Below are 55441 nucleotides of genomic sequence, written 5' to 3'. Positions count from 1 at the left end.
GAGTACGCGTACTCGAGGAAGGAGCCCTGCATCTCCTCGGAGACGTCGACGTCCTCGATGCGCTCACCGTCGGGCAGGCCGACTGCGTCCGTGCGTGCCATGGCACCTTCCTGCAGGCCCAGAACGATCCGGCCCAGCGTGATCTGGGAGACTTCTGAGGATGGCAACCAGCGTACCGACCACCCCCGACGACACCGCGAACCTCGCCGACGTGCTCCCGAGTTGCCTGGTGGCGCTCGGCGCCGCGGACGACGCGTGGGTGCGATCACACGGCCTGGAGGCACGGATCGCCCTCCGTCCCGCACGTTCCGTCGTCGTCGTCCTGGTCGACGGCCTCGGTGCGGGCTCCCTCGCAGCGCGCGCCGGGCACGCGCGGTTCCTGGCGGCCTCCCGGAAGCGCCTGCGCAGCGGGTTCCCCACGACGACGGCCGCAGCGCTCTCCACCCTGACGACCGGCCGCTCGCCCGGGACGCACGGCGTGGTCGGGTACAGCGGCTGGAACCCGGACACGGGCACGGTGATGAACCTCCTCGGCGGGTGGGACTCCGAGGTCCCGGCCGGGTGGCTCCTCGCCCCGACGCTGTTCACCGAGGCCGCCGCGCACGGCATCGACCCCGTGGTGGTGGGTCCGGCCCGCTACCGCACGTCGGGCATGACCGCGAACGTCCTCGGCGGCGCTCGGTACGTCGCTGCCGACGCGATCGCCGAGCGCGTCGACGCGGCCCTGGCGGAGACCGCCACGGGTCGCTCGCTCGTGTACCTCTACGTCCCGGAGCTCGACTCGATCGGGCACAAGTCCGGGTGGCAGTCCGAGAAGTGGACCGGGGCGCTCGAACTCCTCGACGGCGAACTGGCCCGGCTCGACGCCCGCGTGGCGCCGGACGTCGGGGTGCTGGTCACGGCCGACCACGGGATGCTCGACGTCCCGCCCGAGGCGAACATCGCGATCGACCCGGACCTGCTGGCCGACGTCGTCGGGGTCGCGGGGGACCCGCGCTGCCGCCAGCTGAGCGTCGCGCCGGGGACCGACGTCCCCGCGCTGGTCGAGGCGTGGCGCACGCGGTACGGCAAGCGGGCGTACGTCGCCAGCCGCGACGAAGCGGTCGCGGCCGGGTGGTTCGGCACGGTGTCCGACGCGGTGCTGCCCCGGATCGGGGACGTCGTCGTCGTGGCGCGGGGCTCGTGGGCGTTCAACGACGACCGGGAGCTCGACCCGCGCAAGGACCCGAAGCGGATGGTCGGGCAGCACGGTGCCCTCACCGACGACGAGGTGGGCGTGCCACTGCGGCTCGCCGGCGCCTTCGCCAACTGAACCACCCCGGTCACGCGAGGTGCGTGACCGGGGTGGTTCGAGCCTCCAGGGCCGCTCTCAGGCCATGTCGTCGTCGGGACGCGTCCCGAAGACGATCTCGTCCCAGCTCGGCATGGAGCGCCGGTTGCGCTTCTTGCGCTCCTGACGCGCCTCCGGTTCCGGAGCCGATGCCGGACGGCCGTCCGGCTGCGGTGCGGTGTCGTTCGTGTCGTCGAAGCCCTGCAGCGGGATGTCCACCACGCTGACGGAGCCGCGCGGCTCGTCGCGCTGGTCGGCGAAGGACACCGACTCGCGTTCGCCACGGCGACGCCGGAGCGCCTCGAGCAGATCGGCGGTCTCGTTGCCCGGGGCGCGTTCCTCGATCTGCGCCGTGCCGATGCGGGGGAGCGGCGGACGGAGCGGTGCGCGGTCGGTGACCTCGGGGTTGGTGACGTCCTCGTCCGGCTCGTCGACGCGGAAGGCGCCGGAGTCGAAGCGGGTGCCGTCGGTGTCCTCGGGGTCGAGCTCGACGGCGCGGAGCCGCGGTGCGAGCCCCTCGTCCTCGGTGTGCGACAGGCGGTGCGCGTCGCCGTTGTCCGGCGTCAGCGTCGACGTCTTCGGGTCGAAGTGCCACTGGGCGTCGTGCTCGACCTCGGCGGCGGTGTAGCGGACCTGCACCATCCAGCCGTTCTCGACGTGCTTCCAGCTCGACCACGCGACACCGGTGGCGTCGCCGGTGTCGAGCCGGGCGGTGATCGCCTCGCCGAAGGTGTCCGGCGTGCTGTCGTCGACGGGGGTGACGGCGACGCGGTGCGCGGCGTCGAGGATGAAGGCACGCTCAGCGAGGACGGGGCCCTCGAAGCGACGGACGTACTCGACGTCGACGTCCAGCGCGGCCGCGACGTCGGTGGCGTCGGCACCGCCCCGGATGCGCGCCTGCACGTCCTTGGGGGACACCCGCTTCTGCGGCGTGCCGTCGGGGTTCGCCTGCCGGACCTGCCCCGGCAGCGCCGAGGTGACGGGCAACCGGAACTCGCTGCCGCCGTCGGTCGCGAGCAGGAGCGCCCCGGATTCCACTCCGATGACTCTCACGTCTTGCATGGTTCCGCCTTCCGATGCGTGCGTACGGTCGTGCGTCGTACCCGGGAAGTATGCAGCGGGAGGGAGCGGAATCCGGGGAGGCGCACGGGCGTGCCGCGTGCTCGTCCGCATCGTTTCCCGGACCCCGGGAATGGACGGGCGCGGTCACGGGTTGCAGCGCCAGACGAGCCACCCGACGTTCAGTTTGCATCTGGGCGGCGCGTGTTGGATACTGTCGCCGCCGATCTCCGGCGACGACCCTCTCGATACGAGAAATGGATGGGCATGGCCACCGATTACGACGCCCCCCGGAAGACCGACGACAACTCCGATTCGGAGTCGATCGAGGCCCTCAAGGAGCGCGTGCCCGACAAGATGTCGGGGGTCGTCGATGATGATTCCGACAACCCGGGCAGCTTCGAGCTGGCCGGGCAGGACCTCAGCGACGTCGACCTGGACGTCGTCGTGCTCCCCCCGCAGGTCGACGAGTTCACCTGTGTCGAGTGCTTCCTCGTGAAGCACCGCTCACAGCTCGACCACGAGTCGAAGCTCGGCCCGGTCTGCGCGGAGTGCGCGGCGCTCTAGGGCACGCATGTGACGACGGGAGGCCCGGTGCCAGCTGGCACCGGGCCTCCCGTCATGCGTTTGCCGACCGACGTGCGGTCGGGACGGCTCAGGACCGGAGGGCCGCCGCGACCTTCTCCGGGTCGCGCACGCTGACCAGCCAGTAGGGGGTGGGGTCGGCGTCGTCGTGCACCTCGACGCGCACGACGCCCTTGACGTAGCCGCGGAAGAGCGTCCACGCACGGGCGTCGAGCTTCGGCCCGCGCTGGGTCGTCGCCTCGGCGCCGGTGAAACCGGCGACGTCGCCCACCAGCGTCCGGGGGAGATGGGCACGGCCGGCGCGGAACTCGGTCTCCGTCACCTCGATGACGGGGGCCATCACCCACAGGAGCACCAGGACGGCGAGCTCCATGCAGACGGCGACGACGATCCCCGTCGTGATGTTGATCGGGAGGAACACGAGGAGGCTCGCGGGGATGACGAGCGCCGTCGCCAGGTACAGGCTCGGCGGCGCCCAGAGGCGTTCGCGGTACAGGGTCACGAGACCATTCGACCACGAGTCGGGGCAGGTCACGGAACGGTCACGGTCTGCACTACCCTCGACACGTGACCGAACCAGTCGACGTCCTCTGGACCGGGGAGAACGCTCCCGGCTACGCCCACCCCGGTGATGCCGGTGCCGATCTCGTCTCGACCGAGGCCTTCGTCCTCGCTCCCGGTGAGCGTCGGCTCGTCGGCACGGGGCTGTCGATCGCGCTCCCGGACGGCCACGCCGCCTTCGTCGTGCCGCGCAGCGGTCTCGCCGCGAAGCACGGCATCACCATCGTGAACGCCCCCGGCACGGTCGACGCCGGTTACCGCGGCGAGATCAAGGTCGCGCTGCTGAACACCGACGCCACCGAGCCGTACGCGGTGCAGGCCGGCGACCGGATCGCGCAGATGATCGTGATGCCGGTGACCCAGGCGGTCTTCACCCGCGTCGACGCGCTCCCGGACAGCGTCCGCGGCCAGGGCGGCTTCGGATCATCGGGCTACGGTGTCACGAACGAGCAGGAAGGGACCAAGCGATGAGGATCGGGCGACGCAAGCGTGACGAGGTCGAGGTGGCCGAAGCGGTCGCCGGCGACGTCGAGGTGGCGGAGACGACCCCCGAGGTCGAGCTCGCCGACGAGGCCGACGCCGGCCTCGACGAGGTCGTGGCGGTGGCCCCGACGGACAAGTCCGCACCGGAGGACCGTGAGGACAACGGGCCGCTCGACGAGACCGAGGCGAACCCGGTCCGGCCGTACGTGGACCTCGGCGGCGTGAAGATCCTGCCGCGCGAGGGCCTGCACCTGCGGCTCGAGGTCGAGGAGGGCTCGCAGCGCGTCGTCGCCGTCGGGCTCGACTACGACGAGTCCACGCTGCAGGTCCAGCCGTTCGCAGCACCCCGCTCCACCGGGCTCTGGCACGAGATCCGCGCGCAGATCGCCGAGCAGATCGAGCGGCAGGGCGGCTCCGTGACCGAGGTCGACGGTCCGTTCGGCCCCGAGCTCCGCGCCACCGTCCCCGTCGTCGTCGACGGGGAGGGCGGCACCGGCGGTGCTCGTCCCGCGCGCTTCATCGGCGTCGACGGTCCCCGCTGGTTCCTCCGCGGTGTGATCGCGGGCAAGGCGGCGGAGGACCCGGAGTCCGCCGAGGAGATCGAGGAGCTGTTCCGCAGCGTCGTGGTCGTCCGTGGTGGCACGCCGATGCCGCCGCGCGACCTGATCCCGCTGCACATGCCGAAGTCGACGCAGTCGGCGATCTGAGGCTGGTGTGCCGGTGCCCGAGCAGGACGACGACCGTGACGACCGTGTCGCGGACGACCGCTTCGCGGACGAGCGGGAGCAGCCGCTCTCGCTGAACGCGCAGCTCCGCGACGCCGTCCGGAACGCCGGCATCGGCCAGGTGGCACCAGGGGAAGCCCCGTCGGGCAAGGCCCTCGTGACCGCGATCGGCGGTGCCCGCGGCCTCGCCGAGTCGGTCCTGCCCGGGTTCGCGTTCCTGATCGTGTACGCGGTCACGAAGGAACTCGTACCGAGCGTCGTGATCCCCGTGGTCGTCGGACTCGTGTTCGTCGTGCTCCGACTGCTGCAGCGCCAGTCGCTCGCGATGTCCTTCGCCGGCATCCTCGGCGTGGCGATCTCGGCGGGCCTCGCGCTCATCACGGGCAAGGCGGAGAGCAACTTCATCCCGGGCATCGTGATCAACCTGGTCTGCCTCCTCGGGCTCCTCGTGACCCTGGCGATCCGTCGTCCGCTCATCGGGCTCATCGTCGGGCTGCTGGCCCAGGGTGAGGACGGCGGCCCGATGGACTGGCGGGCCGACCCCGCGAAGCGCCGGGTCCTCACCGTGGCCACGTGGATGTGGGTGGGCCTCTTCGCGCTCCGCCTGGTCATCGAGATCCCGCTCTACCTCACGGCGCAGGTCGAACTCCTCGCCGGCATCAAGCTCATCACCGGCGTCCCGCTGTACGCGGCACTGCTCTGGGTGACGTGGCTCCTGGTCCGCACGGTCTTCAAGCGCGACGAGGGCGACGCCCGCGCGGTGTAGAGTTATCTCGACATCAAGACATCTCCCGCCGGGCGCACCACAGCCGGCGGGTTTAGGTTTGCCTTGCTGGTGGGACGATCCGCGGCCCGCGAAGATGAGGGCAAACCGATCAGTAGGGAGGCGGCACGGTGGCTGCAGTCAATAGCTTCGGCTCGAAGGACACACTGTCGGTTGGGGGTGTCGACTACGCGATCCACCGGATCGACTCGGTCCCCGGCCACGAGAAGCTCCCGTACAGCCTCAAGGTGCTGCTCGAGAACCTCCTCCGCACCGAGGACGGCAAGAACGTCACGGCGGACCAGATCCGCTCGCTCGGCTCCTGGCGGCCCGAGGCCGACCCGGACACCGAGATCCAGTTCTCCCCGGCCCGCGTGGTCATGCAGGACTTCACCGGTGTCCCGTGCATCGTCGACCTCGCCACCATGCGCGAGGCGATGGCCGACATCGGCGGGGACCCGAACAAGATCAACCCGCTGTCGCCGGCCGAGATGGTCATCGACCACTCCGTCATCGCCGACCTCTTCGGCAGCACGGACGCGCTCCAGCGCAACACCGACCTCGAGTACGAGCGGAACGGGGAGCGCTACCAGTTCCTCCGCTGGGGCCAGACCGCGTTCGAGGACTTCAAGGTCGTCCCGCCGGGAACCGGCATCGTCCACCAGGTCAACATCGAGTACCTGGCGAAGGTCACCTACGCGCGTGACTTCGACGGCGAGACCTACGCGTACCCGGACACCCTCGTCGGCACCGACTCGCACACCACCATGGTGAACGGGCTCGGCGTGCTCGGCTGGGGCGTCGGCGGCATCGAGGCCGAGGCAGCGATGCTCGGCCAGCCGGTGTCGATGCTCATCCCGAAGGTCGTCGGCTTCAAGCTCTCCGGTGAGATCCCGGCCGGCGTGACCGCGACCGACGTGGTGCTCACCATCACGCAGGAACTCCGCAAGCACGGCGTCGTCGGCAAGTTCGTCGAGTTCTACGGTGAGGGCGTCAGCGCCGTCCCGCTCGCGAACCGCGCCACCATCGGCAACATGTCGCCGGAGTTCGGCTCCACCGCCGCGATCTTCCCGGTCGACGACGTCACGCTCGACTACCTCCGCCTGACCGGCCGCGACGAAGCGCAGATCGCCCTGGTCGAGGCCTACTCCAAGGCCCAGGGGCTCTGGCACGACGCCTCCGTCGAGCCGAACTACTCCGAGTACATGGAGCTCGACCTCTCCACGGTCGTCCCGTCGATCTCCGGCCCGAAGCGTCCGCAGGACCGCATCGAGCTGTCGAAGGCGAAGGACCAGTTCGAGGTCGACCTGAACAACTACACGGTGCCGTCGGCGCAGACCGACCTGGACGACGCGGTCGAGGAGACCTTCCCGGCCTCCGACCCGATCGCCGCCGGCTCGACGAACGAGGACACGAAGACGCACGACCACGTGTACGTGTCGAGCGCCCCGTCGACCGCCTCGCAGCCGACGAAGGTCCTGATGGACGGGGCCGACCCGTTCACCATCGACCACGGCGCCGTGGCGATCGCCGCGATCACCTCGTGCACGAACACGTCGAACCCGTCGGTCATGATGGCCGCCGGCATCCTCGCCCGGAACGCCGCGAACAAGGGCCTGACCGCGAAGCCGTGGGTCAAGACCACGCTCGCACCGGGCTCGAAGGTCGTCACGGACTACTACGAGAAGGCCGGCCTCACGACCTACCTCGAGCAGCTCGGCTTCTACACGGTGGGCTACGGCTGCACCACCTGCATCGGCAACTCGGGCCCGCTGCCCGAGGAGATCTCGCAGGCCGTGCAGGACAACGACCTCGCCGTCACCGCGGTGCTCTCCGGCAACCGCAACTTCGAGGGGCGCATCAACCCCGACGTGAAGATGAACTACCTGGCGTCCCCGCCGCTGGTCATCGCGTACGCCCTCGCCGGGTCGATGCACTTCGACTTCGACAAGGACGCCCTCGGCAAGGACTCGGACGGCAACGACGTCTTCCTCGCCGACATCTGGCCCGACGCGGCAGAGGTCCAGCAGGTCATCGACGAGTCCATCGACACCGAGATGTTCACCCACGAGTACGGCTCCGTGTTCGAGGGTGACGACCGGTGGAAGAACCTGCCGACCCCGACGGGCGACACCTTCGAGTGGGATGCCGAGTCGACGTACGTCCGGAAGCCCCCGTACTTCGAGGGCATGACGATGACCCCGGACGCGGTCTCGGACATCTCCGGTGCCCGTGTGCTCGCGAAGCTCGGTGACTCAGTCACGACCGACCACATCTCGCCGGCCGGTTCGATCAAGGCCGACAGCCCGGCGGGCAAGTACCTCGCCGAGCACGGCGTCGACCGCAAGGACTTCAACTCCTACGGCTCGCGTCGCGGGAACCACGAGGTCATGATCCGCGGCACGTTCGCGAACATCCGCCTGCGCAACCAGCTCCTCGACGGCGTGGAGGGCGGCTACACCCGTGACTTCACGACGCCCGACGGCGAGCAGTCGTTCATCTACGACGCCTCGCAGCACTACCAGGAGCAGGGCATCCCGCTGGTCGTCTTCGGCGGCAAGGAGTACGGCTCCGGGTCGTCGCGCGACTGGGCGGCCAAGGGCACGAACCTGCTCGGCGTGAAGGCCGTCATCACCGAGAGCTTCGAGCGCATCCACCGCTCGAACCTCATCGGCATGGGCGTCGTCCCGCTGCAGTTCCCGGTCGGCGAGTCGATCGAGTCCCTCGGGCTCGACGGGACCGAGGTCGTCTCGATCTCCGGGCTGACCGAGCTCAACGAGGGCCGGACCCCGAAGACGGTGCACGTCACCGCGACGCCGAGCGAGCACTCGCCCGAGGGCAAGCAGCCCGTCGGGTTCGACGCGGTGGTCCGCATCGACACCCCCGGTGAAGCGGACTACTACCGCAACGGCGGCATCCTGCAGTACGTGCTCCGCTCGCTCGTCTGAGCAAGGTGACCACGGTCTGCTGACGCTGACCGGATCGGACTGGAGGCCCGTGGCGAACCCGCCACGGGCCTCCAGTCCGTCTGCTGGTCACGCGCATAGAGTGGGGCATTCGCAGCATGGAAGGAGCGCCCGTGAGCTTGCTCGCCAGCATCACGTCGCCGCGCGACCTGAAGCGTCTCAGTGACGCGCAGATGACGGAACTGTCCGCGGAGATCCGGCGGTTCCTCGTCGCGGAGGTCGCCAAGACCGGCGGGCACCTCGGGCCCAACCTCGGCGTCGTCGAGCTGACGCTCGCGATGCACCGGGTGTTCGACTCCCCGAACGACCCGTTCGTCTTCGACACCGGGCACCAGTCGTACGTGCACAAGCTCGTCACCGGGCGGCAGGACTTCTCGCACCTGCGGGAGCGCGGCGGCATCGCCGGGTACCCGCAGCGGAGCGAGTCCGAGCACGACATCGTCGAGTCCTCGCACGCGTCCTCATCGCTGTCCTGGGCGGACGGGATCTCCCGGGCCTTCCGGCAGACCGGCCAGTCCGGACGCACCGTCGTCGCGGTCGTCGGCGACGGCGCGCTCACCGGCGGGATGACGTGGGAGGCGCTCAACAACATCTCCGACGACAACGACCGTCGCCTCGTGATCGTCGTCAACGACAACGGGCGCTCGTACGCCCCGACGATCGGCGGGATGGCCCGGTACCTCAACTCGGTGCGGACGCGCCGCGAGTACCGCGCCCTGTTCGAGAAGACGCAGGCGGTCGCCGCACGGTTCGGTGCACCCGGCCGGGCCGTCTACCGGGGGATGCGCGGCGGGATGCACGGGTTCCTGTCCCGGTTCACGAACAACGAGGCGCTGTACTCGAACCTCGACGTCAAGTACATCGGCCCGGTGAACGGCCACGACCAGCAGGCGATGGAAGCCGCGCTCCGACAGGCCAAGGCCTACGGCGCGCCGGTCATCGTGCACGCCATCACGGAGAAGGGCCACGGCTTCGAGCCGGCGCTCCGCGACCAGGCGGACCAGTTCCACGCCGTCGGGCACATCGACCCCGAGACCGGGGAGTCGCTCGAGACCGCCTCGGGCCCGTCGTGGACCTCGGTGTTCGCGAACTCGCTGGCGGAGCTCGGCGACGAGGACCCCAGGATCGTCGCGATCACGGCTGCGATGCTCCGGCCGACCGGGCTGCACCTGTTCCAGCAGCAGCACCCCGAGCGCGTCTACGACGTCGGCATCGCGGAGCAGCACGCCGTGACCACCGCCGCCGGACTCGCCTACGGGGGACTGCACCCCGTCGTCGCGCTGTACGCCACGTTCATCAACCGGGCGTTCGACCAGGTGCTGATGGACGTGGCGCTGCACCGCGCCGGCGTGACGTTCGTGCTCGACCGTGCCGGGGTCACCGGTCCCGACGGCCCCTCGCACCACGGCATGTGGGACCTCGCGCTGCTGCAGGTCGTGCCGGGCATCCGGATCGCCGCGCCCCGTGACGCCCCCACGCTGCGGGAGGAGTTCCGCGAAGCCGTGGCGATCGACGACGCGCCCACCGTGCTCCGCTGGTCGAAGGGGCAGGTCGGGCCGGACATCCCCGCGCTCCGGCGCCTGTCGGACGGCGTCGACGTGCTGCACGAGTCGGACTCGTCCGACGAGGACGTGCTGATCGTGGCCGTCGGGTCCATGGTGCCCGTCGCGCTCGAGGCGGCGGCGCTGCTCGAGTCGCAGGGGATCGGCGTCACCGTCGTCGACCCGCGGTGGGTGGTGCCGATCCCGGCGTCGCTCATCGAGCTGTCGCGGTCGCACCGGCTCGTGATCACGGTCGAGGACGGCGTGCGCGTCGGTGGCGTCGGGACGCGGCTGCGGCAGGACCTGCGCGCAGCGGGCGTCGACACCGGGGTGAACGAGCTCGGGCTGCCGGACGAGTTCATCGACCACGCGACGCGCTCCCAGATCCTCACCGACGTGGGGCTCACGGCGCAGACGATCGCGCGCGACGTCATCGACCAGGTGGTCGGGACGAAGTTGCCGCAGGCGAAGCCCGCGCGGGCGCGGTCGTCCGCGGGGTCGGCGGGCGCAGGGTCGTCCGCGTCGTCGTCCGCGTCGCCGTCGTCGTCCGAGCGCTAGCGCGGTTCGGCGCCGCACAACCGAAACCGCCTCGAACCACGGACGTCCGTGGTGCAAGGCGGTTTCGGTTGTGCGACGCCAGTCCGCGCCAGCGCCGCCGCAGCGAGGGCGGCGGCGGCAGCGGCAGCGCCCGCGGCCGCGCGGGGGCTGCGGGGCGCGTCAGGACGGCGGCGGCAGAGTGGCGGCGGCGCGTGCCTCGCGGAGGACGGCCCGCGCCATCGGGCTCACGAACAGGACCCTGCCGGAGTCGAGGCCGTCGCGGCCCTCGCGGATGATGCGCACGCGGCTCGACCCCGCGTCGATGCGCTCGAACGCCACGACGATGTTCTCGGCACGGAGGGCGAAGGACGTCCGGCGGCCAATCACCGCGCCGTCCGCCCGGATCTCCATCGCGGCAGCACCCGGGACGGCGTCGATCGCGCGTCGGAGTGTGGCCGGGACCTCGGTGAGCGGGAGCGGGAGCACGACGGACGGCCCACCGGTCGTCTTCGGCGCCCACCAGTCCTGCATGGCTCGAATCTACGCCCGGACCGGACCAGGCCGCACCGCACCGCGGAACGGACACAGCACCACGGGGATCCGTGGTGCTGCGTCCGTGACCGGGTGCAGTGATCAGCGGGAGGCGGGGCCGACGATCGCCGGGTCGTGGAACGTGCCGCCGAAGACGCGCTCCGAGGCTCCGGAGCGGTCGAGGTACGGGCTGATGCCACCGGCCTGGAACGGGTAGCCCGCGCCGAGGATCAGCCCGAGGTCGATCTCCTCCACGTGCTCGACGACGCCGTCCTCGAGCATCCGGTGCAGTTCGTCCGCGAGGGCGTCCTCGAAGCGCTGCTGCATCGCGGCCGCGTCGACCGGGGAGGCATCGCGGCGCGACGGTGCGACGAGCTTCACGGCAGCGGGGTCGTACCCGGTCGCGTTGCCCTTCTTGTCGCGCGTCAGGATGTGCCCGAACTCGGCGATCTTCTTCAGTCCGTCGCCGGGGTAGAAGCGCTCCGGCCATGCGGCGTGGTGCGAGTCGAGCACGTGCGCGCCGACCGGGAGCCCGACGAGCTCGAGCAGCTCGAACGGGGACATCGGCAGCCCGAGGGGCTGTGCGCCGGCGGCGACGACGTCGAACGGGGTGCCCTCCTCGACGCCGCGCATCGCCTCGCCGAGCACGCGGGCGAGGACCCGGTTCACGACGAAGCCCGGCTGGTCGGCGGTCACGATCGCCGTCTTCTTCAGGGTCTTCGCGACGGACAGCGCCGTGGCGACGGCCTCGTCGGAGGTCTCGGCGGCGCGGACGACCTCGACGAGGGGCATGACGGCGACCGGGTTGAAGAAGTGGAACCCGACGAGTCGTGACGGGTGCTCGAGCACGCTCGCCATCGCTCCCACGGACAAGGACGAGGTGTTCGTCGCGAGGATCGCGTCCGGCGCGATCACCTTCTCGATGGCCGCGAGGACCGACTGCTTGACGGACATCTCCTCGAACACGGCCTCGATGACCCAGTCGGCGTCGGCGAAGGCGTCGTACGACACCGAGCCACTGACCAGTGCGGTGATGCGGTTCGCGTCGTCCGGGGACACGCGGCCCTTCTCGAGCAGCTTCGCGACCTCACCGTGGATGCGCGCGACACCGGCATCGACACGGGCCTGGTCCACGTCGGTGATGACGACCGGGACGCCGAGCCGGCGGGCGAACAGCAGCGCGAACTGCGACGCCATCAGCCCCGCGCCGAGCACGCCGACCTTCGTGATCTTGTTCCCCTCGACGCCCTCCGGTGCACCGACCGGACGCTTCGCGCGCTTCTGCGCGAGGTCGAAGGCGTACATCGACGCCGCGAACTGGTCGCCGGACAGCAGGTCGGCGAGTGCGTCGTCCTCACCGGCGAACCGCTCGTCGAGGGAGCCCGACTTCGCGGCCGCCACCAGGTCGAGCGCACGGAACGGCGACTTCGGGACGGTGCCGATCTTCGATGCGACCTGCGAGCGGGCGACCTTGACGACCGTGCCCCACGCGGCCTTCTCGAGCATGCCGGGCTCGTTCTTCCGGACGACCTTGGTGCGTCCGGCCACGACGCCGTCGGCCCACGCGACCGCGGACGGCAGGAACGTCACCGAGGGGATGAGTGCGTCACCGATGCCCAGCTCGACCGCTGCCGCGCCGTCCATCAGACGGTTGTTCTTGAGCGGGTTCTCGACGATGACCCGGAGCGCCTTCTCCGGGCCGATGAGGCGGGGGAGCAGGGTCGCACCACCCCAGCCGGGGATGATGCCGAGGAAGACCTCGGGCAGCCCGATGCCCTGCGCGGCGGACGAGAACACCCGGTAGTCGCAGTGCAGCCCGATCTCGAGGCCGCCGCCGAGCGCGATCCCGTTGATGAACGCGAACGACGGGACACCCAGGTCGCTGAACTTCCGGAGCGTCGCGTGCCCGAGGGCCGCGAGGTCGTGGGCGACCTCGCGCGACGGCACGGACGCAGCCTGGGACAGGTCGGCCCCGGCGGCGAAGCAGTACTCCTTGCCGGTGACCGCGACGGCCTGGACGGTGCCGTTCGCCGCTTCGGTCCCCAGGGTGTCGAGCACCCCGGAGAGCTCGATGAGCGTGCGCGGGCCGAGGGTCGAGGGGCGCTTGTAGTCCTTGCCGTTGTCGAGCGTGATGAGCGCGAGGGTGCCGCCGGAGGGCAGCGCGACGTGCTTGACGTAGGAGTGGGTGACGACCTCGTCCTCGGAGAGCGCGAGCAGCTGGTCGTTGTCGACGAGGGTCATGGTCAGGCCGCCTTCCGAGCCGCGGACTTGCTGTACGAGGGGTTCTCCCAGATGACGGTGCCGCCCTGGCCCAGGCCGATGCACATCGTGGTGATGCCGTACTTGACGTCGGGCCGTTCGGCGAACTGCGCCGCGAGCTGGTTCATCAGGCGGACGCCACTCGAGGCCAGCGGGTGCCCGACGGCGATCGCACCGCCCCAGGCGTTGACGTTCGGGGAGTCCTGCGCGATGCCGTAGTTGTCCAGGAAGGCGAGCACCTGCACGGCGAACGCCTCGTTGATCTCGAACAGGCCGATGTCGTCGATCGACAGGCCGGCCTTCGACAGTGCCTTGTCCGTGGCGGGCACCGGGCCCACGCCCATCACCTCGGGCTCGACGCCGGCGAAGGCGAACGAGACCATGCGCATCTTCGTCGGCAGGCCGTGCTCCGCCGCGCCGGCCGACGACGCCAGAAGGCTCATCGTCGCGCCGTCGTTGAGTCCGGCGGCGTTGCCGGCGGTGACCCGTCCGTGGGGGCGGAACGGCGTCTTCAACGCGGCCAGGGCCTCCAGGGTGGTGCCGGGACGCGGCGGCTCGTCGGCCGACACGATGTCCCAGCCTGCTCCGGTGTTGACCTCGACCGGGACGACGTCCGGCTGCAGCTTGCCGGCGCCCCAGGCGGCGGCGTACCGCTGCTGGGACTGCACGGCGAAGGCGTCGGTGCGGTCCTTCGTGATCGCGGGGAAACGGTCGTGCAGGCGCTCGGCGGTGTTGCCCATCACGAGCGCGTCGGGAGCGACCATGCGCTCCGCGACGAAGCGCGGGTTCGGGTCGGCGTTGAAGCCCATCGGGTGGCGGCCCATGTGCTCGACGCCACCGGCGATGGCGATGTCGGCCGCGCCGAACGCGATCGCACCCGCGAGGGTCGTCACGCTCGTCATGGCGCCGGCGCACATCCGGTCGATGGCGTACCCGGGGACGGACTTCGGCAGGCCGGCGAGCATCCCGACGGTGCGGCCGAGGGTGAGGCCCTGGTCGCCCTGCTGGGTGGTGGCCGCCACCGCGACGTCATCGACCGCGGCACCGTCGAGCGAACTGTTCCGGTCGAGCAGGCCACGCATCGCGTGCACGGCGAGGTCGTCGGCGCGGGTCCGCCAGAACACCCCCTTCTCCCCGGCACGTCCGAACGGTGTCCGCACGCCGTCGACGAAGACGACGTCTGATGCCTTTGGCAAAGCTGGCCTCCACAGATCCACATCGATCGAGCCGGGCGATCGGTCCGCCCTGGCCCTGTGTCGGGGCGTACCCCGACGTCCCTCCCGACGCTATGCCCCGCGCCTGGGCGGCAGCACCTCGGTTGGTCGGTTCCTACGAGACCGCCGGGTCCTCCGCGGAGGAGTCCTGTGCAGCAGCGACAACGGCGGGCGCGGTGAAGGCGGATGCGATGAGGGACGCGGTCGCCTCGACCTGCCAGGGCCGGGCGTCGAGCGCGACGAGCGCCGCCGCCACGGACTCGTCCGACACGGTCGCCGGGGGCTCCCACGAGATGGTCCGGAGCGTGTCCGGCGTGAGGAGGTTCTCCAGCGGGATGTCGAGCTCCTCGGCGCGTGTCGTGACCGCGGCTCGTGCGGCCTTGTACCGACGGTCGGCGGCGGGGTTCCGGTCCGCCCACGCGCGGGGTGGCGGCAGCGTCGGCTCGCCCTTGCCCCGGAGGCGCGGCAGGTCCTCGGTGGTCCGGCCCTCGTCGACGGCGGCCCACCAGCGGTCGAGCTCGGACCGGCTGGCCCGGCCCGTGAACGCCTTCACCGCGGCGAGGTCCTTGCGGGACTCCGGAGCGGCGGCGGCAGCGGCGACGATGGCCGAGTCCGGGATGATCCGGCCCGGAGCGATGTCGGTCTCCTGCGCGAAGGCGTCCCGGGCGGTCCACAGCGACCGGGCGATCGCGAGCGCACGGGTGCCGCGGAGCGCGTGCATCCCGGAGAGCCGACGCCAGGGCTCGGCACGAGCGGGCTTCGGGGCGCGGTGCAGCACGGCGTCGAACTCCTGCCAGGCGATCTCGGTCTTGCCCGCCTCGTCGAGCACGGCGGCGAGGGCGTCGCGGAGGTCCGGCAGCAGCTCGACGTCGAGCGCGGCGTAGACGAGCCAGGACTGCGGCAGCGGCCGGGTCGACCAGTCCGCCGCGGAGTGTGCCTTCGCGAGCGTGATCCCGAGGAGCTGCTCGACGACGGCGCCGAGGCCCACGCGGGGGAACCCGGCGATCCGCGCGCCGAGCTCGGTGTCGAAGATCCGAGTGGGGACGAGCCCGACCTCGCGGAGGCAGGGGAGGTCCTGCGACGCGGCGTGGAAGAGCCACTCCTCGTCGACGATCGCGTCCTGCAGCTCCTGAAACGAGCCGATCGCGATGGGGTCGAACAGGAAGGCGCCGGCGTCGCGGCGGAACACCTGGATCAGGTAGGCGCGCTGCGAGTACCGGTAGCCGCTGGCGCGCTCGGCGTCGACGGCGACGGGGCCGTGTCCGGCGGCGATCGCCGCGACGGCCTCGAGGTAGTCGTCGCGCGACTCGATCACCTTGACCGCGTCGTGCCCTTCTTCGAACGGAACAGTCAGGGCATCAGTCACGGGCGAGCCTCCTCGGGCCGAGGAGCGTCACACCGTCCGACGACGGCGGCAGTCCTGCGAGCATGGCGACGATCTCCTCCCACGCCTCGACGTGCGCGACGAGGTCGGCGGCGCCGAGACCGGCGCCGTCCAGGTCGACGACGCGCGGCGTCCACGACGCCCGGAGCTCCAGCTGTGCGCCGTCGCCCTGGGCGGCGAGTTCGCCGTAGCCGCGGGAGATGATCTTGGTTGCGGTGCCCGAAGCGTGGTCGTACTCGGCGCCGTGCGCGTCGAGCGCGTCCACGAGCCAGCTCCACGTGACGTCGGCGACGAACTCGTCGACCCCGATCTCGGGTTCGAGCGGCGCCTGCGCGAACGTCACGATGCGGAACGCCCCGTGCCAGCCCTCGGGCTCGGCGGGGTCGTACAGGGCGATGAACCGGCCGGTCCCCAGGTCCGAGTCGACCCCGTGCTCCACACCCGACACGTCCGCCGCGAGGGCGATCGAGAAGGGTGCCATGCGGCTCGGGGACGGGATCTCGGTGACCGTCGTCTCGGCGCGGGTCCCGCCCGCCGCGACGAACGCGCGGAGCTGCGCGAAGGCGTCGGGCTCTCGGGTTTCGGACACGAATGCAGACTAGGCTCCGGACCATGTCCCGTTCCGCGCGACCCGCCGGTGAGCCGGCGCAGGACACCGCACGCTCCGCTGGGCTCGTCGCCCTCGGCACCGGGATCGCGGCCGCCGCGGTCGGCACCGCGGTGATCGGTGGCTTCGTCGCCGCGATCGCCCGGATGGTCGTCACGCCGGACCGCAAGCGGACCGAGCGCGTCCCGATCGTGGCCGTCGACACCGGCCGCGGCACCGTCACGCTCGAGCGGTCGCCGGACACCGAGCTGCAGGGCCGCTACAGCCTCTGGTTCGGCAGCGGCACGGGCCACATGCGCGTCGGCGACGTGATCGGCACCACCGCGACGACCGTCACGCGGCGCATCATCGCGGTCGACGCCGGCGACCCGACGAACGCCCGCCGTGGCCGCTGGGGCGGCTGGTTCTACCTGACGCCCGGCGAACTCGACGTCCCGGTCGAGGACGTCGACGTCCCGACCCCGAACGGTCCGGCACCCGCGTGGGTCGTCCGTGCCGACGACCCGGCAGCCCCGTGGGCCGTCCTCGTCCACGGCCGCGGCGTCACCCGCGCGGAGACCATCCGTGCCGTCCCGGTGTTCCGTGCCGCCGGTTACTCCGTGCTCCTCGCCTCGTGGCGGAACGACGGCGTCGCACCGAAGAGCGTCGATGGCCGGTACGGGCTCGGCTCGACGGAGTGGGAAGACGTGGACGCCGCGCTCCGCTGGGTCGACGGCCAGGGCGCGACGAGCGTCGTGCTGATGGGCTGGTCGATGGGCGGCGCGGTGGTGCTGCAGACGCTGCTGCGCTCGGCCTCGGCCCGCCTCGTCGACGGCGTGGTGCTGGAGTCGCCCGTGGTCGACTGGCACGCGGTGCTGAAGTCCCAGGGGCAGGCGCTGAAGCTGCCGAAGATCGTCCGGAAGGTCGCCCAGCGCGTCCTCCGCACCCCGGTGCTCCACCGGTTCGCCGGCCTGCACCGGCCCGTCGACCTCCGCGAGCTCGACATGGTCGCCCGCGCCGACGAGCTCGACGTGCCGATCCTGCTCCTGCACAGCGACGACGACGGGTTCGTCCCGTCCGCCGCGTCGCACGACCTGGCGGCCGCCCGCCCGGACCTCGTCCGGCTCGAGGTCGCGCACGGCGCCCGCCACACCAAGCTCTGGAACCACGACGCCGACTGGTTCGACGCCCGGATCCTCGCGTGGCTCACCGAGGTGGTCCGGCCGCAGGACCGGGCCGGGGCCCGGTAGTCCACCACACGACCGACGGGAGGCCCGGTGCCAGCTGGCACCGGGCCTCCCGTCGATCTGCCGGTGCGTCTACCGCACCGCCACCAGCGCGTGCACCTGTCGCTGCACGCGACCGAGCATGCCGACCATCCCGCGGATCCGCAGGGGGCTGACCGCCTCGGACAGGCCGAGCGTCAGCGGGTAGTCGGACGGCACCGCGAGCACCTGGTCGGCGGTCAGACCGGACAGGCCCTGCGCCAGGATCGAGGCGAAGCCGCGGGTGGTCGGCGCCTCGCGCGGGGCCGTTGCGTGCATCCGGACCACGTCCGGGGCGTCGCCGTCCGCGCCGAGCGTCACCGTGATGAAGACGGGGGACTGGCACTCCTCGACGCGTTCCAGTTCGTCCTCGTGTCCACGGAGCCGCTCCGGCAGCGCCGGGAGCTCGTTCGAGAACTCGAGGAGCAGCTGCAGGCGGTCGGCCTGGGACAGTTCCAGGAAGTCGTCGCGGATCTCCGCGAGGGCTCGGGGGAGGGTCGTCGCGTCGTGCTGGGAGGTCGTGTCGCTCATCGGTTCGGCAGCGTACCCGGCTCTGATCCCTGCACGATGGGGACGCGGACGGCGCTGCCCCACTCGGTCCAGGAGCCGTCGTAGTTGCGCACGTTCTCGTAGCCGAGCAGGTGCTGGAGCACGAACCAGGTGTGGCTCGACCGCTCGCCGATGCGGCAGTAGGCGATGACCTCGTCCGCGTCGCCGATGCCGGCGCCGTCCCGGTACACGGCGTCGAGTTCCGCGCGGGACTTGAAGGTGCCGTCGGGGGCGGCCGCCGTCGCCCACGGGATGTTCACCGCGGTCGGGATGTGGCCGCCGCGGAGGGCGCCCTCTTCCGGGTAGTCCGGCGCCGTCGTGCGGTCGCCGCTGTACTCCGGGGCGCTCCGCACGTCGATGAGGGGCTTGCCGAGGTGGTCGAGCACGTCCTCCTTGAAGGCGCGGACGAGAGTGTCGGTGCGCTCGACGACCGGGTACTCGACCGGGGTGACCTCCGTGCGGTCGGTCGTCAGGGCGCGGTCCTCGGCGATCCACTTCGCGCGGCCGCCGTCGAGGAGCCGGACGTCCTCGTGACCGAAGAGCGTGAAGACCCAGAGGGCGTACGCGGCCCACCAGTTGTTCTTGTCGCCGTAGATCACGACGGTGGTGTCGCGGCCGATGCCCTTGCCGCCGACCAGGGCGGCGAAGGCCTCCCCGTCGATGTAGTCGCGCTGCACCGGGTCGTTGAGGTCCGTGTGCCAGTCGATCTTCACGGCGCCGGGGATGTGTCCGGTCTCGTAGAGGAGGACGTCCTCGTCGGACTCGACGACCACGAGGTCCCTCGCCCCGCTGCCAGCTCCGGCTCGTGCGGCGTCCAGCTGTTCCTGCAGCCACTCGGTCGAGACGAGTCGCTCGGGGTGGGCGTAGGCGCGGAACTTGTCGGACGGGTCGACCGGTGCGGTCATCGAGGTGCCTCCTTGTGGGTCGTGACGCCGGACTAGGATCGGTGGTCGGCGTCGGGAGCAACGGTACGCGGACGTACCGTCTGCCCGATGCAACGTGACACCCCACGACACGCTTCCCGGAAGGCGGCCCCTTGCCCCAGCACCTCGTCGACCGCGACCCGCAGGTTTCCCCCCAGCAGATGGCCGCGTCGCTGGTGCCGCCGCCCCAGTTCACCGAGGCGTCCTTCGACTCGTACCGGCCGGACGCGGACTACCCGTCCCAGGCCGCGGTGCGCGACGCGGTGTCGGCGTTCGTGGCGACGCGGCCGGAGCCCGTGAAGCGCGGGCTGTTCGGACGGAAGCGTTCGGCCGGTGCCGCGGCGGGGTCGTCCGCCTCCGCCGGGAAGTCCGGCGTCTACCTGGACGGCGGGTTCGGCGTCGGCAAGACCCACCTGCTGGCCGCGGCGTACCACGCGGAGCCCGGGCGCAAGACCTTCGGCACGTTCATCGAGTACACCGCGCTCGTCGGGGCGCTCGGCTTCCAGGGGACCGTCGACCTGCTCCGCGGGACCGCCCTGGTCTGCATCGACGAGTTCGAGCTCGACGACCCGGGCGACACGATGATGATGACGCGGCTCATCAAGGAGCTCAGCGACACCGGCACCCGGTTCGCCGCCACGTCGAACACCCCGCCGGGGGCCCTCGGCGAAGGGCGCTTCGCGGCGCAGGACTTCCTCCGCGAGATCCAGGCGATGTCCGACCGGTTCGAGACCATGCGGATCGACGGGCTCGACTACCGCCGCCGTGCCGTCGACGAGTCAGCCGCGGTGGTGTCGGACGTCTCGGCGTCGTTGCCGGGGTCCGGCGCGGTCACGCTCGACGACTTCCGGTCCGTCGTCGCGCACCTCGCGTCCGTGCACCCGTCGAAGTACGTCGCGCTGGTCGACGGGCTCGAGGCGGTCGGGCTCACCGACGTCGCTCCGTTCACGGACCAGACCGACGCGCTGCGCTGGGTCGCGCTCGTGGACCGGCTGTACGACGCGCAGGTGCGGATCATCGCGTCCGGCACGCCGCTCGACGAGGTCTACCCGGCCACGATGCTCGACGGCGGGTACCGGAAGAAGTACCTGCGCGCTGCGAGTCGCGTGGTCGCCCTCACCCGCGTCCCGGACTGAGTCGACCGCGGTCCGGGCCGGTCCTGCCGGGCCGGTGTCGCGCCTCCCGTCCGGGGTCGATCGCGGATCGCGTCGGTCCTGCCGGGCCGGTGTCGTGCCTCCCGTCCGGGGCCGATCTTGCGGGGTGCCCGGGCGTCGGGCCACCTCGTGACCGTTGTGCGACGCGTGTCGGGCACCGTCCGGACGGACTGCGGGAACTCCTGGCCCCCGTCCAGGGGGCCGCGAGGCTCCGGAAACACGACGTTTACAAAGCGGCCCGTCGCGTTACACCCGCGAAACACATCGTGCTCCCTCACGAAACGTCACCTCGCCAGACTCTGTCCTACCCGAGGCGGACACGTCGGTGCCCCGATGCACAGCAAGCACCGCCGACGTGGTGACCGCACTGCAATCGAGAGGTGAGACATGCTTGATCAAGGCAACACGACCTTCGTGTTGGTGATGGCAGCCCTGGTGTTGTTCATGACACCCGGCCTGGCGTTCTTCTACGGCGGACTGGTGAAGGCCAAGTCCGTCATCAGCATGATGATGATGTCCTTCGGGGCGATCGCGCTGGTGAGCGTCCTCTGGGTCGTCTACGGCTACGCGATCGCCTTCGCCAACCACGGCGACGGGACGGCCGTCTCCGGCGCCGTCGGCTTCTTCAGCATCGACTGGAACCAGATCGGCCTCGGCCAGGCGTTCGAGGAGGCCAAGGCCTCCACGATCAACGCCGCGTACCCGTCGATGGCGTTCGTCGGCTTCCAGGCGACCTTCGCGATCATCACGGTCGCCCTCATCTCCGGCGCCATCGCCGACCGCGCCAAGTTCGGCGCCTGGATGGTCTTCGCCGGCGTCTGGGTCACGGTCGTCTACTTCCCCGTCGCCTCGTGGGTCTTCAACCTCACCTCCGGTTGGGCAGCCACCTGGGGCGTGATCGACTTCGCCGGCGGCACCGCGGTGCACATCAACGCCGGTGCAGCGGGCCTCGCACTGGCGATCGTCCTCGGCAAGCGCGTCGGGTTCGCCAAGGGCGCCCACAAGCCGCACAACCCGCCCTTCGTCCTCCTCGGTGCCGCGATCCTCTGGTTCGGCTGGTTCGGCTTCAACGCCGGGTCCGAGGGTGCTGCTGACGGCATCGCCGCGATCGCCTGGGTGAACACCCTCGCCGCCCCGGCCGCCGCCATCCTCGGCTGGCTCCTCGTCGAGAAGCTCAAGGACGGCAAGGCCACCTCCATCGGTGCCGCATCGGGCGCCGTCACCGGCCTCGTCGCGATCACCCCCGCATGTGCCAACCTCACCCCGGGCTGGGGCATCCTGCTCGGCTTCATGGCGGGCATCATCTGCTGCTTCGCGATCGACTGGAAGTACCGCCTCGGCTTCGACGACTCGCTCGACGTCGTCGGCGTCCACCTGGTCGGCGGCATCGTCGGCACGCTGTACCTCGGCTTCTTCGCCAACGACACCGGCCTGATCTACTCGGGCTCGTTCGCGCAGCTCGGCAAGCAGGCCGCCGCCGCCGGTGCGGTCGGTGCGTACTCCTTCGTGCTGGCCTTCATCATCGGCTGGATCATCGAGAAGACGATGGGCTTCCGCGTCACGACCGAGGACGAGGTCGCCGGCATCGACACCGCGGTCCACGGCGAAGAGGGCTACGTCCTCTACGAGGACCGCGACGAGACGCCGGTCGGCGTCCGGTAGCTGCTGCCCCCTGATCGACGAAGGCCCCCGCGTGCGCGCGGGGGCCTTCGTCGTGTGTGGGGTGTGTGTGTGCGTGCGCGGGGTGCGGGTGTGTGCCTGTGTGTGTGGGTGGGGTGCGGCTGGGTCGACGGGGAACGACAGGGTCGCTGTCGTATGACACCCACGCTGTCGCTTGCGCCCGTCCGCGGATGTCCGCGCGTGCAACGAACGACGGGGTCGCTGTCGTACGACAACGTTCTCGTCGTCGCGGGTCGGCCGCATCGAAGCGGTCCGGGAGCGCCGTCGCTCCCGGCCGTGGCAGGGTGGGAGCATGACGACGACGTCGATGCTGACCAACCTGCGCCCGGTCGGGGGACCCGGACTGCAGGACGGCCGACCCCGCACCGTGTACCGCGCGAACACGGAGGAGTCCGTTCCCCCTTCGGCCTACCCGGCGCTGGACGGGGTGGTCGACCTCCGCCGGGACGACGAGATCGAACGGGTCCCACACCCGCTCGGCAGCGCGGACGGGTACCGCGGAGTGCCCCTGTTCGACCCGTCGAAGACCGAGGCCGGCGCGGCAGCGGTGCAGCTCGAGGAGCAGTACGTCGACTGGCTCACCCGGCACCGGAGCGGGATCGCCGCCGCGCTCCGGGCGATCGCCGAGATCGAGGGGGACGTGCTCGTCTGCTGCTCCGCCGGCAAGGACCGCACCGGGGTGATCAGCGCGCTGCTCGCCCGGCACTGGGGCGCGTCGACGGCCCTCATCGGGGACGACTACGCGGCGAGTGCGGACGGGCTGGCGGAGCGGTTCGCCCGCGAGCGTGCCGTGAGCACGGACCTCGATGCGACCGCGGTCGCGCAACGGTGCGTGCCGGAGATCATGACGACGGTGATCGCGCACGTGGAAGCGCGCTGGGGGAGCGTCGAGGGCTACCTGCGTTGGATCGGTCTGACGGACGCGGAGATCGGCGCGCTCTGAACAGCGGGACCTACGCCACCGGCCCGCGCGACGTGCCCCGCGCGCCCGCGCGACGTGTCCTGCCGGTCCGCGCGACGTGTCCTGCCGGTCCGCGCGACGTGTCCTGCCGGTCCGTACCACGTGCTGTGACGCGACCACACGACTGGAGGCCCGGTGCGCGTCCGACGCGCACCGGGCCTCCAGGCCGTTGTCCCTAGCTCACCAGGCGTAGTCCTCAGGTGAGGTCTTGTGGCCCGGGAACAGCTCGTCGAGGCGCGCGAGCGCGGCGTCGTCGAGCCGGATGTCGACGGCGCGGACCGCGGACTCCCACTGCTCCATCGTGCGGGGTCCGGTGATGGGTGCGGTGACGCCCGGCTGGTGCAGCAGCCACGCGAGAGCGAGCTCGCCCGGGGTGTGGCCGAGCTCCTTCGCGAAGGCCTCGTACCCGGTCAGCTGGTCGCGGTGACCCTCGACGTACTCGGCGCTGCGGCCGGACAGACGGCGCGAACCCTGCTCGGTCTTCTCGATGATGCCGCCGAGGAGGCCGCCCTGCAGCGGCGACCACGGGATGACACCCAGACCGTAGTGGCGGGCTGCGGGCAGGACCTCGCGCTCGACGTCGCGGACGACGAGGTTGTAGATCGACTGCTCGCTGACGAGGCCGAGGAAGTTGCGGTGCTTCGCGGCTTCCTGGGCCTGCGCGATGTGCCAGCCGGCGAAGTTCGACGAACCGACGTAGAGCACCTTGCCCTGCTGCACAGCGAGTTCCATGGCCTGCCAGATCTCGTCCCAGGGGGTGTCCCGGTCGACGTGGTGCATCTGGTAGAGGTCGATGTGGTCGGTCTGCAGGCGTCGGAGGCTGGCGTCCAGCGACTGACGGATGTTGTACGCGGAGAGCTTCCCGCCGTTCGGCCAGTCGATCATCTCGCCGTAGACCTTCGTGGCGAGGACCGTCTTCTCGCGACGGCCGCCGCCCCTCGCGAACCAGCGGCCGATGATCTCCTCGGTGGCACCCTTGCCCACCGAGCCGCCGTAGCCGTTCGCGGTGTCGAAGAAGTTCACGCCGAGCTCGTGGGCCCGGTCCATGATCGCGTGGGAGTCGTCTTCGCTGGTCTCCGGCCCGAAGTTCATCGTGCCGAGCACTGCTCGCGAGACCGACAGCCCTGTCCGTCCGAGATGTGTGTAGTCCATGGGTCGTGTCTACCGCGCGGCTCGGAGTCCTGCCAGGCCCTGCGAGTACCGGTGATGGGGAACCGGAGGGTGTCCTGCCCACGCCGGTCGTCTGAGGAAGGAGCACCTCATGCCAGCCAAGGACGAGATCCCGAGCACCCTGCAGCGGTCGCCGAAGCACGCGCAGGAGATCTTCGTCGCCGCCCTCGACTCCGCTGAGGAGGAGTACGGCGACGGCGAACGTGCGCACCGCACGGCGTACGCAGCCGTCAAGCACGAGTACGAGAAGGTCGGCGACCACTGGGAGGAGAAGGAGTCCTCCGGGCCGTCGGACTCCGGGGCCGCGGGATCGCGTGGATCGGGCACGACGGAGGAGGGCGTCGACGCGAACGCCTCGAAGGCGCACCTGATGGACGTCGCGAAGAAGCTCGACATCAGCGGGCGGTCGTCGATGAAGAAGGACGAGCTCGTCGACGCGATCAAGAAGGCGAACAACCGGGAGAGCGCGAAGTCGCGTCGATGAGCTGTCGTGCGGCTGTGACGGGCGCGGGCGGTCGTGTGGCCGTGACGGGCGCGGGCGGTCGTGCGGCCGCGACGTGTGTGCGCTGCTGTATTCCGGTTCGAGCATGGGCGGGTCAGCGGGCGGAGTAACGTGCGGCGGATGGACATCCCAGCACTCCGCGGCAGCCGGATCCTCGGGTTCGGGCACCACCAGCCCTCCCGCATCCTGACCAACGACGAGCTCTCGACGATGGTCGACACGAACGACGAGTGGATCGTTACCCGCACCGGCATCTCCTCGCGACACATCGCGGGGCCCGACGACACCGTGACGTCGATGGCAACCGCGGCGGGCGCCGCAGCCCTCGCCGACGCGGGCAAGTCGCCGTCGGACGTCGACCTGGTGATCGTGGCCTCGACCACGCACCGCGACCGGGCGCCCTACACGGCAGGCCGGGTCGCGGCAGCGCTCGGGATGACGAACGGCCCCGCGCCGATCGACATCAACACCGCGTGCAGCGGCTTCGAGTACGCGATGGCCCTCGCCGACCAGGCGATCCGCACCGGTTCGGCCGACACCGCGCTCGTCATCGGGTCGGAGCTGCTCTCCGGGATCGTCGACTGGACCGACCGCTCCACGTGCGTCCTGGTCGGGGACGGTGCGGGCGCAGCCGTGCTCGGCGTGTCGGCGGCCCCCGAGATCGGGCCGGTCTCGTGGGGAAGCGTGCCGCACCTCGAGCGCGCCGTGGTGGTCGACGGAGACCCCGAGCGGTTCTCGCAGGAGGGCCGTTCGATCTACCGCTGGGCGATCACGGAAGCCGAGGGACACGCCCGTCGAGTCGTCGAGGCCGCCGGGCTGACCATGGACGACATCCAGGTGTTCGCGTTCCACCAGGCGAACCTGCGGATCATCGAGCCCCTCGTCGCGGCGCTCGGCGGGGAGTCCAAGTTCGTGATCCGGGACGTCGTGGAGTCGGGCAACACCTCGGCGGCCAGCGTTCCGCTCGGCCTGTCCAAGGCCTGGGCGCGGGGCGACCTGCCCGAGGGGGTCCCTGCGTTGCTGTTCGGGTTCGGCGGTGGGTTCGCCCACGCCGGGCAGGTCGTGACGACGCCGGTCCGGGCGTTCTAGCGCTCCCGCACCGCTCAGAGTGCGGTGTCGGGGCGCTTGCTCGTCCGGTCGTGCGTGCTCGTCGTGCTCGTCGTGTTCGCCTCTGGGTCGTCCTTGCCGCGGCGGCGCCACGGCAGTTGACGCTGCCGCGGGGCCTTCGGGGCCTTCGGATCCAGCAAGAAGGGGAAGTGCGCCGGCGGCAGGCCGAAGCCCGTCCGTGATGCCTGGATCACCTTCCGCCCCAACGCGTGGTTCCCGAGTCCACCGACCGCGGCACCGATCCCGAACGGCAGCGCGCGCCCGAGCATCGACGTCCCCTGTCGCGCGGCGAACCGCTTGACGAACGAGTCCCGGACCTGCTTGCCGATCCCCGTCACCGCCTGCTGCGGGAGCGAAGACGTGACCATCTCGCCCCAGAAGGCGGTTCGCACCTGCCCACCGGCTGCCTGGCCCGCGAGCTGCTTGATGAGCTGGGTACCTGGCGTGCCGAGGATCATCGCCATGACCAGCGTGCGAGAGCGCTCCGGGTCGTCCAGGGCGATGCCGTGCACCTCGGTCACGGACTGCGCGAAGAGCGCCGTCGTCTCGAGGAAGCCGACCGTCTCCGCCCCGCTCAGTCCGAAGCTCGCCGCGATGCCGATGCCGGGGACCACCGCACTCGCACCCACTGCTGCGCCGCCCGTCGTCACCGCCGTCAGGTAGTGGCGTTCGAGGATCTGGATCACCTCTGCCGGGGAGGCGTTCGGGTTCCGCCGCCGGATGCCGTTGACATGCGCGACGACGACCGGTCGCTGCACGTCGAGGACGCGGTCGAGCCACTTGGCCCAGCCCTTCGCCGTCGTCGGGAGTGCGGTGTCCGGGGCCGTCTGGTCGACGGGGGCGAGCGGCAGCGGAACGATCGCCTGGTCCCGCTGGTCCGACCGGTTGTTCTGCTTCGGGGCCATGCCGCCACGCTACGCCGGGCATGTGGGAGGCTCGCTGGGTGGCTCCAGAACACGCACTCGACGCTGTCCGCCGCGCAGCGGGCTTCCGAACGGTCACCGAGGTCGCAGCGCTTGCGCCCGATGTCCTCGTGCTCGACCCGGGGTCGGTGCTGATCGGGCTCGGCGTCTCGCTCGGCACCGGTGTGGTGCTGTACCCGGGAGCGGTGCTCGAGACGCGCGACACCGGCACGATCGAAGTGGCGGCGGGCGTGCGGGTCGGACCCGGACCGGTGACCATCGTGGCGGACGGCGCATCGGTGTCGGTGGGCGCGGACGCGGAGCTCGGGCCGGGCGGAGTGACAGTCAGCGCCGTGTCGGCGGACGTCGTGGTCGGTGCCGGTGCTCGTCTGCGTGGTGGTGCCGCCATCGAGGGACCGGCGCACCTCGGGCCGGGCGCGCAGGTGCTCGGCACCGTCGCCGCTCGGGACGTCGTCCTGGAGGGTGGTGGGACCTTCACCGAGCCGGATCCGGACCGGCGCGCGGCCGTGCTCAAGGGCGCGGGGCGGGTCCACGGCGTGCGTGTCGCGGCCGGTGAGGTCATCGCCGCCGGTACCGTCCCGCACACCGTCGAGCGGCAACGCAAGTACCACCCCGCGGCGCCGTCGCTGCCCTGAGCGCAACCCGGGAACGGGGCACCAGCGCGGCTCTGACCTCCCGCGTCGCTCCGGGGTTCAGCGGCACGGGATGCCGGCGCGGGCGAGCTTCGCACGGACCACCTCCGGGTCCATCAGGTCGGCCCACGTCAGTCGCACGAAACCCCGGACACCGTCGAACGAGCGGACGAAGTCCTCGCGTTGCTTCTCACGCCAGTGGGCGTCGGCGGTCGAAGCGCCAGCGAGCATCGCCGTGTCTTCGTACTTCGCGCGCCCGTCCACCTCGACGACGACACCCTGGTCCGGGAACCAGAAGTCGACGACCGCTCGCCTGTCCCCGGGGCGGGCGAACTCGTGCTGCTGGATCGGCTCGGGGGCTCCGACCTGTCGGAACCGCACCCGGCAGATCGACTCCGCGGGCGACCCCGACAGTGCCGACCCCATCTCGACGGCCGTCCGTGCTCGTGCATGCGCCTTCGGCCCCACCGTGTCGACCGCCGCGATCAGGACCGAACGATCGATCACCCGGTCCCGGAGTACGTGATCGACTGCCGGCAGGGCGTTGAGCAGCGGTCGTGTCGCGGCGATGTCGACGACCGTGCGCACGAGGTCCGTGACGGGGATCCCGCAGACCTCGGTCGGTGTCCCGAACGGGTGGCGTGCCACACCGTGTCGGACGAACCACGCAGTGACCGTGGTCATCGCCGTCGTGGGATCGAGCAGGTGCACCTTCGCGGGCCATGCGCCGAAGCTCGGGAGCCCGTGGACGCTGCTCGCGGACAACCAGCCGACGACGGAGCCCTGTGTCACTCGCGGCAGCGATGCACGAACGAGCAGGAGGTGGCGATCCGCCGGCCGGAGCCCATCGAGCGCACGCGGCCGGACGAGCACCCCGGATCGCACACGGAGGAGCTGGCCACGCTGTGCCGCGCGCTCAGCCGCACGGCGCTCTGCACCGAAGAGGGTGCTCGTCCTGATGAGCTCGACGTCGAAGGCTGGCGATCGCATGACCAGAGCTTCCGGGATGCTGCGGCCCGGGTCGGTCTTCGGTGGAGATCTGTGGACGGACCACTCGGAAGCGCGGCCTGTGGAGGGCTGATGCGCGTGCAGGTTTCGACATCGCAGAAGTCGAACGACTCGTGCCGTGTCGAACCATGCGCGCGCAACCTGTGCGTTCGCAAGCTTCGACACCGCAGAACGCGATCGACTTCTGCCGTGTCGAAAGTGTGGCGCGAAGCGGAACCGGGCAGCGCAGCGCGCAGCGCGCAGCGCGCAGCGCGCAGCGCAGCGCCGCTAGCGCCGCGCGAGCTCCGCGCGCAGCGGCAGGTCCTGGTCCTCCAGGATGAACTGCGCGCCGACGCCCGTGCGGGCGTTCACCACGACGGGGGCGAGCAGGTTCACCGTGGTGCCCGCGGCACCGGGGTTCGCCACGACGAGCAGCATCGCGTCAGCAGGATCGGCGAGCCCGATGGACGCGGCCTGCGCGTCGGAGAGCGACGGCGCGTACGAGGGCAGGTGCGACGCCGCGTCGAGCAGGAACAGCCGCGGGTCGGTGGCACCGGACGCCGTGACCCCGGCGCCGACCAGCGTGAAGAGCCCGTTCGCCCCGGCGACCGGGACGAGCGTGAACGACACCAGCGGCTCGAGGCCGAAGGGCGCGACGGTGAAGGTCAGGGGGATGTTGCTCATGAGAGGTAGTCCATCAGGGTCGGCTGGAGCACCTTCGCGGTGACGGCGAGGGCTGCCTGGTAGTTGGTCTGCTGCACCTGCAGGTCGAGGACGGCCTTCGCGAGGTCCTTGTCCTCGATCGAGGACCGCCGGGACTCCAGCGAGACCGCACCGGACGCCAGCGACGACTGCGCCGTGAGTGCCGCGGCGTGCCGGACACCGACGTCGGCCTGGACGCCGCGCACGGTGGCGATGTGCGCGTCGACGTCGTTGAGTCGGGGGTTCACGTTCACGCCGTTCTGCAGGTCGGAGACGATGGAGTCGATCATCGAGAACACCGACGAGGACCCCGATCCGAACACGTCGGTGCCGGGCGTGTCGACCCGCAGCGTTGTGCCGTCCCCGATGCGCCGGTCGACCGGCGCCGTCGCCGACGCCCACCCGGAGCCGGGAGCCGACGGGGTGCCCGCGTCGTAGGCGACTGCTGCGGTGGAGGACCCGGCGAAGACCGAGCGGGTGCCGTACGTGGCGTTCGCACTCGTCGCGAGGTCGGCGGCCAGCGCCTGGAACTGCGTGACGTAGGCGTCTCGGTCGGTGTCGCTCATGGTGCCGGTGTTCGCCGCCTGCACGGTGAGGTCGCGGACCTTGGACAGCACCGAGTAGACGTCGCCGAGCGCGCTGTCGGTGTTCGCGAGCCACCCGACGGCGTCGTCCGCGTTGCGGGTGTACTGCGCGTTCGCGGCCTGCTCCTTGCGGACCTGCATCGCCGACGCGGTGCCGACGGGGTCGTCGGAGGGCTTGCCGATGTTCTTCAGCGTGGTGGCCTGGTCGGTGAGCTGCGCGAGCTTCGCCGCACCGGCCTGCAGCCGCGCGGTCGCGGCCGCCATGGACATCTGGGTGGTGACCCGGGTGATCATCGTCATCCCCTCCCGACGAGGCCGACGCGGTTGATGAGGGTGTCGAGCATCTCGTCGACGGCCGTCAGGACGCGCGCCGCGCCCTGGTAGGCGTGCTGGTAGCTCAGCAGGTTGACGTTCTCCTCGTCGAGGTCGACGCCGGCGCTCGACTGCTGCTGCGTGCGGGCGTTGGTGAGCGCGAGTCCGGTGAGCGTCGATTCCGACGTCGCCGACCGGGAGGCGGTGCCCACCCCCGCCACGAAGGTCGCCCACGCGCGGTCGGGTGCGTCCAGGGCCGCGCCGAGCTGCCCGATGGCGTCCGCGACCGAACCGTCGTGGTCGCCCGCCGCGTTCCGTGTCGCGATGCCGCTCGCGTCGGTGGGGACGACGGTGAGGCCCTGCGCTGCGGGGACGCCGGCGGTAAGGGCGAAGAAGTCGACGCCGGTGGTGCCGGCGGGGGTCGTGCCGGCGTGGTGCGCGGCGTTCACCTGCGCGGCGATCGTGGTCGCGACGGCGTCGTAGGCGGCGGACGCCTGGGCGAGCGCGCCGCCGGTGCCGTTCGTGTTCGCCGGGGCGAGCAGCGAGACGTTGCCGGCGATCGAGCCGCCGTCGAGGGCGACCGCGGAGCCGGAGCCGGACGCCCAGGTGAGCGTCACGGCCGAGCCGTCCCCGAGCCGGGTGCCGCCGCCGAGGGCGACGGCGCGGGCGTCGGTGCCCTGCACGAGCGGGTTGCCGCCGATGAGCACGTCGACGGTGCCGTCGGCGTTCGTCCGGGTGGTGCCGCCGGCGAGCGAGGCGATCTGCTCGGTGAGCTGGTCACGCTGGTCGATGAGCTCGTTGGCGTTCCCGCCGCCGGCGAGCGTGGCGCGGATCGTCCCGTTGAGGTCGGCGACCTGCTTCGCGGCGTCGTTGAGCTGCGAGACCTGCCCGGCGACGGTGTTCCGGACGCTCGTCCACTGGGCGTCGACGGCCTTCGAGCCGCTCGCGAGCGCCGCGGCGACGGTGTTCGCGGCACCGATGAGCGCGGTCGCCGCACCCGGGTCGTCGGTGTGCGTTGCGAGGTCGCTCCAGGCGGACCAGAAGCCGTCGAGCTTCGCGGAGACGCCGTCCGATCCGGGCTCGTTGAGGCCGGTCTCGAGCTGGTCGAGCGCGGTCGCCCTGGCCGTGGCGTAGGCGGAGGACCCGGCCGCGGCGCGGACGCCGGCGTCGAGGGTCAGGGACCCGAGCCGGGCGATGCCGTCGACGGAGACGCCCTGTCCCGCGAGCGCCGCGGTGCCCCGCATGAACCCGGTCTGGACGGTGGGGACGGAGGTCTGGGTGACGCGCTGCCGCGTGTAGCCGGTGGTGCCGGCGTTCGCCATGTTCTGGCCGGTGACGTCGATGCCGGCGCGGGCGGCGGTGAGGCCGGAGTACGCGGTCGCGAGGGAGCCGAAGGTGCTGACCACGGTGCTACAGGCTCCCGTCGAAGAGGCGCGCTTCGCTGCCGGCACGGCCGGAGGACCCGGTCGCGTCGTAGGTCGCCGCGTCGCCGACGGTCCCGGCGAGGGTCTCCTCGGTCGCCTGTGCCGCGGTGCGGAGGAAGCGGTCGTTCTCGTCCCGGAGGGCGCCGATCTGCGTGGTGAGTTCGAGCATTGCCTGCAGGTGGGCGGCGAGGATCTCACCCCATGGGCCGTTCGGCGCCGCTGCGACGACGTCGCGAAGGGGAGCTGCGGGGTCCACGCCCCACTCCTCGGCGACGGCGGCGCTCTGTGCGCTGCGCTCGAGGCCGGTGGTGCGGAGCCGTTCGAGCACCTGCTCGACCTCGCGGCTGGCGTGCGACACCCAGCGGGAGCGGCCCGCGGCGAGCAGCAGCTGCTCCTCCTCGAGCTTGAACGTGAGCAGTTCGAGCAGTTCTCGTTCGCGCCAGAGCACGGCGGACAGGTCGTTCACGCTCATCATCTCCTCCCGGTGTCGGTCATCCTGTGGACACCGAGGACTATCGGCCGGGTCGGGAGCGCCGTAAGCGCGGCGGTCCGCCCGCAGGCCGTGACCCCTCCTCAACGGGGGTCAGGAACGAGCGTTCTCCGGCCGGTGTCCTCCCAAATGCCGACCGGGAATGCCCCGTCGTCCCCCCGCACTGGGGACGCCTGCGGGGCTGCTCAGGGGATTGCCAGCCGATACATTCAGAACCGCACCCCGGGGGACAACCCGGAGCGCGTCACAGGGGCGCAGGTGCACCGCTCGGAGGGACCCGGGCGGTTCTTCGGCGTACCACCCGGCCTCCACGCGGCCGGTGATCGTCGTGCCCACGCACAGGGTGGGCCCCAGGGACGGGGTCAGTCACAGCGAGACGACCAGGGGAAGCGCATGGACCGCACCGAACGCAACGCGATGATCACCGAGCACCTCCCGCTCGTGGGGTACATCGTGTCCGACGTCCGTGCCCGTGCCACCCACCTCGACCGCGACGACCTCGCCGCCGTCGGTTCGCTCGCACTCGTCACCGCCGCCGACGCGTTCGACCCCACCCTCGGTGTCCCGTTCGGCGCCTACGCCCGGACCCGGATCACCGGTGCGATCGCCGACGACATGCGGTCGGCGGACTGGGCGAGCCGCGGCACCCGGAAGCGCATCCGCGAGGCGCTCGCCACGCAGGAAGCGCTGTCCTCCCGGCTCGGCCGCAGTGTCTCCGTGCAAGAGATCGCGGACGCGATGGGCGTCGACCGCCAGACGGCCGCCGACGCGATGAGCGACGCCGGCCGCACCGTGACCCCGATCGACGAGACCGTGCACGACACCGTCGCCGCGGAGATCCCGATGCCGGGCGACGACCTCGTCGAGACCGAACGCCGTCGCTACCTCCGCGCCGCCGTCGAGGCGCTGCCCGAGCGGATGCGCTTCATCGTCGAGGCCGTGTACTTCGGCGACCGCTCGGTCACCGAGGTCGCCGCCGAGCTCGGGATCACGCACTCCGCCGTGTCGCAGCAGCGCTCCGAGGCGATGCGTCTGCTCCGCGACGGACTCGCCACGCACTACGGCGACGGGGGAGCCGTCCCCGAACCCGCCTCGCGCACCACCGCCGCGCGCCGGAGCGCCTACCTCGCCAAGGTCGCGGCGAACGCCGCGGTCGGCGTCGCCCGCGCCGTGCAGGACGTGGCATCCGGCCACCAGGTGGTCGCGAGCTGAGACGTGGGGACCGACCCGGACGGAGAAAATCCGGGACGGTTCTCCTAACGCCTCCGGCCGCCCGGCCGACAGGCACCGTTGCCAGCCCACGGACGGGCCGGCGAAGACCCAGATTTCACGGAGGAAACCACCATGGGTATGTCCATCAACACCAACCTCTCGGCACTCAACACGTACCGGAACCTCAACTCGACGCAGAACGACCTGTCGAAGTCCCTCGAGAAGCTCTCGTCGGGTCTCCGCATCAACCGTGCTGCCGACGATGCGGCCGGTCTGTCGATCTCCGAGGGGCTGAAGTCCCAGGTCGGTGGCCTCACGGTCGCCGCCCGCAACGCGCAGGACGGCATCTCCGTCGTGCAGACCGCTGAAGGTGGCCTCACCGAGACCCACTCGATCCTCCAGCGCATGCGCGACCTGGCGGTGCAGGCCGGCAACGACTCGAACAACGAGGACTCGCGCACGGCGATCACCACCGAGGTCGGGGAGCTCTCCAAGGAGCTCACCCGCATCTCGCAGTCGACCAACTTCAACGGCATCAACCTGCTCGACGGCTCCGCCGGCACGGACGGTGTCCTGAAGTTCCAGGTCGGCGCCAACGGTGACGCTGCGAGCCAGATCGACGTCGACCTCTCGAAGGCGAACGTCAGCGACGTGGCCGACGCCGTGGGTGCCCTCACCTTCGACAGCGCCGACAACGCGCAGGCCGCGATCACCGAGATCGACAAGCAGATCAAGTACGTGTCGTCGGCTCGTTCGAACATCGGTGCCATCCAGAACCGCTTCGACCACGCCATCAACGTGACGAACGTGGCCAAGGAGAACCTCACCGCTGCGTCCTCGCGCATCACCGACGTCGACATGGCGGAGGAGATGGTCAAGTACACGCGCGACAACATCCTCAGCCAGGCCGGCACGTCGATGCTCGCGCAGGCGAACCAGAGCACGCAGAACGTCCTCTCGCTGCTCCGCTAGTCGCGTCGTGCCGCTCTCCGGGACAGTTCAGGCGTCCCGGGGAGCGGCACACCGCACCGCTCGTGCGGCACGCCCACCGGCGTCGCCCTGACCGTGACCCCAAGGAGCCACGATGACCACGTCGTCCGTGTCGTCGACCAGCGGCAACTTCGCCATCGACGGACTCGTCTCCGGCCTCGACACCACGAGTCTGATCAACTCGCTCATGTCGATCGAGACGGTGCCGCAGACGCTCCTGAAGAACAAGGTCACGACGACCAACTCGTTCATCTCGTCGCTGCAGACGATCAACTCGTTGGTCCAGACCCTCGCGACGAAGGCCACGGCGGCCGCGAAGGCCTCCTCGCTCGACGTGTTCAGCGCCACGAGCTCGAACGCCGCCGTCACCGTGGCCACGGGGGCGAACGCCAGCGCCGGGTCGCTGAGCTTCACCGTCGCGTCCACGGCCGCCGCGCAGGTCGGGGTCACCGCGGCGATGTCCACCTGGTCCGCCGACGCCCAGCCGATCACCATCACGAAGGCCGACGGCACCACGACGACGGTCACGCCGAAGTCGGGCTCGCTCGACGACGTCGCCTCCGCGATCACGAAGTCCGGCGCCGGGGTCACCGCCACGAAGGTCGCGGCCGGCACGGACACGGACGGCACGAAGCTCTACCGCCTGCAGCTCACGTCCACCACGACGGGTGCCGCCGGCGCGTTCACGATCTCCCGGGGCACGGCCGACGACGTCGCCGCCGGGACCGCGACGAACGTCCTCACCGAGATCGGTGCCGCCGTCGTCACGCAGGCGTCGGACGCCTCGGTGACGCTGTGGGCCGGCACCGCCGCGGCACAGACGGTGACGAGCGCGTCGAACACGTTCACGGACCTGGTCCCCGGCCTCACCGTCACGGTCACGAAGCCGACGACGGACCCGGTGACGGTGACGGTCGCCCAGGACACGACCCAGGCCCAGGCCGTCGCGTCCGGGCTGGTCGACGCGATGAACGCGATCACGTCGTACTACAACTCGAACACCAGCCTGACGAGCACCACGAGCGCGACGACCGGCACCACGACGACCACGGCGGGCGTGCTCCTCGGCGACGCCACCACGCGCGACGCCGTGCAGCGCCTCACGAGCACGATGTCCGCGCCGGTGAACGGCAAGTCCCCGTCCTCGATCGGCATCTCGATCACGAAGGACGGCGACTTCACCTTCGACGCCGACGCGTTCCAGAAGGCCCTCGCCACCGACCCCCAGGGCACCCAGGACATCCTCTCCGGGCTCGCGACGACGGTCGGGTCCGCGGCGACCGCCATCTCGGACAAGTACACGGGGTCCATCACCACCGCGATCACCGGACAGCAGTCGGTGGTCAAGGACCTCAACGACCAGATCGACCGCTGGACCGACCGCCTCGCATCCCGCAAGTCGGCACTGCAGACGCAGTACGCGGCGCTCGAGACCAGCCTCAGCAAGCTCCAGTCGCAGTCGAGCTGGCTCACCAGCCAGCTCGCGAGCACCTCGAGCTGATCGGGAACCCCATGACCTACGACAACCTGGCCCAGCGCCGCCGCGCGCAGTACACGAACGAGGCCGTCCTCTCCGCGACGCCCGCCCAGCTCGTCACGCTGCTCTACGACCGGCTGCTCCTCGACCTCCACCGTGCCGAGGCCGCGCAGGTCGCGAGCAACTGGGACGGCGCCCGCGAGCAGCTCCTGCACGCACAGGCCATCGTCGGTGAGCTCTCCGCCACCCTGCGCATCGACGCGTGGGACGGTGGCGAGGGCCTCCTGGCGATCTACAACTACGCGTCGACCTCGCTCATCACCGCGAACGTGCACCGTGACGTGCAGGCCACCCGCGACTGCATCCGCATCCTCGACCCGCTGCGCCAGGCCTGGCACGACGCGGCCGCCGCGATGCCGGCCACGCCGGCGCCGGTGCAGCACACGACGGGTGGGGCCCTCGGTGTCGCCTGAGCAGGACCACGAGCTGACCACCGCTTGGGAGGCCGTGCTCACGTCCCTGGAACAGGCGGCGGTCGGCGACGACCCGACCCCCTGGCACGAGCCGGCCGGGCTGGGTCGGATCCCGCGGGAACTGGTGGGGCGGGCCTCCCGGCTGCTCGCCGCACAGCGGGACCGCATCGCGGTCCTGGAGCAGGACCGGCGCGCGACGCTCGACCACCTCGGCGCACTGCGCCAGGTCGACGCGACCCGTGAGCCGCAGCGCGCGGTCTACCTCGACGCTTCCGCGTAGCGCGCGCCCGCCCGTCGAACCGCGCGTAGGTGGTCGAATCGCGCGTAGGAAGTCGAATCGCGCGTAGGTGGTCGGAAGTTCCCACCTCCTACGCGCGAAACGACCACCCTCGCGCGGGGCGGGGAGTGGGAACGCGCGTGGCGAGTGGGAACGCAGGCCGGGAGCGACCCCGTGCGCCTAGGAAGTCGATTCGCGCGTAGGTGGTCGGAAGTTCGCACCTCCTACGCGCGAAACGACCACCCTCGCGCGGGGCGGGGAGCGGGAACGCGCGTGGGGAGTGGGAGCGCGCGTGGGGAGTGGGAACGCGCGTGGGGAGTGGGAGCGCGCGCGTACCCCCGTTCGGGGCAAGCGCTAACGGCACCGGAGCAGCGCTCCGATAGCCACATCCGAGCACGGATCGCTCGACCACCCGGCCACGGATCGGCCACCACCGCACGGTGACATCGCACAGGGACGATGCCGCCATGACGAGGGGACCCTCCGTGTTCGATTCCGTGACGTCGGCGGCGCTGCAGAGCGCGCTCGACGGCCTCTCGATGCGCCAGCGCGTGATCGCGAACAACATCGCGAACATCAACACGCCGAACTACCACGCCGAGAAGGTGCAGTTCGAGGACGCCCTCGCGAAGTCGATCGTCGACGGGAGCGGCAGCACAACGCCGACCGTCGCCCGCAGCCTCGAGCCGACGAACACGAACGGCAACAACGTCGACCTCGACGAGGAGACGCTCTCCAACGTCGACACCGTGCTCCGGTACCAGTTCGCCACCCAGGCGATGAACTCCGAGCTGACCAGCGTCCGTGCGGCGATGCGGACCACCTCGTGACCACGTTCGACGCGATCGGGATCGCGAGCACCGGCCTCACCGTGCACCGGAAGTGGCTCGACGCCATCTCCGACAACATCGCCAACGTCAACACGGTCAAGTCGATGGACGACTCCGCCTTCCAGGCCCGCTACGTCGAGGTGCAGGAGGGCAACGGCGTCTCCGGCGCCTACGTCAAGGGCGCCGCGTTCGGCAGCGCCGCCGGCCGCGTGACCTACGACCCGGACAACCCGCTCGCGAACGAGGAAGGGTACGTCCGGATGCCGGACATCGACCTCGGCACGCAGATGGCGGACCTCATCATGGCCCAGCGCGGCTACCAGGCGAACGCCGCCGTGGTCGACCGTGCCAAGACCGCCTACGAGGCGGCACTGCAGATCGGGAAGAACTGATGCCCATCGACGGCGTGAACGGTGTGACCACCAACGCGATGACGAACGCGATGTCGTCCGTCACCGGGACGAGCAGCGACACCGCGACGACCGGGACGACCGGCACCGACGGCAGCGGGTTCGCCGCCTCCCTCGGCAACGCGGTCGACGGGCTCCAGCAGCTGCAGAGCGACTCCAAGACGCTCGCGCTCAAGGCCGTCACCGGCAACCTCGACGACATCCACGACGCCACCATCGCGTCCACCCGCGCGCAGGTGACCCTCGAGCTCGTCGCCGCCGTCCGCAACAAGGGCGTCGACGCGTTCAACGAGATCATGAGGATGCAGGCCTGATGCCCGCCGCACTGCAGAACGTCTTCGGCCGCCTCGGCGCCTACGTCAAGGGCTTCTCCGCCGCACAGCGCACCATCGCGATCCTCGTGGTCGCGGCGCTCGTGCTCGGCGGTTTCGCGCTCGTGTCCTGGCTCGGCAAGCCGTCCTACGCGCCGCTGTTCACCGGCCTGGCCGCCGCGGACGCGAGCTCGGTCACCGACCAGCTCACCACCGACGGGGTGCCGTTCCAGCTCACCGACGGCGGCGCGACGATCCTCGTCCCGCAGTCGTCCGTGTACACCGAGCGACTGAAGGCCGCGTCGAACGGGCTGCCGTCGTCGAACGAGGGCGGGTACTCGCTGCTCGACAAGATGGGCGTGACGAGCTCCGAGTTCCAGCAGGACGTCACGTACAAGCGGGCGATCGAGGGCGAGCTCGCCAAGACGATCTCCGCGATGGACGGCGTGCAGACCGCGACCGTGCAGCTCGCGATCCCGGAGAAGTCCGTGTTCGTCTCCGAGGAGAAGGACCCGACGGCGTCGGTGTTCATCGCCACGAAGAACGGCACGCAGCTCACCACCGACCAGGTCCAGGCGATCGTGCACCTGACCAGCGCCGCGGTCGAGGGCATGCAGACCACCGACGTGTCCGTCGTCGACGCGAAGGGGCAGACCCTCTCCGCCGTGGGCACCGGCGCGACCGGGACGGGCTCCGACCAGGCCGCTGACTACGACGCCTCCACGTCGAAGAAGATCCAGGACCTGCTCGACACCACGCTCGGCACGGGGAACGCCAGCGTCGTGGTGTCGGCGACGATGAACCAGAACACGGCGACCCGCACGGCGGAGTCCTACGCGACCCCGACATCCGGTCCGGTGGCGCTCAACGAGTCCTCCACGACCGAGCAGTACGGCTCCGGATCGGGCGCGGCCAGCGGCGCGACGGGTGTGCTCGGCCCGGACAACATCGCCGTGCCGAACGGCACCGCCACCTCCGGCACCGGCGACGACGGGTACGTCAACGAGTCCGCGACGAAGAACAACGCCGTCGACCACACCACCGAGACCACGCAGATCCCGGCCGGCTCCCTCGACCGTCAGACGATCTCCGTCGCGCTGAACTCGAAGGCCGACTCGGTCGCGAACGCGAACCTGCAGAGCATCAACGACCTCGTGGCCGCCGCCGCCGGTGTCGACACCGCGCGCGGCGACCAGGTCAAGGTCGCGATGATGGACTTCGACTCCAGCGCCGCCGACGACGCCGCGAAGGCGCTCAAGGCGCAGCAGGCCGCCGACCAGCAGGAGGCGCTCTGGTCCTCGATCCGCACGGCCGGCATCGTCGTCGGGATCGCGCTGGCGCTCATCGCGCTCATCGTCTTCCTGGTCCGCCGCGGCCGTCGCCAGGAGCGCGAGAGCGTCGACGTCGGCGAGCTCGACGCCTTCGGCAGCGCCTTCGAGCTGCCGCTCGCGGTCGACGCCGCCGATGCCCGCGCCGGTCTGCTCGCCGGTGGTGCCGGGGACGCCCCGACCGTCGCCCTGCCGACGCTGCCCCACGACGACGCCCCCACCGAGGTGCTCACCACCGACGAGATCACCGCCGAGCGTCGCCGCCAGGACATCTCGAACCTCGCCGAGCGCGACCCGAAGCGCACGGCCGAGCTCCTCCGCGGGCTCCTCGACGACCGGACGTCGGTGTGAACGCCCCCGCCGCCGGCCCCGCCGACCGTGCGCTGACCGGCGCCCAGAAGGTCGCGCTCATCCTCATGCAGATGGAGACCGACCGCGCGGCCGAGGTGATGAAGCAGTTCTCCGAGCTGGAGGCCGAGGAGATCTCCGCCGAGATCGTCCGGATGCGCCGCGTCGAGGACGCCGTCGTCGACAAGACGCTCACCGAGTTCCACCGGATGACGCTCACCGGACGCACCCAGCGCCGCGGCGGCAAGGAGACCGCACTCGGGCTGCTCGAGGCGTCGTTCGGCGCCGAGCGTGCCGCCGGCGTGATGGACCGCCTCGCGTCGAACCTCGCCGGGCAGTCCTTCGACTTCCTCGACGACGCCGAGCCCGGCCAGGTCATCACCCTCCTCGAGGGCGAGCTCCCGCAGACCATCGCCCTCGTCCTCGCCCACCTCAAGCCCGCACAGGCCAGCGCCGTGCTCGCCGGGGTCGACGAGCGCGCCCGCACCGACGTCGCGCAGGCCTTCGCCACGATGGGCACCGCCACCCCCGAGTCCGTCGGGATCGTCGCCGGCGTCCTGCGCCAGCGCGCCGGCGCCGTGGTCTCCCCGCGCGAGAGCGTCGAGGTCGTCGGTGGCATCGCGCCCCTCGTCGACATCATCAACCGCTCCGACGTCGCCACCGAGAAGGCCGTCCTCGACGGGCTCGAGGCACGTGACCCGGAACTCGCCGAGGACATCCGATCGCGGATGCTCACCTTCGAGGACATCGTCAAGCTCGAGTCGCGCGACATCCAGCAGGTGCTCCGCGGCATCGACTCGAAGGTCCTCGCGACCGCGATGAAGGGCGCTGCCGGGCCGGTCGTCGAGACCATCCGCGCGAACGTCTCCGAGCGCAACCGCGAGCTCCTCGACGACGAGCTGCAGGCGATGGGCCCGGTCCGGGTCTCGCAGGTCGAGGAGGCACGCGCCGAGGTCGTCCGCTCCGTCCGGGAGCTCGAGGCGCAGGGCGTCATCACCGTCCACCGCGCCGAGGAGGACGAGCTCGTTGAGTGACACCACGTTCGAGCGCCTGGCGTTCCCCGTCGTCACCGACGCCGGACTCCAGGACCGCGTCGCCAGCGCCGAGGTGCGCGGGCACGCCGCCGGGTACGCCGCGGGACTCCGCGCCGCGCACGCCGAGACCGCTGCGCTCCGCGCCGAGCTGGACGCCCTGCACGCGCACCGCACCGCGCAGCTCGAGGCCGAGTCCGCACGACGCCTCGCCGTCCTCGGCGCCATGACCGACGCACTCGTCGCGCGCACCGTGCCGGTGCTGGAGTCGGCCGAGCGCTCGGTCGTGGAAGCCGCCGTGGAACTGGCCGAGGCCGCCGTCGGGTACGCGATCCGTGCCTCCCGTCCGGTGCTCGACGCGCCCACGACGACGACCGGTCCGGAGGCGCGGGTCGTCCCCGGCGCCGAGGCGACGGTCCGCCGCGCCCTCGCCGCCGTCGACCACACCGTCGCGATCGCCGTCCGGCTCAGCCCGGCCGACGCCGCCGCCGTCAGCGGGCTCGACCTGCCCGTGCCGGTGCGCGCCGACGCGTCGCTCCGCGACGGCGACGCCGTCGTCGACCTGCCGGACGGTGTCCTGGACGCCCGGATCGACGCCGCGCTGGCCCGCGCGAAGACCGCGCTCGGGGTGACCGCATGACCGCCACGCTGCTCCGTCCCCGCGGACTCGACGCCGCCGTCGCCCTCGCCGCACCGCAGCGTGTCGGTGTCGTGACGAGCGCCGTCGGTCTCGGGCTGACGATCGCCGGGCTCGACGCCCGGATCGGCGAGATCGTCGTCGTCGGGCGCGAGGACGGGCCGCAGACCACCGTCGAGGTCGTCGCCACCGACGCCTCCGGGGTCCGATGCATGCCGCTCGGCCGCCTGACCGGGATCACCGCGGGCACGCCGGCTCGGCCCACCGGACGCCCGGTGCTCGTGCCGACCGGTCGCGGACTGTTCGGTCGCGTGCTCGACGGGCTCGGGCGGCCGATCGACGACCGCGGGCCGCTCGACGCCGACGCGTGGGTGGACCTCGACCACGCCACGCCGAACGCGATGGCGCGCACCCGGATCGACACGCCGATGCAGCTCGGCGTCCGCGTGCTCGACACCCTGACCACCGTCGGCCGCGGGCAGCGCATGGGCCTCTTCGCCGGGTCCGGCGTCGGCAAGTCCTCGCTGCTGTCGATGATCGCCCGGGGGAGCGACGCCGCCGTGAACGTGATCGCCCTCGTCGGGGAGCGCGGCCGCGAGGTGCGCGAGTTCCTCGAGGACGACCTCGGACCCGAGGGCCTCGCCCGCTCCATCGTCGTCGTGTCGACCTCCGACGAACCCGCGCTGATGCGCCTGCGTGCCGCGTTCGTCGCCACCCGGATCGCGGAGTCCTTCCGCGACGCCGGCCAGGACGTCGTGCTCATGATGGACTCGCTCACCCGCGTCGCGATGGCGCAGCGGGAGATCGGGCTGTCCGTGGGCGAGCCGCCGGCGACCCGGGGCTACCCGCCGTCGACCTTCTCCGTGCTCGCCGGGCTGCTCGAGCGCGCCGGGACGGACCGGGTCGGGAGCATCACCGGGCTCTACACGGTGCTCGTCGACGGGGACGACCACAACGAGCCGATCGCGGACGCCGCGCGCAGCATCCTCGACGGGCACGTGGTGCTCGACCGGAAGCTCGCCGTCACCGGGCACTTCCCGTCCGTGGACGCCCTGGGGTCGATCTCCCGCGTGGCGTCGAAGGTCACCTCGCCCGCCGAACGCGCCGCCGCGACCGCGCTGCGGAAGGTGATGGCCGCCAGGAAGGCCGCGCAGGACCTCCTCGACGTCGGCGCGTACCAGCGCGGCTCGAACCCGCTCGTCGACGCGGCCGTCGACCACCAGGACGCGATCGACGCGTTCCTCCGTCAGGGCATGGACGAGCGGGCCACCGCCGCCGACTCCTGGCAGCGCCTCGGCGCGCTCGTCGCCCGGCTCGGAGGTGTCTGATGGCACGCCGCTTCCCCCTCGCCGGGCTCCTCCGGCTCCGGCACGCCGAACAGGACCGTGCCGCCGCAGCACTCGCCGCCGCGAACGAGCGGATGCGCGACGCCGCCGACGCACGCACCGCCGCCCGCCGCACCCTCGACGACACCGCCTCGGCGATGCCCGTCGAGGACGCCGCGACCCTCAGCGCCGTCGCCGCCGCACGGGCAGCGACCCGCGGGATGCTCGAGGAGCTCGACGCCGTCGTCCGCACCCGCCGCGCCGACGCCGATCGCGCGCAGGGCGAGTACAACGCCGCACGCCGGTCCGCCCTCGGACTCGAGAAGCTCGAGGAGCAGTACACCGTGCAGGCCACCGCCGAGGAACTCCGCACCGAGCAGAACGCCCTCGACGAGATCGCGGCACGCAGCCGCGGGGAAGGCGGTGCGCGATGAGCCTCGACGCCGTGCTGAGCCGGATCTCCGAGATCCGCTCCCAGATCGACACGCTGCAGAGCGGCACCGCCACCACGAGCAGTGCCGCGACGGCTGCGTCCTCCGCCGACTCGTCGTCCGCGTTCGCCGCCGCCCTCGCCGCGACCGGCACCGGGACCACCGCGACGAGCACCGCCGCGCCGGCCACCTCCGTCGACGCCGGGCAGGGCACCGTCGCCACGGGCAGCGGCGCCACCGGGGACGACGTCGTCGCGGACGCGAAGAAGTACCTCGGCGTCCCGTACGTGTTCGGCGGCACCACGACGTCGGGCATGGACTGCTCCGGGCTCGTGCAGACGGTGTTCAAGGACCTCGGGGTGACCATGCCCCGGGTCGTCCCGGACCAGGCGAAGATGGGCACCGAGGTGGGTTCGCTCGCCGACGCGCAGCCCGGCGACCTGATCATCCCGAAGGGCGAGGGGCACGTCGTGATCTACGTCGGCGACGGCAAGGTGCTGCACGCGCCGCACCCCGGCAAGGACGTCCGGATCGTCGACAACTGGTACAAGGACTCGGACATCGCCACCATCCGGCGCATCGTGCCCTCGGCCCAGGAAGCCGCCGCGACGAAGGCCACCGCCGCCACCGCCGCGACCTCCGCCGCCGGATCGGCGACGGACCTGCAGACCGCCGCCCTGATGTCCCTGCTGCAGTCCGGGAGTGCCGCATGAGCATGACGATCGCCACCAGCACGCCCGCCGCACCGAGCCGCGGTGCGTCGAGCAGCGCCGACGCCGCGGCGACGGGCTCCGGGTTCGACGCCGCGATGTCCGCGGTCGCCGGCGAGCAGCCGGGGCGCGGACGTCCCGACGCTCGGCACGCCGCCGGCACCGGCACGGGCACGGACCGACGGGCGACCGCTGGCCCGCACGCGGGCACCGCGCACGCGGCCGCCGCGGGTTCGGCATCGGACGACGAGCGGACTCCGGCGGACACGACGTCGGCTCCGAGCGCCGGTGACGGCACGGCCGCGACGCCGTCCGGGCTGACCGCGCTCCTCGGCCTCGCACCGGTGCCCGCTGCTGCCGCTGCCGCCGCTGTCGCCGCCCAGCCCGGTTCCGCGCTCGCGGCGACCACGGGGGACACGTCCACGGTTGCCCCGACGGCGACCGACTCGGCCTCCGGCACGGGGACCGCGGCCGGCACCACGGCGGTCGGCACCCTCGACGCGGTCGCGGCCTCGGCAGGTGCCGCACCGACCGACGCAGCCGTGACCGCCCTCGGCGCCGCCGATCTCGCGCTCGCTCCCGCAGACACCGCGCGTCCTGCTTCGCCGGCGCTCCGCCCGGGAGGCCGTGGTCCGGCCAGCACCGCCGCGACCACCGTCGCCGCGACCACCACCGCCACGGCGGACGCCGGAACAGCCTCGGCCGCCGTCGGGCGCGCCGGAGCCCCGGCCGGCAGCGACACCGCGACCGCGGCCGGGACCGGCGCCGGCGGATCGGCGCAAGCGCCCGCGGCCACGCAGACGTCCGCTCCGGCGACCGCGACCGCCACCTCGTCGACCGCGACGACGGCGAGCCCGGAGACCTCGGGCAGCACGCCCGTCCCAGCCGCGCCCGTTCCGACGACGACCGTCACCCCGGCGACCGACGCCGCAGCGGTCGGACGCCAGGCCGCCACCACCGACGCGACGACGGCGACCAGCGCGACCGGGGCCCGAGCAGCCGGCCGCCCGACGGACGTGGGTGCGCCCGCGCAGGGCGATCCGAGCCTCCCGGCCGGTGGGACCACCCGCGCACCGGACGTGCCGTTCGCGCTCCCGACCACGCCGACGACCGCCGCCCCGGCGACCGTCCCGACCGCCGCCGCGTCCCAGCCGGCCGCGCCCGCACCGCTCGCGCAGCAGCTCGCCCGACCGGTGTTCACGCTCGCGCAGGCCGGGCCGGGGGAGCACGTCGTCACCGTCCAGGTGGTGCCGGACACGCTCGGGCCGGTCACGGTCCGTGCACACGTCACCGCGCAGGGCATGCACGTCGAGCTGTTCGCCGCCTCCGACGCCGGGCGGGACGCGGTGCGGCAGGTGCTGCCCGACCTCCGCCGCGAGGGCAGCGCCGTCTCCACGACGCTCGACCTCTCCTCCCAGAACCACCCCGGCCAGTCCGGGTCGGCCGGCCAGTCGACTGCTCGCGACGGGCGCCCGACCGGCGACCGTCTCGTGGTCGACGACCGCCGGGAGGCTCGACCCGGCACCGCGCACACCGCGCGGCCCGCCACCACCACCGTCCGCACCGCGGGACTCGACGTCCTCGCCTGACCGGCTCACGACAAGGAACTCACCATGCCCATCGACGGGATCACCGGCACCGTGGACCAGGCCGCGCAGGCCGCCGCCCTCGCCGCGAACAGCACCGCGCAGAAGTCCCAGACCATGGACTCCGAGGTGTTCATGAAGCTGCTCGTCACGCAGCTGCAGAACCAGGATCCGTCGTCGCCGATGGACACCAACCAGATGATCAGCCAGCAGACGCAGCTCGCGATGATGGAGCAGATCACCAACCAGACCACGACGGGGAACGAGAACTTCTCGCTGCAGATGCGCATCGCTGCGGCGAACCTCGTCGGCAAGCAGGTCAGCTACACGGACGCCACCACGGGGACCTCGGTCACCGGGACCGCGACGGCCGTGTCCTACGCGCAGAGCGTGCCGACCGTGACCGTGAACGGGAAGGAGGTCGATCTCGACGTGATCTCCGGTATCAAGACCGCCTGACACCCCTCGTTCTCCCTTCCCCGTTCTGACCTCCTCGTCCTGACTTCTCCGTCCTGACGTCTTCGTCCTGACTTCCTCGTTCTGAAAGGAACACGTCATGCTCCGCTCGCTCTACTCCGGGATCTCCGGCCTCCGTTCCCACCAGGAGATGCTCGACGTCACCGGCAACAACATCGCCAACGTCAACACCGTCGGCTTCAAGGCGTCCTCGACCGTCTTCCAGGACACCCTGTCGCAGATGACCCAGGGCGCCGGCGGACCGCAGACCGGCGTCGGCGGCACCAACCCGGCCCAGATCGGCCTCGGCGTCCAGGTCGCCGGTGTCTCCACGAACTTCGCCCAGGGCTCGGCGCAGGCCACGGGCAAGGCGACCGACCTGATGATCTCCGGCGACGGCTTCTTCGTCACCCGCCTCGGCAACGACACCGTGTACACGCGTGCCGGTGCGTTCGACTTCGACGCGGACGGCCGCCTGGTCAGCTCCGACGGCAAGATCGTCCAGGGCTACCCGGCGACCAACGGCGTCGTCAACGACGGCGGCCAGCTCACCGACATCGTCCTGCCGCTCGACGCCGCCGCACCGGCCGTGAAGACCTCCGCCGCCGCCGTGACGGGCAACCTGCCGTCGGAGACCGCCGTCGGCGACACGATCACCCGCGACGCCACCGTCTACGACGCGAACGGCGCCAAGCACACGCTGTCCCTCGCCTACACGCGCACCGCCGACGGCTGGAACGTCGAGGCCAAGGACGGGCAGGGCACCACCGCCACCTCGTCGATCTCGTTCGGCACCGACGGGGCGATCGCCTCCGGCGGCACCGTCGCGGTCGGCGGCATCACCGTCGACATGTCCGAGCTCACCGGGTTCGCCGCGCTGAACACCTCGTCCATCGCGTCGCAGAACGGGCACGAGGCCGGGTCGCTCCAGGGCTACTCGATCTCGAAGGACGGCACCGTCGTCGGGACCTTCTCCAACGGGGCGTCGCTCGCCATCGGGCGGATCGCCCTCGCGACGTTCGCCAACCCGGCGGGGCTCGAGAAGACCGGGGCCTCCGGCTACCGTGCCACGGGCAACTCGGGCCAGGCGTCGATCGGTGCGCCGGGGTCGGCGGGGGTCGGGCAGCTGGCGTCCGGGACGCTCGAGATGTCGAACGTCGACCTGTCGCAGGAGTTCACGAACCTGATCGTGGCGCAGCGCGGGTTCCAGGCGAACGCGCGCATCATCACCACGTCCGACGAGGTGCTGCAGGAGCTCACGAACCTGAAGCGGTAGGGCGGGCGGCGCCGGCGCGCTGGCGCGCTTGTGTGGCTCGGCTTCGCACAACCGGGAACAGTCCGCACCACGGGAGTCCGTGGTGCGGACGGTTCTCCGTTGTGCGACGGGAATGTCTCGTCTCCGCCGGACGTCGTACTCGTCACCACATGCGAAGGAGCAACCGATGAGCCACGAACTCGAACGGACCACGACGACCCTCGACGACCGCGACTGCTGGCCGGCGCCGCGCGCCCTGCACGACGAGCCGAAGCCGCACTTCGGGCGGTACCTCGGGCTCATCAACGCGCAGGACTGAGGCCGCGTCTCGCCCGCTCGGCGGCATCTCGCACAACCGGAAGCAGCCCGCACCACGGAAGTCCGTGGTGCGGGCTGTTTTCGTTGTGCGGCGTACCGGGCAGTGCGCAATACCAGCACGCGGCGGCCGAGGTCAACCGTCTGCGCAAGTTGTCTATTACACCTATGATCTCGGGGCAGCCGAGATCCGGCTGGGCGCCCCAGGGAACGGGCGCCACCAGTCACGACAGGGAGTGACAGCTCATCATGCGCAACAGCACCAAGAAGCGGGCGACACTCGCCGCTGCCGTCCTCAGCACCGCGCTCGTCGCGGTCTCGCTGGGTTCGGGCACCGCTGCCTACGCGGGGGTCACCGCCCCGGTCGGCAACGTCGGGAAGTTCAAGCAGTCGTTCGTCGAGAACTTCAGCACCACCGCAGCCGCGAACGGCGCGTTCGCGAAGACCTACAAGAACTCGTGGCAGCCCTACCCGGACGCCGGGCAGTACTCCTCGGGCTCGCAGATCAGCTCGCACGACGGCCTCATGGACGTCAAGCTCGACGGGGCGAACGGCGCAGCCGGGACCTTCGGGACGCCGACCGGCGCCTGGAGCCACGTCGGCGGCAAGTTCACCGTCCGCGCCAAGGCGACCGGCGGCGACGGGAACGGCGCGGCGTTCATGCTGTGGCCGTCCTCGAACACCTGGTCGGACGGGGAGATCGACTTCCCCGAGGGCAACTTCGAGGCGACGCCGATGGCGTTCCAGCACTCGATGACCCCTGGTCAGGAGGCGAACTCCACCATGATCTCCTCCGGCGTGAACTGGCGTGCCTGGCACACCTACTCCGTCGAGTGGATCCCGGGCAAGTCGATGACCTACTCGGTCGACGGCAAGGTGATCCGGACGACCACCACGGACGTGCCGACCACCGCACACCGCTACATGTTCCAGGTCGGGAACTGGGGCGCCTCCGGGCACCTGTTCGTCGACTGGGTCAGCACCTACGACTACGTGGGCTGATCAGCGCTCGTCGCACTGAACGGAAGCCCCCGGGATCGTTGATCCCGGGGGCTTCCGGGCATACCGTGTGCCCATGGCAGACCTCGTCCTGAAGATGTCGATCTCGATCGACGGGTTCGTCGCCGCGGCGCGACCCGACTCGGACTGGATGTTCCGGGGGAGCACCCCGGACTCCGCGGCATGGGTCCGGGACGTCCTCGCGGGAGCCGGGACGCACGTCGTCGGGCGCCGGCTGTTCGAGACGTGGATCGGCCTCTGGCCCACGTCGGAGAGTCCGATGGCGGCACCGATCAACGATGCGCCGAAGGTCGTCGTCACCCGGCAGGCCGACTTCGACCTCGCCGGGCTGAGCGCCGGGATCTCGCCGTCGAGCGGGCCGGCGAGCTGGGCGGAGACCCGTGTGGTGACCGACCTCGGCGAGATCGAACGGCTCAAGGCCGAACCGGGGGACTACCTCCTCGCGCAGGGCGGGGTGTCGTTCGCGCGGTCGCTCATCGCGGCAGGCCTCGTCGACGAGTACCGTTTCGCCGTGCTGCCCGTCGTGCTCGGGAGCGGGGAGGCGCTGTTCGCCGGGCTGCCGGACGAGCTCGACCTGCGGCTCGTCAGCTCCACCGTGTTCGCGGGTGGTGCGATGGGGAACGTGTACCGGCCGTAGGCTCTCCCGGGTGGAAGCACCGTTGCCCTCCGGTACGACGCGCCGACGCGTCGAACTCCGGCTCGTCCGCCCGTTCCTGACGTGGTTCGCCCGCCCGACCGTGACGATCGACGGTGTCGGGCACCCGGCGCAGTGGGGTGACGGCACCTGGGCCGTGCCCGACGCCGGCGGCACCGTCATCGGCGTGTACCTCTACAACCGCCTCTGGCGGTTCGGCGCCGCGACGGTCGTGGTCCCCGCGGACGGGGCCGCGGACGCCTTCGAGTACCGGGGTGGGCTCCTGCCGGTCGGTCCCGGACGGCTCCGCGTTCGCCGGTAGTGGTGTGCCGGCGCCGTCAGGGGACGGTGCTCACGTCGCCCGTGCGAAGGAGCGGAGCGCCTCCGCGTAGTCGTCCGTGACGTCACGGGTCTCCGCGGTGACGAGGAGCGCGTGGTCGCCGATGCGCCGGGTGAACCGGCCACGGCACGGGATGACGACGACGTTCCGGAGACCTGCTCGCCACGCCGGTACCAGGGCGTCGAGCGCGTCCCGTTCCGGCTCGCGGCGCAGCCTCGACGGCGCCGTCTGTTCCTCGAAGCGCGCGGTCGTCCACGCGTCGTACGCGCTCGTGAAGGCGTCGTCCCCGAACGCGTCCCGCCAGGAGGGGCCGAACAGCCCCGCGAGCAGCGCCTGCCGTTCGGGAGAACCGGGCGGCGTGCTGTCGAGCCGGTCGAACACGCGCGGGTCGCGCTCCTCGGCGACGTGCGTGAGGCAGGCGCGCCACATGTCCGGCCAGGCAGCGGACCAGGAACGGCGGTCGGTCGCATCCGCCGGCGGTTCGACTCCGGGGGTCGCGACGAGCCATGGGGGCAGGTCGTCACCCTCGACGTCCAGATCCCGTGCCTCCCGGATCCAGAGCAGCTCGAACAGCGAGTGCGAGCTGTCCTCGATGGTGATGACCATGTCGTGCGGCCAGGGGTCCCCGGGCATCGGTGTCGACGAGATCAACGTCTCCCCCCTCATCGTCCTCGTTCAGGGAACCACGGGAAGGAGGGCCTGACAAGGCGTCCACCCGTCGTGCCTCGAGCCATGGCGCTGGTGGGCTCCCGATGGCTAGCATTCGGCATGGCCACGCAGAGCCCGTTGGGTGCGTACCTCCGAGCACGTCGCAGCCTCACCGCGCCCGCCGACGTCGGGATCACGGTCGACGGTCAGGTGCGCCGGGTGGTCGGGCTGCGCCGGGAAGAAGTCGCCATCCTGGCCGGCATCAGCACGGAGTACTACCTCCGGCTCGAGCAGGGGCGGGAAGCGCGCCCGTCGGACCAGGTCCTCGACGCCCTGGCCAGAGCGCTCCTGCTGAACGACGCCGCCCAGGCGTACCTCCACGAACTCGCGCGTCCGGCGAAGACCACGGCGACGGACGCCGCGCGTCGAGACGACGTCGACGAGGACGTGCGCTGGCTGATCGAGTCGTGGCCCCGCACCGCCGCGGTGGTCCACAACCGGTACCTCGACGTCCTCGCGACGAACCGGCTCGCGCCGGCGCTCAACCCCAACTACCGGATCGGCGTGAACAACCTCATCTCGCTGTTGACGGACCACGGCGAACGCGCCCTCCACGAGGGGTGGGAGGCGCTCTGCGCGCGGACGACCGCGCTCGTCCGGTCGATGTTCGGGCAGCGGCTCGGCGATGCCCGCCTCACCGCCCTCGTGGCGGAGCTCTCCGCGCGCAACACGCACTTCCGGGATGCGTGGCAGCGAAACGACGTGTCGACGTCGTCCAGCGGTGAGCACGTGCTGCGCCATCCGCAGGCCGGGCGTCTCGTCCTGCACTACGCACGGCTCCCGCTCCCCGGGACGGACGGTCAGAGCATCTGGCTGTACCAGGCAGAACCCGGGACGCCCAGCGCTCTCGCGCTCGAGACCCTGGCGCTCGCGGCACCGGTCGTGTGATCCCGTGCGCTTCCCTGGTAGGAGCGGGGACAGGCAGCGCCGCCCGGATCGCCCTACGGTCACGTCATGGACCTCCACCTCACCGGCAAGGTCGCCGTCGTCACCGGGGCGAGCAAGGGCATCGGTCTCGCGATCACCGAGGCGCTCGTCGCCGAGGGAGCACGGGTCGTCGCGGGTGCCCGCAGCATCACCGACGAGCTCGTCGCACTCTCCGACTCCGGGCAGGTGCTCGCGGTCCCGGTCGACCTCTCCACCCCGGACGGCCCCGCTGGACTCGTCGCTCGCGCAGCGCACTTCGGCGGTCTCGACGTCCTCGTCAACAACGTCGGAGCCGTCACACCCCGGACGGACGGGTTCCTCGCGGTCAGCGACGAGGACTGGTCGCGCACCCTCAACCTGAGCCTGCTCGCACCCGTGCGCACCACCCGAGCCGCCATCCCCCTGCTGCTCGAGCGCGGCGGCGGCAACGTCGTCACGATCGCCTCGGTGAACGCGTTCCTGCCGGACCCCGGCGTCATCGACTACTCGGCGACGAAGGCCGCCGTCTGGAACCTCTCGAAGTCCCTCTCCAAGGAGTACGGACCGCAGGGCATCCGGTTCAACACGATCAGCCCCGGACCGGTGTCGACGCCGCTGTGGCTCGGCGACGGCGGCGTCGCGGCAACCGTGGCCGCGGCGATGGGCGTGACGCCCGAGGAGGCGCGGGAACGGATCATCGCGGAGGGCGGCGGGTTCTCGACCGGTCGCTTCACCGAGCCGGCCGAGGTCGCCGACCTCGTCCTCCTCCTCGCCAGCGATCGTGCCGGCAACGTGACCGGCGCGGACTTCCTCATCGACGGCGGACTGACCAAGGACCTGTGACCGCCCCGCGGACGTCGCCGGGCGCACCACTCTCGAAGGAGCAACCATGTCGAAGACCCCGGTCGTGTTCATCCACGGCCTCTGGATCCACGCATCTGCCTGGCAACCGTGGATCGACCTGTTCGCCGAACACGGGTACGACGCGATCGCGCCGGGGTGGCCCGGCGACTCGGACACCGTCGCCGAGACGCGCGAGGATCCCGACCGTCTCGACGATGTCGGGATCGAACAGATCTGCCGGCACTACGCCGAGATCATCGACACCCTGGACACGAAGCCCATCGTGATCGGCCACTCGTTCGGCGGTCTCATCGCCCAGGAGCTCCTCGCGAACGGGTTCGCCGTCGCCGGGGTGGCCATCGATCCGGCACCGATCAAGGGCGTCAAGATCCTGCCCTTCTCGCAGCTCCGGTCGGGCTTCCCCGCGCTCGGGAACCCGAAGAACAAGCACCGCACCGTCGCGCTGACTGCGAAGCAGTTCCGCTACGCCTTCGGGAACGCCATCAGCGAGGAGGAGTCCGACGCGCTGCACGCCGCGTGGGCGATCCCCGGGCCGGGTCGGCCGCTGTTCGAGGACGCGGCCGCGAACTTCTCACGCAACTCCCCGGCGACGGTCGACACCCACACCGCAGGGCGTGGGCCGCTCCTGCTGACGTCCGGAACCGAGGACCACACCGTCCCCGAGTCGGTCACGCGCGCCGTCGTCCGCCTCTACGGTGACAACCCCGACGTGGTCACCGAGTACCGGGAGTTCGAAGGCCGGGGGCATTCGCTGACGATCGACAGCGGCTGGCGCACGGTCGCCGACGCGACGCTCGACTGGCTGGCGGCGCAACGGCTCGAGGGCGCCGACGACCAGGTGACCGCGCCGTAGTCGCGCGGACGGTGCCGCGTGCCCAGCCAGCGGACGATCCTCGCCGTCGCGATACTCGCCTCCTTCGTCGCCTTCCTCGACGGCTCGATCGTCAACGTCGCACTGCCCGCCATCGCCGACGAGCTCGGCGGCCGGGTCGGCACCCAGCAGTGGGTCCTGGACGCGTACCTCCTCGCGCTCGGTGCCCTGATCCTCCTCACCGGGTCGCTCGCGGACGCGTTCGGCAAACTGCGCGTCCTGCGGACCGGGCTCGTCGTCTTCGGCCTCGCGTCCGTCGCCTGCGCGCTCGTCCCGACCGCTGGGCTGCTCATCGCAGCCCGAGCCGCGCAGGGGATCGGGGCGGCGTTGCTCGTGCCGAGCTCGTTGGCGCTGATCACGGCGGCCTTCCCGGGCGACTCGCGGGGACGGGCGATCGGGACCTGGACGGCGTGGACGAGCACCGCGTTCGTCGTCGGACCGCTCCTCGGCGGCGCGCTCGTCGACCTCGTGGGGTGGCGATCCGTCTTCGCCATCAACGTGATCCCGATCGTGGTGACGCTGGCGCTCCTCGGCCGGTCGAGCGATCCGGAGCGCACCGCCCGACGCCCGAGGATCGACGTGCTCGGCGCCGCCCTGGTCGCAGTGGGTCTCGCCGCTCTGGCGTTCGGTCTCATCGAGCAGCAGGGCGCCGGCTGGGGGAGCCCGGTCGTGGTGGTGTCCCTGGCGATCGGGGTCGTCGCACTCGCGGCCTTCCTCGGGTGGGAGCGTCGCGCCCCGGAGCCGTTGCTGCCGATGGCGCTGTTCCGGATCCGGGACTTCCGGTTCGGCAACCTCGCGACCACCGGCATCTACGCGGGGGTGTCGCTGGGACTCCTCGTCGTCGTGCTCTTCCTGCAGGAGGTCGCGGGCTGGCCCGCCACCCTCGCGGGGCTGGCCACGTTGCCGATCGCGGTCGCGTCGCTGCTCCTCGCGCGGTTCGCCGGTGTGCTCGCCGGGCGCTTCGGGTCACGGGTGTTCGTGACCGCCGGGTGCGGGATCAGCGCGTGCGGGTTCCTGCTGATGCTGAGCGCCCGCCCGCCGGTCGACTTCCTCTGGCAGCTCCTGCCGGGGCTGCTCGTCTACGGCGTGGGCCTGGCGGTGACGGTCGCGCCGCTCACGACGGCGGTGCTCGCCGCCGTGCCGGCCGAGCGGGCCGGCGTCGCTTCCGCGGTCAACAACGCGGTCGCCCGTGTCGCCGGTCTGGTCGCCATCGCGTTCCTCAGCACGATCACGGGGCCGGCGATCGACACGGCCGGGTTCCACCGGACGCTCGTCGTGACCGCGTGTCTGTTCGCGGCGGCGGCCGTCGTCGCCGCGCTCGGGCTCAGCCGGCACGCGTCGGCGGCTCCCTGGGCGGGAGAGCCGGCGGCGGTCCCGGCGGACGCGACGGCGAACTGCAACGACCGCGCCGTCCCCGCCGGGCTGCACGTGCCGAGCACCCGAGCGCGCCCGTGACGGTACGGTCGGCGGTGTCGGCGGCCCCGACCCGTTCGGTGCCCGTGAGTGAGGTGGTGCACGATGCCAGACGACCGTGACGACCGTGACGACCGTGACGACCCGGAGCGTGTGACACCGCTGCCCGAGGCGATGACCGGGCGTGCGAGCCCCGCGAAGGCCGCGGAGGGGGACGAGCCCGTCTTCGCCTACCTCGCCTCGCTCCCGCAGCCGCAGCGCGGGATCGCCGAGGCAGTGGACGCGCTGGCGGCCGCCACACTGCCCGAGCTGCACCGCGCGGTGAAGTGGGGCATGGCGTACTACGGCGTCGGCGAGGGCTGGTGCTTCAGCTGCGGTGGCTTCGCCGGGGACGTCAAGGTGATGTTCATCAACGGGGCGACCCTGCTCGACCCGGTGCCGCCGATCACCCCGATCGGGATGGGCAAGGCGACGCGGGGCGTGGAACTGCGGACCGCCGACGAGCTCGACCACGAGCAGGTCGCCGCGTGGATGCGTCAGATCACCGCCGTCCCGGGCATCGGCGGCAAGCGACGCTAGCGGCCCAGCCCGCGCAGCCCGCCCAGCCGGCGCAGCCCGCCCAGCCGGCGCAGCCCGCCCAGCCGGCGCAGCCCGCCCAGCCGGCGCAGCCCGCCCAGCCGGCGCAGCCCGCTCAGTCGGGCAACCGCTCGGCGAGCCCCGCACGCTCCGGCGCCGCCGGGAACGGATCCGCGAAGTACTGCGTCTCGTGCACGACCAGGTCGCCGACGAACTCCATGATCGACACGGTCCGCGTCGGCACCCCGTCGTAGGTGATGACGCACTCGCTGACCCAGAGCGGGCCGCTGCCCACGATCCGGCGGACCGCGAAGTGCCGCTCGGCCGGGTGTCCACCGCGCTGTGCCGCGATCCGCTCGCGTCCGCGGAACCGCTCGCCGGACTGCGGGTAGTCGAGGACCGCCTCGTCGGCGTACATCGCGTGCTCCGCGGTGACGTCACCGCGCTCCGACGCGCGCCAGTGCTCCTCCACGATCGCCCGGCGGTCGGGCGCACCGTGGAGGTCCGTGCCGACGACGTCGTCGAGGTCCATGTGCACAACCTAGGACGGGGCGGGCTCGATCACCAGAGCGGGGCGGCAGCGGCGCGAAGACGGCTCCAGGTCACCCCTTCCGGGTGGGGCAGACGGCCGCGGAACGCAGTGGGATGCTCGTCATGAGCGACGCAGTGACGACCAGCGGCATCGATCGATCCCTCCTGACCAAGGCGTACCTGTACGGCTTCCCCCTGGTGTTCAACCTGGAACAGGTGCGGCGCTACGTCCGGACCGGGATCGGCGCGGTCCCGGCGGCACCGTGGAACACGTTCGGGCATGCCCG

At 71.6% G+C, this 55441-nt stretch carries 60 protein-coding genes (2 of these 60 cut by a window edge); 41 read left to right on the top strand and 19 right to left on the bottom strand.

Annotated features, from left to right (window positions below; all coding sequences use genetic code 11):
• Positions 1–101 carry the start of a DNA topoisomerase (ATP-hydrolyzing) subunit A gene (locus EDF24_RS14815; RefSeq protein WP_123703841.1) on the bottom strand. It extends 2386 nt beyond the left edge of the window, so 101 of the gene's 2487 nt are visible here — the first part of the coding sequence; it begins with the start codon at positions 99–101; its stop codon lies off the left edge, out of view.
• Between the two features lie 59 nt (positions 102–160).
• On the opposite strand from EDF24_RS14815, the gene EDF24_RS14810 reads away from it, so the two are divergent.
• Positions 161–1312: an alkaline phosphatase family protein gene (locus EDF24_RS14810; protein ID WP_123703839.1), complete on the top strand. Its 1152-nt coding sequence runs from the start codon at positions 161–163 to the stop codon at positions 1310–1312.
• A 57-nt stretch (positions 1313–1369) separates the two neighbouring features.
• Here the strand turns inward: EDF24_RS14810 and sepH are convergent, their stop codons facing one another.
• Entirely contained in the window at positions 1370–2392 is a 1023-nt protein-coding gene (sepH, locus tag EDF24_RS14805) for a septation protein SepH (RefSeq protein ID WP_185021678.1), read from the bottom strand.
• 264 nt (positions 2393–2656) lie between these two features.
• Between sepH and EDF24_RS14800 the strand changes: the two genes are divergently transcribed.
• On the top strand, positions 2657–2956 hold the full coding sequence (locus EDF24_RS14800; protein ID WP_031263038.1) for a DUF4193 domain-containing protein: 300 nt from the start codon (positions 2657–2659) through the stop codon (positions 2954–2956).
• An 88-nt stretch (positions 2957–3044) separates the two neighbouring features.
• Here EDF24_RS14800 and EDF24_RS14795 read toward each other — a convergent pair whose 3' ends face one another.
• On the bottom strand, positions 3045–3476 hold the full coding sequence (locus EDF24_RS14795; protein WP_123653265.1) for a DUF3093 domain-containing protein: 432 nt from the start codon (positions 3474–3476) through the stop codon (positions 3045–3047).
• Between the two features lie 65 nt (positions 3477–3541).
• Between EDF24_RS14795 and dut the strand changes: the two genes are divergently transcribed.
• From dut to dxs, 5 genes are all read left to right on the top strand, one after another.
• Positions 3542–4006 (top strand): dUTP diphosphatase, encoded by a 465-nt coding sequence (dut, locus tag EDF24_RS14790; RefSeq protein WP_123703837.1) that lies wholly within the window; start codon positions 3542–3544, stop codon positions 4004–4006.
• Entirely contained in the window at positions 4003–4725 is a 723-nt protein-coding gene (locus EDF24_RS14785) for a DUF3710 domain-containing protein (RefSeq protein ID WP_123653267.1), read from the top strand. The genes dut and EDF24_RS14785 overlap by 4 nt, the downstream gene beginning before the upstream one ends.
• Before the next feature lie 13 nt (positions 4726–4738).
• Complete coding sequence (locus EDF24_RS14780) at positions 4739–5509, top strand: DUF3159 domain-containing protein (protein WP_260233462.1); 771 nt, start codon at positions 4739–4741, stop codon at positions 5507–5509.
• A 128-nt stretch (positions 5510–5637) separates the two neighbouring features.
• A complete protein-coding gene (gene acnA, locus EDF24_RS14775; RefSeq protein WP_123703835.1) occupies positions 5638–8454 on the top strand; it encodes an aconitate hydratase AcnA in 2817 nt (938 codons plus the stop codon).
• Positions 8455–8585: 131 nt separating this feature from the next.
• Positions 8586–10571 carry a 1-deoxy-D-xylulose-5-phosphate synthase gene (dxs, locus tag EDF24_RS14770; RefSeq protein ID WP_123703833.1) on the top strand — a complete coding sequence of 662 codons (1986 nt, stop codon included), beginning with the start codon at positions 8586–8588 and terminating at the stop codon, positions 10569–10571.
• A 159-nt stretch (positions 10572–10730) separates the two neighbouring features.
• On the opposite strand, the gene EDF24_RS14765 is transcribed toward dxs, so the two are convergent.
• From EDF24_RS14765 to EDF24_RS14745, 5 genes are all read right to left on the bottom strand, one after another.
• On the bottom strand, positions 10731–11081 hold the full coding sequence (locus tag EDF24_RS14765; protein ID WP_123703831.1) for a hypothetical protein: 351 nt from the start codon (positions 11079–11081) through the stop codon (positions 10731–10733).
• 102 nt (positions 11082–11183) lie between these two features.
• A complete protein-coding gene (locus tag EDF24_RS14760; RefSeq protein ID WP_123703829.1) occupies positions 11184–13322 on the bottom strand; it encodes a 3-hydroxyacyl-CoA dehydrogenase NAD-binding domain-containing protein in 2139 nt (712 codons plus the stop codon).
• A gap of 2 nt (positions 13323–13324) precedes the next feature.
• Positions 13325–14536, bottom strand: coding sequence for a thiolase family protein (locus tag EDF24_RS14755; RefSeq protein WP_123703827.1), 1212 nt, complete (start codon positions 14534–14536; stop codon positions 13325–13327).
• A 133-nt stretch (positions 14537–14669) separates the two neighbouring features.
• Positions 14670–15920, bottom strand: a complete 1251-nt coding sequence (locus EDF24_RS14750; protein WP_260233461.1) for an HRDC domain-containing protein — start codon at positions 15918–15920, stop codon at positions 14670–14672.
• On the bottom strand, positions 15913–16527 hold the full coding sequence (locus EDF24_RS14745) for a DUF3000 domain-containing protein (RefSeq protein ID WP_123653272.1): 615 nt from the start codon (positions 16525–16527) through the stop codon (positions 15913–15915). The genes EDF24_RS14750 and EDF24_RS14745 overlap by 8 nt, the downstream gene beginning before the upstream one ends.
• Before the next feature lie 23 nt (positions 16528–16550).
• Between EDF24_RS14745 and EDF24_RS14740 the strand changes: the two genes are divergently transcribed.
• Positions 16551–17774 carry a S9 family peptidase gene (locus tag EDF24_RS14740; RefSeq protein WP_123703825.1) on the top strand — a complete coding sequence of 408 codons (1224 nt, stop codon included), beginning with the start codon at positions 16551–16553 and terminating at the stop codon, positions 17772–17774.
• Positions 17775–17843: 69 nt separating this feature from the next.
• Here the strand turns inward: EDF24_RS14740 and EDF24_RS14735 are convergent, their stop codons facing one another.
• Both EDF24_RS14735 and EDF24_RS14730 read right to left on the bottom strand, forming a co-directional pair.
• Positions 17844–18320, bottom strand: a complete 477-nt coding sequence (locus EDF24_RS14735) for a SufE family protein (protein WP_123703823.1) — start codon at positions 18318–18320, stop codon at positions 17844–17846.
• Positions 18317–19243 (bottom strand): sulfurtransferase, encoded by a 927-nt coding sequence (locus EDF24_RS14730; RefSeq protein ID WP_123703821.1) that lies wholly within the window; start codon positions 19241–19243, stop codon positions 18317–18319. The genes EDF24_RS14735 and EDF24_RS14730 overlap by 4 nt, the downstream gene beginning before the upstream one ends.
• Before the next feature lie 131 nt (positions 19244–19374).
• Here EDF24_RS14730 and zapE point away from each other — a divergent pair, with 131 nt between their 5' ends.
• From zapE to EDF24_RS14715, 3 genes are all read left to right on the top strand, one after another.
• Positions 19375–20397, top strand: a complete 1023-nt coding sequence (zapE, locus tag EDF24_RS14725; protein WP_260233460.1) for a cell division protein ZapE — start codon at positions 19375–19377, stop codon at positions 20395–20397.
• Between the two features lie 405 nt (positions 20398–20802).
• A complete protein-coding gene (locus EDF24_RS14720; protein ID WP_123653276.1) occupies positions 20803–22077 on the top strand; it encodes an ammonium transporter in 1275 nt (424 codons plus the stop codon).
• Positions 22078–22387: 310 nt separating this feature from the next.
• The gene (locus EDF24_RS14715) at positions 22388–23038 is read left to right on the top strand and encodes a tyrosine-protein phosphatase (protein WP_123703819.1); all 651 of its coding nucleotides are present in this window, start codon (positions 22388–22390) and stop codon (positions 23036–23038) included.
• A gap of 198 nt (positions 23039–23236) precedes the next feature.
• On the opposite strand, the gene EDF24_RS14710 is transcribed toward EDF24_RS14715, so the two are convergent.
• The gene (locus tag EDF24_RS14710) at positions 23237–24208 is read right to left on the bottom strand and encodes an aldo/keto reductase (RefSeq protein ID WP_123703817.1); all 972 of its coding nucleotides are present in this window, start codon (positions 24206–24208) and stop codon (positions 23237–23239) included.
• 109 nt (positions 24209–24317) lie between these two features.
• Here EDF24_RS14710 and EDF24_RS14705 point away from each other — a divergent pair, with 109 nt between their 5' ends.
• Both EDF24_RS14705 and EDF24_RS14700 read left to right on the top strand, forming a co-directional pair.
• The gene (locus EDF24_RS14705) at positions 24318–24710 is read left to right on the top strand and encodes a ChaB family protein (RefSeq protein WP_123703815.1); all 393 of its coding nucleotides are present in this window, start codon (positions 24318–24320) and stop codon (positions 24708–24710) included.
• 138 nt (positions 24711–24848) lie between these two features.
• Complete coding sequence (locus EDF24_RS14700; RefSeq protein ID WP_123653280.1) at positions 24849–25817, top strand: beta-ketoacyl-ACP synthase 3; 969 nt, start codon at positions 24849–24851, stop codon at positions 25815–25817.
• Positions 25818–25831: 14 nt separating this feature from the next.
• Here EDF24_RS14700 and EDF24_RS14695 read toward each other — a convergent pair whose 3' ends face one another.
• Positions 25832–26740, bottom strand: coding sequence for a hypothetical protein (locus EDF24_RS14695; RefSeq protein WP_185021677.1), 909 nt, complete (start codon positions 26738–26740; stop codon positions 25832–25834).
• Positions 26741–26778: 38 nt separating this feature from the next.
• Here EDF24_RS14695 and EDF24_RS14690 point away from each other — a divergent pair, with 38 nt between their 5' ends.
• Positions 26779–27393 (top strand): hypothetical protein, encoded by a 615-nt coding sequence (locus EDF24_RS14690; protein ID WP_148070906.1) that lies wholly within the window; start codon positions 26779–26781, stop codon positions 27391–27393.
• Positions 27394–27450: 57 nt separating this feature from the next.
• Here the strand turns inward: EDF24_RS14690 and EDF24_RS14685 are convergent, their stop codons facing one another.
• The 5 genes from EDF24_RS14685 to EDF24_RS14665 all read right to left on the bottom strand — a co-directional run bounded on the left by EDF24_RS14685 (position 27451) and on the right by EDF24_RS14665 (position 31871).
• On the bottom strand, positions 27451–28380 hold the full coding sequence (locus EDF24_RS14685) for a hypothetical protein (RefSeq protein WP_123703812.1): 930 nt from the start codon (positions 28378–28380) through the stop codon (positions 27451–27453).
• Between the two features lie 285 nt (positions 28381–28665).
• Positions 28666–29061 carry a flagellar assembly protein FliW gene (gene fliW, locus EDF24_RS14680; RefSeq protein ID WP_123703810.1) on the bottom strand — a complete coding sequence of 132 codons (396 nt, stop codon included), beginning with the start codon at positions 29059–29061 and terminating at the stop codon, positions 28666–28668.
• A complete protein-coding gene (locus EDF24_RS14675; protein ID WP_123653284.1) occupies positions 29058–29963 on the bottom strand; it encodes a flagellin in 906 nt (301 codons plus the stop codon). The genes fliW and EDF24_RS14675 overlap by 4 nt, the downstream gene beginning before the upstream one ends.
• A complete protein-coding gene (gene flgK / locus EDF24_RS14670) occupies positions 29960–31381 on the bottom strand; it encodes a flagellar hook-associated protein FlgK (protein WP_123703808.1) in 1422 nt (473 codons plus the stop codon). Before flgK ends, EDF24_RS14675 begins: the two co-directional genes overlap by 4 nt.
• 4 nt (positions 31382–31385) lie before the next feature.
• Positions 31386–31871, bottom strand: coding sequence for a flagellar protein FlgN (locus tag EDF24_RS14665; protein ID WP_123704113.1), 486 nt, complete (start codon positions 31869–31871; stop codon positions 31386–31388).
• 411 nt (positions 31872–32282) lie between these two features.
• Between EDF24_RS14665 and EDF24_RS14660 the strand changes: the two genes are divergently transcribed.
• The 21 genes from EDF24_RS14660 to EDF24_RS14565 all read left to right on the top strand — a co-directional run bounded on the left by EDF24_RS14660 (position 32283) and on the right by EDF24_RS14565 (position 49267).
• A complete protein-coding gene (locus EDF24_RS14660; RefSeq protein ID WP_123703806.1) occupies positions 32283–33101 on the top strand; it encodes a sigma-70 family RNA polymerase sigma factor in 819 nt (272 codons plus the stop codon).
• 132 nt (positions 33102–33233) lie between these two features.
• Positions 33234–34073 (top strand): flagellin, encoded by an 840-nt coding sequence (locus EDF24_RS14655; protein ID WP_221181381.1) that lies wholly within the window; start codon positions 33234–33236, stop codon positions 34071–34073.
• A 112-nt stretch (positions 34074–34185) separates the two neighbouring features.
• Positions 34186–35592: a flagellar filament capping protein FliD gene (fliD, locus tag EDF24_RS14650; RefSeq protein ID WP_123703802.1), complete on the top strand. Its 1407-nt coding sequence runs from the start codon at positions 34186–34188 to the stop codon at positions 35590–35592.
• 11 nt (positions 35593–35603) lie between these two features.
• Positions 35604–36041, top strand: coding sequence for a flagellar export chaperone FliS (gene fliS / locus EDF24_RS14645; RefSeq protein ID WP_123703800.1), 438 nt, complete (start codon positions 35604–35606; stop codon positions 36039–36041).
• Complete coding sequence (locus EDF24_RS14640) at positions 36031–36321, top strand: hypothetical protein (protein ID WP_148070905.1); 291 nt, start codon at positions 36031–36033, stop codon at positions 36319–36321. Before fliS ends, EDF24_RS14640 begins: the two co-directional genes overlap by 11 nt.
• 482 nt (positions 36322–36803) lie before the next feature.
• Complete coding sequence (locus EDF24_RS14635; RefSeq protein ID WP_123653830.1) at positions 36804–37148, top strand: flagellar basal body protein; 345 nt, start codon at positions 36804–36806, stop codon at positions 37146–37148.
• Complete coding sequence (locus EDF24_RS14630) at positions 37145–37540, top strand: flagellar basal body rod protein FlgC (protein WP_123653291.1); 396 nt, start codon at positions 37145–37147, stop codon at positions 37538–37540. Before EDF24_RS14635 ends, EDF24_RS14630 begins: the two co-directional genes overlap by 4 nt.
• Positions 37540–37872, top strand: coding sequence for a flagellar hook-basal body complex protein FliE (fliE, locus tag EDF24_RS14625; protein WP_123703796.1), 333 nt, complete (start codon positions 37540–37542; stop codon positions 37870–37872). Before EDF24_RS14630 ends, fliE begins: the two co-directional genes overlap by 1 nt.
• Positions 37872–39548 carry a flagellar basal-body MS-ring/collar protein FliF gene (gene fliF, locus EDF24_RS14620; RefSeq protein ID WP_123653293.1) on the top strand — a complete coding sequence of 559 codons (1677 nt, stop codon included), beginning with the start codon at positions 37872–37874 and terminating at the stop codon, positions 39546–39548. The genes fliE and fliF overlap by 1 nt, the downstream gene beginning before the upstream one ends.
• Positions 39545–40579: a flagellar motor switch protein FliG gene (gene fliG / locus EDF24_RS14615; protein ID WP_123653294.1), complete on the top strand. Its 1035-nt coding sequence runs from the start codon at positions 39545–39547 to the stop codon at positions 40577–40579. The genes fliF and fliG overlap by 4 nt, the downstream gene beginning before the upstream one ends.
• A complete protein-coding gene (locus tag EDF24_RS14610; RefSeq protein WP_123703794.1) occupies positions 40572–41216 on the top strand; it encodes a hypothetical protein in 645 nt (214 codons plus the stop codon). Before fliG ends, EDF24_RS14610 begins: the two co-directional genes overlap by 8 nt.
• Complete coding sequence (locus EDF24_RS14605; protein WP_123703792.1) at positions 41213–42541, top strand: FliI/YscN family ATPase; 1329 nt, start codon at positions 41213–41215, stop codon at positions 42539–42541. The genes EDF24_RS14610 and EDF24_RS14605 overlap by 4 nt, the downstream gene beginning before the upstream one ends.
• On the top strand, positions 42541–42972 hold the full coding sequence (locus EDF24_RS14600; protein WP_123703790.1) for a flagellar FliJ family protein: 432 nt from the start codon (positions 42541–42543) through the stop codon (positions 42970–42972). The genes EDF24_RS14605 and EDF24_RS14600 overlap by 1 nt, the downstream gene beginning before the upstream one ends.
• Positions 42969–43682 (top strand): C40 family peptidase, encoded by a 714-nt coding sequence (locus EDF24_RS14595; protein WP_123703788.1) that lies wholly within the window; start codon positions 42969–42971, stop codon positions 43680–43682. The genes EDF24_RS14600 and EDF24_RS14595 overlap by 4 nt, the downstream gene beginning before the upstream one ends.
• Positions 43679–45268, top strand: coding sequence for a flagellar hook-length control protein FliK (locus EDF24_RS14590; RefSeq protein ID WP_148070904.1), 1590 nt, complete (start codon positions 43679–43681; stop codon positions 45266–45268). Before EDF24_RS14595 ends, EDF24_RS14590 begins: the two co-directional genes overlap by 4 nt.
• 24 nt (positions 45269–45292) lie before the next feature.
• Entirely contained in the window at positions 45293–45724 is a 432-nt protein-coding gene (locus EDF24_RS14585; RefSeq protein WP_123653300.1) for a flagellar hook assembly protein FlgD, read from the top strand.
• Positions 45725–45821: 97 nt separating this feature from the next.
• Entirely contained in the window at positions 45822–46997 is a 1176-nt protein-coding gene (locus EDF24_RS14580; RefSeq protein WP_123703784.1) for a flagellar hook protein FlgE, read from the top strand.
• A gap of 166 nt (positions 46998–47163) precedes the next feature.
• Positions 47164–47295 carry a hypothetical protein gene (locus EDF24_RS19550; protein WP_260233459.1) on the top strand — a complete coding sequence of 44 codons (132 nt, stop codon included), beginning with the start codon at positions 47164–47166 and terminating at the stop codon, positions 47293–47295.
• A gap of 245 nt (positions 47296–47540) precedes the next feature.
• Complete coding sequence (locus EDF24_RS14575) at positions 47541–48293, top strand: glycoside hydrolase family 16 protein (RefSeq protein WP_123653302.1); 753 nt, start codon at positions 47541–47543, stop codon at positions 48291–48293.
• Positions 48294–48366: 73 nt separating this feature from the next.
• Complete coding sequence (locus tag EDF24_RS14570) at positions 48367–48948, top strand: dihydrofolate reductase family protein (protein ID WP_123703782.1); 582 nt, start codon at positions 48367–48369, stop codon at positions 48946–48948.
• Positions 48949–48958: 10 nt separating this feature from the next.
• On the top strand, positions 48959–49267 hold the full coding sequence (locus tag EDF24_RS14565; RefSeq protein WP_260233458.1) for a hypothetical protein: 309 nt from the start codon (positions 48959–48961) through the stop codon (positions 49265–49267).
• Positions 49268–49297: 30 nt separating this feature from the next.
• Here EDF24_RS14565 and EDF24_RS14560 read toward each other — a convergent pair whose 3' ends face one another.
• Positions 49298–49951: a hypothetical protein gene (locus EDF24_RS14560; protein ID WP_260233457.1), complete on the bottom strand. Its 654-nt coding sequence runs from the start codon at positions 49949–49951 to the stop codon at positions 49298–49300.
• Between the two features lie 102 nt (positions 49952–50053).
• Here EDF24_RS14560 and EDF24_RS14555 point away from each other — a divergent pair, with 102 nt between their 5' ends.
• The 5 genes from EDF24_RS14555 (at position 50054) to EDF24_RS14535 (ending at position 54626) form a co-directional block, all read left to right on the top strand.
• Positions 50054–50881 (top strand): helix-turn-helix transcriptional regulator, encoded by an 828-nt coding sequence (locus EDF24_RS14555; RefSeq protein WP_123703780.1) that lies wholly within the window; start codon positions 50054–50056, stop codon positions 50879–50881.
• A gap of 66 nt (positions 50882–50947) precedes the next feature.
• Positions 50948–51742, top strand: a complete 795-nt coding sequence (locus EDF24_RS14550; protein WP_123703778.1) for an SDR family NAD(P)-dependent oxidoreductase — start codon at positions 50948–50950, stop codon at positions 51740–51742.
• Positions 51743–51788: 46 nt separating this feature from the next.
• Positions 51789–52616, top strand: coding sequence for an alpha/beta hydrolase (locus tag EDF24_RS14545; RefSeq protein WP_123703776.1), 828 nt, complete (start codon positions 51789–51791; stop codon positions 52614–52616).
• A gap of 18 nt (positions 52617–52634) precedes the next feature.
• On the top strand, positions 52635–54089 hold the full coding sequence (locus EDF24_RS14540; protein WP_221181380.1) for a DHA2 family efflux MFS transporter permease subunit: 1455 nt from the start codon (positions 52635–52637) through the stop codon (positions 54087–54089).
• A gap of 63 nt (positions 54090–54152) precedes the next feature.
• Entirely contained in the window at positions 54153–54626 is a 474-nt protein-coding gene (locus EDF24_RS14535) for a DUF1801 domain-containing protein (protein WP_123703774.1), read from the top strand.
• Positions 54627–54738: 112 nt separating this feature from the next.
• On the opposite strand, the gene EDF24_RS14530 is transcribed toward EDF24_RS14535, so the two are convergent.
• A complete protein-coding gene (locus EDF24_RS14530; RefSeq protein ID WP_123703772.1) occupies positions 54739–55155 on the bottom strand; it encodes a nuclear transport factor 2 family protein in 417 nt (138 codons plus the stop codon).
• Between the two features lie 122 nt (positions 55156–55277).
• On the opposite strand from EDF24_RS14530, the gene EDF24_RS14525 reads away from it, so the two are divergent.
• Positions 55278–55441, top strand: the start of a protein-coding gene (locus tag EDF24_RS14525; RefSeq protein ID WP_123704103.1) for a DUF1254 domain-containing protein. Its footprint extends 1207 nt past the window's final position; the window shows 164 of its 1371 coding nt (coding positions 1–164); the start codon lies at positions 55278–55280; its stop codon lies off the right edge, out of view.

The organism is Curtobacterium sp. PhB130, assembly GCF_003755165.1.
Lineage (GTDB): Bacteria > Actinomycetota > Actinomycetes > Actinomycetales > Microbacteriaceae > Curtobacterium.
This window is presented reverse-complemented; position numbering and strand designations above follow the sequence as displayed.

What these genes read in the sequence shown, in the direction of transcription:
- EDF24_RS14685 (WP_123703812.1), bottom strand. Translation starts at nt 28,380, where the DNA reads ATGCGATCGCCAGCCTTCGACGTCGAGCTCATCAGGACGAGCACCCTC.
- EDF24_RS14740 (WP_123703825.1), top strand. Translation starts at nt 16,551, where the DNA reads ATGTCCCGTTCCGCGCGACCCGCCGGTGAGCCGGCGCAGGACACCGCA.
- EDF24_RS14730 (WP_123703821.1), bottom strand. Translation starts at nt 19,243, where the DNA reads ATGACCGCACCGGTCGACCCGTCCGACAAGTTCCGCGCCTACGCCCAC.
- EDF24_RS14575 (WP_123653302.1), top strand. Translation starts at nt 47,541, where the DNA reads ATGCGCAACAGCACCAAGAAGCGGGCGACACTCGCCGCTGCCGTCCTC.
- EDF24_RS14810 (WP_123703839.1), top strand. Translation starts at nt 161, where the DNA reads ATGGCAACCAGCGTACCGACCACCCCCGACGACACCGCGAACCTCGCC.
- EDF24_RS14560 (WP_260233457.1), bottom strand. Translation starts at nt 49,951, where the DNA reads ATGAGGGGGGAGACGTTGATCTCGTCGACACCGATGCCCGGGGACCCC.
- EDF24_RS14760 (WP_123703829.1), bottom strand. Translation starts at nt 13,322, where the DNA reads ATGACCCTCGTCGACAACGACCAGCTGCTCGCGCTCTCCGAGGACGAG.
- fliD (WP_123703802.1), top strand. Translation starts at nt 34,186, where the DNA reads ATGACCACGTCGTCCGTGTCGTCGACCAGCGGCAACTTCGCCATCGAC.
- EDF24_RS19550 (WP_260233459.1), top strand. Translation starts at nt 47,164, where the DNA reads ATGAGCCACGAACTCGAACGGACCACGACGACCCTCGACGACCGCGAC.
- EDF24_RS14530 (WP_123703772.1), bottom strand. Translation starts at nt 55,155, where the DNA reads ATGGACCTCGACGACGTCGTCGGCACGGACCTCCACGGTGCGCCCGAC.
- EDF24_RS14595 (WP_123703788.1), top strand. Translation starts at nt 42,969, where the DNA reads ATGAGCCTCGACGCCGTGCTGAGCCGGATCTCCGAGATCCGCTCCCAG.
- EDF24_RS14785 (WP_123653267.1), top strand. Translation starts at nt 4,003, where the DNA reads ATGAGGATCGGGCGACGCAAGCGTGACGAGGTCGAGGTGGCCGAAGCG.
- EDF24_RS14605 (WP_123703792.1), top strand. Translation starts at nt 41,213, where the DNA reads ATGACCGCCACGCTGCTCCGTCCCCGCGGACTCGACGCCGCCGTCGCC.
- EDF24_RS14665 (WP_123704113.1), bottom strand. Translation starts at nt 31,871, where the DNA reads ATGAGCGTGAACGACCTGTCCGCCGTGCTCTGGCGCGAACGAGAACTG.
- fliS (WP_123703800.1), top strand. Translation starts at nt 35,604, where the DNA reads ATGACCTACGACAACCTGGCCCAGCGCCGCCGCGCGCAGTACACGAAC.
- EDF24_RS14535 (WP_123703774.1), top strand. Translation starts at nt 54,153, where the DNA reads ATGCCAGACGACCGTGACGACCGTGACGACCGTGACGACCCGGAGCGT.
- fliW (WP_123703810.1), bottom strand. Translation starts at nt 29,061, where the DNA reads ATGAGCAACATCCCCCTGACCTTCACCGTCGCGCCCTTCGGCCTCGAG.
- fliF (WP_123653293.1), top strand. Translation starts at nt 37,872, where the DNA reads ATGCCCGCCGCACTGCAGAACGTCTTCGGCCGCCTCGGCGCCTACGTC.
- EDF24_RS14660 (WP_123703806.1), top strand. Translation starts at nt 32,283, where the DNA reads ATGGACCGCACCGAACGCAACGCGATGATCACCGAGCACCTCCCGCTC.
- sepH (WP_185021678.1), bottom strand. Translation starts at nt 2,392, where the DNA reads ATGCAAGACGTGAGAGTCATCGGAGTGGAATCCGGGGCGCTCCTGCTC.
- EDF24_RS14720 (WP_123653276.1), top strand. Translation starts at nt 20,803, where the DNA reads ATGCTTGATCAAGGCAACACGACCTTCGTGTTGGTGATGGCAGCCCTG.
- EDF24_RS14675 (WP_123653284.1), bottom strand. Translation starts at nt 29,963, where the DNA reads ATGACGATGATCACCCGGGTCACCACCCAGATGTCCATGGCGGCCGCG.
- EDF24_RS14710 (WP_123703817.1), bottom strand. Translation starts at nt 24,208, where the DNA reads ATGGACTACACACATCTCGGACGGACAGGGCTGTCGGTCTCGCGAGCA.
- EDF24_RS14590 (WP_148070904.1), top strand. Translation starts at nt 43,679, where the DNA reads ATGAGCATGACGATCGCCACCAGCACGCCCGCCGCACCGAGCCGCGGT.
- EDF24_RS14735 (WP_123703823.1), bottom strand. Translation starts at nt 18,320, where the DNA reads ATGAGCGACACGACCTCCCAGCACGACGCGACGACCCTCCCCCGAGCC.
- EDF24_RS14655 (WP_221181381.1), top strand. Translation starts at nt 33,234, where the DNA reads ATGGGTATGTCCATCAACACCAACCTCTCGGCACTCAACACGTACCGG.
- EDF24_RS14715 (WP_123703819.1), top strand. Translation starts at nt 22,388, where the DNA reads ATGACGACGACGTCGATGCTGACCAACCTGCGCCCGGTCGGGGGACCC.
- EDF24_RS14580 (WP_123703784.1), top strand. Translation starts at nt 45,822, where the DNA reads ATGCTCCGCTCGCTCTACTCCGGGATCTCCGGCCTCCGTTCCCACCAG.
- fliE (WP_123703796.1), top strand. Translation starts at nt 37,540, where the DNA reads ATGCCCATCGACGGCGTGAACGGTGTGACCACCAACGCGATGACGAAC.
- EDF24_RS14570 (WP_123703782.1), top strand. Translation starts at nt 48,367, where the DNA reads ATGGCAGACCTCGTCCTGAAGATGTCGATCTCGATCGACGGGTTCGTC.
- EDF24_RS14550 (WP_123703778.1), top strand. Translation starts at nt 50,948, where the DNA reads ATGGACCTCCACCTCACCGGCAAGGTCGCCGTCGTCACCGGGGCGAGC.
- EDF24_RS14555 (WP_123703780.1), top strand. Translation starts at nt 50,054, where the DNA reads ATGGCCACGCAGAGCCCGTTGGGTGCGTACCTCCGAGCACGTCGCAGC.
- EDF24_RS14700 (WP_123653280.1), top strand. Translation starts at nt 24,849, where the DNA reads ATGGACATCCCAGCACTCCGCGGCAGCCGGATCCTCGGGTTCGGGCAC.
- EDF24_RS14705 (WP_123703815.1), top strand. Translation starts at nt 24,318, where the DNA reads ATGCCAGCCAAGGACGAGATCCCGAGCACCCTGCAGCGGTCGCCGAAG.
- EDF24_RS14545 (WP_123703776.1), top strand. Translation starts at nt 51,789, where the DNA reads ATGTCGAAGACCCCGGTCGTGTTCATCCACGGCCTCTGGATCCACGCA.
- EDF24_RS14695 (WP_185021677.1), bottom strand. Translation starts at nt 26,740, where the DNA reads ATGGCCCCGAAGCAGAACAACCGGTCGGACCAGCGGGACCAGGCGATC.
- EDF24_RS14765 (WP_123703831.1), bottom strand. Translation starts at nt 11,081, where the DNA reads ATGCAGGACTGGTGGGCGCCGAAGACGACCGGTGGGCCGTCCGTCGTG.
- EDF24_RS14600 (WP_123703790.1), top strand. Translation starts at nt 42,541, where the DNA reads ATGGCACGCCGCTTCCCCCTCGCCGGGCTCCTCCGGCTCCGGCACGCC.
- EDF24_RS14800 (WP_031263038.1), top strand. Translation starts at nt 2,657, where the DNA reads ATGGCCACCGATTACGACGCCCCCCGGAAGACCGACGACAACTCCGAT.
- EDF24_RS14585 (WP_123653300.1), top strand. Translation starts at nt 45,293, where the DNA reads ATGCCCATCGACGGGATCACCGGCACCGTGGACCAGGCCGCGCAGGCC.